We start from the raw sequence: 57,671 nt of genomic DNA, 5'->3' as shown, positions 1-57,671 counted from the left end.
GCGGCTGTCCTGGTGAACGGCCTGCTTGGCACGGCGTTTGCGCTCTGGGCGCAAAATTGGGCCCAGGAGCGTCTGTCGTCTGCGCAGACGGCCATTGCGTTTGCGCTTGAGCCCGTCTTCGCAGCGGCGATTGGCTGGGTGGTCCTTGGCGAGGCGATGACGTGGCCGGGGATCGTCGGAGGACTTTTGATTGTCGCGAGTATGGCGGTGGCACCGGCGTGACGGCGTGCACGGCCCCTTTTTGTTCGTCTTTTGCGTCCGATAATAGATATTATGTCAAGTTAAAAATCGAGGCCGGTCGCCTCTCGACAGACACTGGCACTTCCCTTGTGCACAGCTCGACTTCACACCTCGACATTCGTCATGGCCGGCGGATTGAGGGCAATGGAACCCGACGACGAGATGGCGATGTCGCTCGCGAGAGCCGGTTGTGCGAGCTGCCGGACCAATTGGTCGCCGTCTGAGGTCTGGCGATACACGGCCGTCACCAAACCGTCGGCGTTGACCGTGCCGTAGTAGAGCGTGTTGCCGACGACGCCGAGGAGCGCCGCATTGGACTTCACGAGTTGCCAGTCCATTTGAAACTCAGGCGTATAGCTGCTCGTCTCAGGGGTCTGGTAGAGGCGAACGACGTTCCACTGGCCGCCTTGATTGATCTCGAGGTACAGGTTGTCTCCGGTCTCGGTCATCGCGATATTCTTGATATAACCAGCCGGTACGGTGACCGGCTGAACGGTCTCCATGGTGCCCACGTGGTAGACCTCACTCGATCCGTCCGCTTCGATGAGCACAAAGATGTCGTTTGTCGCCGTGCTGTACGTCACTTTCACAATCCGCGCATCTGGCGACAAGTTGGAAAACACGGGCACGCTTGCGGCGGTCTCGTCGGCCTGGAGCCCGTTCGACACGTAAAATGTGTTCAGTTCCAAGTTGCCGGGCGAGCGCTCCTCCCCCACAAACACCTCGGCGTTGCCGAGCCAGTCCACATATTGCACCGGGTACAAGTCGGTCGCTTCGCTGACCTGCGCCCCCGTCTCCAGCTGCACCACGTGAACGGTATCCCACCCACTCGAATCCGATGTGACGTAGGTGGCATATTCGCCGTTCGGCGAAACGGTGACGCCCTCGTACTCGCGTTTGAGCTGCAGAAGTTCCAGCTGCGCTCGGCGATGCAAAGCGGCCTGGATCTCGCGCTGAGAGGCCGTTTGCTGGGAGACGAGGAGATGGTTGAGATGGTAGAAGAAGAGCGATTCACACGCGGTGCAGAGAGCCGCCAGCGCGAGGAAACGGCGCCCCACCCTCCTGCCTCTGGGCTTCTGTTCCATTTGGATCATCGGCTTCCCTCCCCCATCCCTCAGTTCGGCATGACGACGAACGCGGTCGCTACGCTGCGCGCGCCCGTGAGGTCCACCGGCGTGTTGACCATCCGGCCGTTGTACACCATGGTCGTGGACGACCCCCCGTCCAAATCCGCTGCGATCACGGCGTGATACTGGAGCATGATGGCCGTGATGTCGGCCATCGAAGCGCCAAGGTGACCAAATTGCCCTCGCCCGTCCGTCACCACCATGATCACCTTCCCGTCGGCCGTTTGCCCGATGGCGGTGCGCGGGTTGAGCCCCTGATCCGGAACCTCTACAGGCTGCCCGTTCAACACGAGCACCGGGCCGAAGCTGAGGGCCTCTGTCACATGCAGCTTCTCGAGATCGGCCAGAGAGTAATCGCCAGCGATCATCTGGCCGCCGCTCGTAAACCCGATTTCGGGATACTTGGCCGTGCTATTCGCCCCCGTGATGACGCGTCCGTCGACGATCGTGATGCCGAGGGGTTGAGCGCCGGTACCCTGCTGATTGCTGTCCGCAAATGCGCCGCCGTTGATGCCGGCCACGGCGCCCGCGTCCTGCACAAGTTGCGGCACCGTCTCCCCGCGCTCGCCGATGTATTTCGTCACCGCGACCCGCACGCGCTTCGGGTTGTCCACGACGAGGATGTACGCCGTGAACGTGCTGCCGTGATAGGTATAGAGGTGAATCGAGTTGTCTGCGTCGTTGAAGTCGCGGCTCACGATGTCCGAGATGGGCAGCGTGTCCGATACGAGACTGCCGCTCAAGGCGTGATCCGCGATGACCGACTCAGGAAGCGTGAAAAGCGACAGCGGGCGAAGCAGATACCCGTGCCGCGTCTCATCCAGCGTGTCGATCACGTAGGTGCGCAGCGCAGGAAAGGGCCCGTGGAAGACCAAGAGTGACGACGACACGAACGCATACAGCGCCGTGGCTATCAACACGCCTAGCCATCCGCCGCGCCGTCTCGGCTTGTCCTTGGTCTTCGATTCTTGAATGCGGGCGGTCCGATGAGGTCTTCGATCCAACGCTGTCCCTCCCTGCATCATGGTTTCCGGCGTGATAGACGAAGGACAACGCGACTCCGTTCAACGCCGGGCCGCGCGCGACTCTCTCGCGTCTATTGTACCGAAACGAAGCGCTCCGAGCGATCGCGGCACTAGGACGGCGAGGACTGCGGCGGATCGGCGTCGATCTCATGCGTCACACGAGCTAGTGTCTGAATCACGTGGTAGAGGCGAACCACCGCCCGGGCGATCACGTCCAACGCGCGCCAGTTCACCTCCATCGTCTCGACGTGGCTGCGAACGCGCGCTTGGTGCCACAGTTCACCCGTCGGATCAATCACCATGTCCCCTGCTCCACGTCGCAGTCCGTCCGCCAGTGAGGACAGGGCGCGATCGACCCACCGCGCGATTTCCTCTTCCTCCTGCGTCAAGGACCGCGCTGCACGTCCCTCCCACGTGTACGCCTCGAGCGACAACAAAGTGTCCGAAAAGCGGTGCATGCCGACCAAAATGGCGACCATGATGTGCGCGCTCATGGGCGGTGCAACCGGTTCCGCCAGCACCTGGCGGACGGCCGCGGCTGCGTTCGTCCTCGATACGCGCACCGCCTGGCGCTCGCGCGCGAGCCTGCGCGGCGATCCTTTGCCCCCCTCTGCGAACACGCGTAAGACGCCGCGAAAGTAGTCTCGTTCCCGCTCGACGGCCTGCGCGAGCGCGCGGTTCACCTGCTCGTGCTGCCAGGTCGGCCACATCAAGTAGATGAAAACGGCAAGCGCGCTGCCGACGAGTGTCGCAAGCATCCGGTCCGCCATCGTGGGAATTGGTGCCTGCTGCTCGAAGATGGACAGCAACACGACCATCAGCGCGGTCAGCGCACAGCTGAAGAGCGCGTAATTGTACGTCACCCACATGTACATGAGTGATCCGAAGACCACGACGCACGCGCTCGCAAACACCCCCGTCCGGTCCGGCACGGCCGTCAAGAGCAGGGTCGCGAGCAGAAGCCCCGCCATCGTCCCGAGCACGCGCGCGATACCCCGCGTGAATGTGCTTGTGAAGTCCGGGCGGAGAATGATATTCGCCGTGAGCGGCACCCAATACGCGTGCGGCCAGGGCAACGCTTTGGCCAGCGTTTCGCCGATGCCCACGGCGATGGCGACGCGCATCGCGTGGCGAAAGATGGCGGAGTCCCACGTCAGGTGGCTCTTCAGCGCCTGCCAGGCCTGCTTGATCTTCGAAGCGGCCGACTCGAGTGCTTCGGATGGCAAGGTGTGCGCGCCCGGTTGGACGAGATCGTCCCTGAGAGCCATCAGCGAGCGCGCCACAGCCTCGACGTGCGCCGCCGTCTCTTCCTTGCGCTCGACGCCCTGAGCCGCATGCGCGATGGAAGAGAGTTCCTCCGATGCGCGCTCCAGGATGTACATCAGCGGTTGAGCCCGCTGGTCTCCCTGCGCAATGAGCCACACGTGATCGCCCAGGGCGGAGAAAATCGGCGCGCACTGCCGCAAGATGTCTCTGGCGAATGCGGTGTCACCCAATTCCTGCGCGTACGCCCTGCCTCGCGCGATCTCGGCGAGCGCCACGACGTACATGCGAATTTGTTCTGCGCCATCGAGCAGTCGGTAGAGGCGGGAACGATGTCGCTTCGGCATATACGAGTCGCGGAGCAGATCGTTCGCCTCGACGAGCGACGCGGCCAACTCGAGGTCCGACTGGCGCGAAGGGGACGCGGCATAGGCGCCGAGCTTCCGATACACGTTGGAAACGGACTGAGCTTCGGCGCTTTGAGGGCTGACGAGATCGACCGCTAACATGAGGGTGGTTTGCAGCAACCCGCCGCATGCGACGAGACACGCGCGGTACAGCGCGCCGGACATCGACTGCGGGCTTGTGGAGATGAGGATGAGCGCATTGGTGGCGAGGAGCCCTACCTGTCCGCTCGGTTGGCTGACGCCGAGCATCATGCCTGCCAGCCAGCTGCTCAACGCGGCTACGGATACGATGAGCCATGCGCGATGACCGGCCAAAGCGCCGACGAATGTGGTGACGCTCATCCACGCCGTGGCGAACATCATGGTGCGAAGGCGGCGTCGCGCAGTTCCCGTGTTGCCCGCAAACCCGGCGACCAACGCGCCAACGGCGACGCCTATGCCGGACAGCAGATGCCCCGACTGGAGTCCCCACACGAGCGGGATGAGGATTCCGACACCGTTGCGCAGGCCCGGGAGCACGCGCAGAGACGTGCGGTCTCGCTCGAGCACGCTGTGCAGCGTTCGCCACGTCCGCCTGCGAATCAAATGGACCCCCTCTTCCTTCGCTCGGCAAAGCGGGCCGCAGCCACCATGTGAGGGGCGCGGCCCAACGCGTCACTTCTTCAGGTGATACGGCACCGTCGTCACAACCACATCCTTGTGCCGCAACATCCACGCGCGAATGAGCAAAGACGTCTGGTTGTGAAGCAGATTGTGCCACCACTTTTTGGGCACGAATTGCGCGATGAAGAGCTGAATGTGGTCCGGTTTGCCGCCTTCATACGTCTCAAGGCGCCGGATGAACTTCGACAAGGGCTGCAACAGAGAGCGGTATTCGCTCTTCACTGTTACCAGCCGGCATGGATTGCCCCACGCTTCCCACTTCTCCTCCATCTTTTCAATGGACTCGTCGTCGAAACCGATGTACAGCGCGAGCACGTTCGGCGTCGAACTCATGGCAAACGAAATCGTGTCGAGCACCACGCGGTGAATGCCAGAAACGAGGACCACAGAGACGATGCGATGTTGTTGCGGGCGGTCCACCTTGAGATCGATACGAAGCTCGTCCGCGACGTCCTGATAATGCCTGTGCACCTTCATGGCCAGATAAATCATGAGCGGGATAACAACCAAAACAATCCAAGCGCCGCTCGTGAACTTGGTGACCGCGAAGATGACCGACACGAGAGCCGTAATGAACGCGCCAAACGCGTTGATGCCCGCCTTCAGGCGCCACAGACGCCCCTTGACCCGCGCCCACCTTTTGATGAGGCCCAGTTGGGCCACCGTGAACGCCACGAACACGCCGATGGCATAGAGCGGAATCAGGTTGTTCGTCTGCGCGTGAAAGACCTCGATCAACAACGACGCCAGGGCCGCAAGCACAATCATGCCGTTCGAGTAACCCAGCCTGTCGCCGCGCAGCCGAAGTGCCCTAGGCAAATAACCGTCTGTTGCGAGCAGGGCGGCCACCTGCGGAAAGCCGGTGAAGGTCGAGTTGGCGGCCAGGATCAGCACGACGAGCGTGCTCCACATGATGAATTGATACATAAAGCCGTGGCCGAAATAGCTTTCTGCCAACTGAGACAGCATCGTGTTGTTCGGATTGACGCTGATCCCTTTCACGTACAGGTGATACGCGAAGCCGAGCAGCGTGACGCCCGTCACGAGGCCGAGGGCGATGTACGCCTTGATGGCGCCGTTCTTGCCCTCGCGAAAAATAGGGACGGCGTTCGAAATCGTTTCGACACCCGTCAGAGCCGAGCAAGCCGAACTGAACGCCTTGAGCAGCAGCATCAGGGTCAGCCCCTGCGGCACGACGCCGAATGGCGGCGTGTGCGGCTGAACGAAGCCATGGCGGAGCTCATCCCAGAAGCCGACACCAATCATCACCAACATGCACGCCATGAACACGTACGTCGGATAGGCGAACACCTTGGACGACTCTGAAATGCCGCGCAGATTGACGAGCAGGATGATGAGCACGCACAAGAGCGAGAGCGATGTCTCGTGCCCTTGCAAAACGGGATACGACGACGCCAGGTTCTGAATGCCCGAGGCGACGGACACCGCGACAGTGAGCACGTAGTCGACCATCAAAGCGCTCGCCGCCAGCAGCGGAACCCACGCGCGCTGAAAATTGTCCTTGCTGATGGCGTACGCCCCGCCGCCGTTCGGGTACGCAATCACGCCCATGATATAAGACGTGATGAGAATGATCAGCAACAGAACCGTCATGGCCGTGATGGGCAGAATCAACCACTTTGCGTTCTGCCCCAGGCCAGCCAGTTCCGTGATGCCCGCCTCCGGCCCGTACGCGACCGACGAGTACAGGTCTGCGGAGAGCACCGGCAGCGCCATCCACCAGACGAGTAAGTTGCGGGATTCGCGGAGATCGCGCGTCCGCATCGGCTTGCCGACCACGAGCCGCTTCACGCTGCCGAAGTTAAACATGGCATAGGCGACCGCAGCGATGATGACACAGATAATGACAGGATGCAACCAGGACCAGTCATGTCCACGCATGATACGGAAGCGCTCCTCATTTCTCGACGGATTTCATCGCAAACCATTAGGATAGGACACGAGGATGTCGTCAGACGTGATTTATTGTAATCTGGTGCCGTAAAAAAGCAATTGCGGCGATGTGCTGGAGGACGAGCCAAGGGCTTTTCAACCAAAGGTTTCCCGGAAACGTCACAGACATGCGGACGAAAAAGAGCCGCCATCAGGCGGCCCCGCGAAGCAGTTCTTATAGGTCGTCCCAGTTGAGATTGCCAGCTTTCGTGTAGTTGGTCACGCGCTGTTCGAAGAAGTCGGTCTTGTGCGAGTTGATGGCAGCGAAGCTGTCCATCCACGGCATCGGATGCTCCTTGATTTCCGGGTAAAGGACGGGCAGGTTCAGCGACTGAAGTCGCAGATTCGCGAGATATTTGATGTACGCGTCGATGAGCGCGTCGGTCAGTCCCACGATCTTCCCTTGCGTCACGTACTGTCCCCACGCGATTTCGTGCTGCACGGCCGTGCGCATCATCTCGACGAACTCTTCTTCCATGTCGGGCGTGACGATGCCTGGGTTTTCGCGGATGATCTCGTGATACAGGTTGCGGAAAATCGCGAGATGCGTCAGCTCGTCTCGTTGAATGAATTTGATCTCCGAAACCGTTCCGAGCATCTTGCCTTGGCGCCCCAGCACGAAGAAAAAGCCGAACCCCGCGTAGAAGTACACGCCCTCCAGGATGTAGTTGGCGACGATGGTCTTCATCAAATTCCGGTCTGTCGGGTTCTCGATGAATTCCTCGAACAGGTCCGTAATGAACTGATTTCGCCGAAGCAGGTGGTCATCATTTCGCCATTCGTTGTAGATCTGGTCTCGCGTCGCCGGGTTGACGACGGAATCCAGCACGTAGCCGTAGGACTGCGAATGCACCGCCTCCTGGAAGGCATGTACGGTGAGGCACAGGTTGACCTCGGGCGCGGTGATGTACTCGTTGATATTCGGTAGATTGTGCGTCAACAGGCTGTCCATGAAGATCAGAAAGGACAGGACCTTGTTATAGCTTCTGCGTTCGTCCTCGCTCAGCAAATCGTATTGGCGAGCGTCGTCGGCCAAGGGGATTTCTTCTGGAATCCAGAAGTTGTTCATCATGGCCCGATAAAGCTTGTAGGCCCACTCGTACTTGATGTTGTTGAGCTCAATCATGTTGGTGGTATTCCCACCGATAATTCGACGCTTGCCCCAGTCGCGATCGCCCTCTGCGTTAAATAGCCTCGTCCGTTTCAGTTGCATGACCGAATCCTCCTGTCGATCCTCGTCCGCCTGTGCGCGGGAACACCTGCCGGTGACCTCATGACGTACACGCGACGCAATCCTCAACTTCCACCGATTTGCTGCGGACGTAATACACGGTCTTCAGGCCCCGCTTCCACGCCAACAGGTAAAGATCCAGGAACTGCCGCGCACTGATGCCTGGCGTGATGTACAGATTGAACGATTGGCTCTGATCCACGTGCCGCTGCCGTGCCGCGCACGCTTCGATGCTCCAGCGCTGATCGATGGTGTGCGCCTCCTTGTAGTACCAGAACGTCTTGTCGTTCAGATTGGGCGCGGTCTGAGGTACGACGCCGTTTTTCTTCTCCTCGAGGAAAAAGCGCGCGTACACGGGGTCGATGCCTGCCGTGCTGCCCGCAATCAGGCTCGTACTGCTGGTCGGCGCAATGGCCACCAGATACGCGTTGCGCACGCCGTACTCGGCCACCTTGCGGCGCAGGCCGTCCCAGTCTGGACCACCTGGGCGCGTCCGGTACCCGCGCAGATCGAAGTACCGCCCGGTTTGCCAATCGGAGCCTTCGAACAGCGGATACGGTCCCTTTTCGCGCGCCAGCTCCATGGACGCCTCGATGGCAAAGAAGTTGATCCACTCAAACAGCTCGTCGGCGTGTTTCACGTGGGCCTCCGACTCCCACGCGATGCCCTTCTCCGCGAGATATTGGTGATAACCGCTCACGCCGAGGCCCACCGCCCGATACTTGCGGTTCGTGACGGCGGCCTGGGGCACCGGATAATGGTTTAGGTCGATCACGTTGTCCATCGCGCGAATCTGCCGGCGCACGGTCTCGCGAATGCTGTCGAGATCGCGGCACCGCCCCAGGTTCAGCGAGGACAGGTTGCAGACGACGAAATCGCCGGCCTCCGTCTTCGTGGTGATGATCCCGCCCTCTTCCGTCTCTTCGATTCGGCGCGACGGGCTCATGTTTTGAATGATCTCCGTGCACAAGTTGCTGCAGTAGACCATGCCCGCGTGCTTGTTCGGGTTGAGGCGATTGGCCGTGTCGCGGAAGAAGATGAACGGGGTTCCCGTCTCGAACGCGGACTGCATAATCCGCTTCATGATTTCGATGGCCGGGATCTCCACGCGCGGCAGCTTTGGATTCTCCACGCACGCCTGATACCGCCGCTCGAACTCTTCGCCCCAACTGTCTTCCAGCGAGAAGCCCATGACCTTGCGGACCTCGTACGGGCAGAACAGGTACCACATGCCGCGCTCCTCTACGCGCCGCATGAAGAGGTCCGGAATGCACACGCCCGGGAAGATGTCGTGCGCCTTCATCCGCTCGTCGCCGTTGTTCGTGCGCAGCTGCAGGAAGTCCAGAATGTCCTTGTGCCACACGTCGAGGTAGACGGCCGCCGCGCCGGCTCGCATGCCGAGTTGGTTGCAGCTTACAGCCGTGTTGTTGAAGTTGCGGATCCAAGGCACCACGCCGCCCGACGCCCCCGGATGATTGCGGATGGCCGATCCGCGAGCCCGGATTTTGCCCACGTAGATGCCCATCCCGCCGCCGAACTTCGAGACGCGCGCGAAGGCTTCGTCTGTGGCGTAGATGCTGACGAGATCGTCCTCTGGCATGTCGATGAAGCAAGAGCTCAGCTGGTGGAACGGCTTGCGCGCGTTGCTCAGTGTGGGCGTGGCCACCGTGGCCTGCAGCGTGGACAGCATGTCGTAGAATCGCTTCGCCCAGGCGACCTTCTCCTTTTCCTTCATGGCGAGGTGCATGGACACGCCCATGAACAACTCTTGCGGCAGTTCCATGATCTCGTTGTCCAGATTGCGAATGGCGTACCGATCCAGCAGTTGCTTCAGACCCACGTAGTTAAACAGGTAATCTCGCTCCGGCTTGATGTAGGCGGCCAGTTCGGCGATCTCGTCCTCGCTGTAGTGCTGTCGTATGTACGTGCCGTACCGCCCGATTCGCTCCAGCTCGACAATCAACTGATAAAAGTCCCCGTAACCCAAATGACGATAACCCCGGTTGCGCGACGCTTGCTTGTACGCATCGAAGAGCAACAACCGAGCCGCGACAAACTGCCACCCGGGTTCGGCGACGCTCGTCTTTTCCACCGCCGCTTGAATCGCGACGCGCGCAATCTCCGACGTCCGCATGCCGTCCCGGAGCTGAGGCCACACGTCCGCCGCCAGGCGTTCCGGATCGCATCCCTCGGCCGCTTCGCAGCCGCGCTTTAAAAATGCGAAGATTTTGTCCAGAGACAGCGGCTCGATCCGCCCATCTCGCTTTTCCACTGTGAAGGTCTTGACGCGATCGCGCCATTCCTCTAGCGCATGGCTCGCGCGCCCCGCACGGCGTTCATCCTCACTCGTCCGCTCCATCAGTCCTGTTGACGTGTCACTTGGGTGTACCATCGCATTCACTCCCCGCACCTCGTCCTGAAACCTTGAGTTTCGCCCACAAAAAAGCTCATCCGGGGCGCTCACCCGGATGAGCAGACGGCGGAAGACGGATCAGTCGAAGTGCGCAACTGTCCTCGGTCCGCCGACTTCTCAATCCCTCGTGAGCGTCGGATCCTTCGAGAATGGGCAGGTCTCCGGGCTTCGCTTCATCCGCGGACGGCGCCTTCCCCGGTGTCGACGTCTTTCGACATCCGAGTGGCTGGAAAGTTCCCATGCCGCCGCGATCCGCGTCACCGTGGCGAGGACCGCTCCAGATTTCCACTGGATTCCCTTTTCACCCGCCCCGTGGCGGGCACCCATTCCCTTGACACATCACATGCTTTGGACAGGCATTAGCGTAACACTAGATATAGTGTTTGACAAGCCCTTCTCTCAAAAAACACATCAGATATGGGCGAAAAACCTGTGAAAAGGCCGTCTGCAGCCAACATGTGCCCGCAGACGGCCTTGTTTCGATACCGAATTCCTTTCAAGAAGGTAGCTTCAGGACGCGGAACGATCCCGTGGCGTGCGCGCACAACCTGTCCTCTCCCAGGTACACGCGCCCCTCCACAGTCATGGTGCTTCGCGCTCGATGGATGAACTTCGCTCTACAGACGAGCGTACCTTCGCTCGCAGGCTCCGTGAAGTGAATGTTGAGGTTCGTCGTCACCACGGGCCGGTTCGGATAGTGGAGGCTGACGAGGAGCCCCATGGCCGAATCGAGCAGCGACATGTACACGCCTCCGTGCACGATGCGCGCCAGATTCCAGTGATGCGGCTGGATGACTAACTCGGCCACCACTTCGTCATCGTCTGCGCTCACCAGTTTCGCCCCAATGAAATCGGCGAACGTGCGGACGCTCGCGTCCGTCGCTGCTTCTGCATTTCCCCCTGGATACATGGGCACGCCGCGACCCTCCTTGCCGTCACGCCTGTCGCGTGGTCTCCTCCGTGAGCGCACGGCGGAGGATTTTTCCCACGGCCGATTTGGGCAGACTGTCTCGGAACTCGTATGCCCGCGGGACTTTGTATGCGGCCAAATTGGCCCGGCACCACTCATCGAGCTCCTGTTCCGTGACCTGCATGCCCGGTTTCAGCTGGATAAACGCCTTCACCGTCTGGCCGCGATACGGATCTTCCACACCGACCACAGCCGCCTCCGCGACGGCGGGATGTTCGTACAAAACCTCTTCGACCTCGCGGGGGTAGATGTTGTAGCCGCCCGCGATGATGATGTCCTTCTTGCGATCGACAATATAGAAATAACCGTCCTCGTCCATCTTCGCAAGGTCTCCGGTGAACAGCCACCCGTTTCGCAGCACCGAAGCGGTTTCATCCGGGCGATTCCAATAGCCCTTCATCACCTGCGGGCCCCGCACCGCGAGTTCGCCAATTTCGCCGACAGGGAGCGGGTTTCCGTCGGGATCGACCACCTGCGCATCCGTGTCCGGAAAAGGGATGCCGATGGAACCGGGCTTGCGCTCGGCCCAGAAATTGTTTGCGTGCGTGATGGGCGACGCTTCGGTCAGGCCGTAGCCTTCGACGAGCTTGCCGCCCGTGAGCTTTTCCCACTGAGCCTGCACCTCGTGGGGAAGTGGCGCCGCGCCGCTCACGCAAACTTCGATGGACGAAAGATCGTAGCGAGAACGATCCGGGTGATTCATCAGCGCGATGTACATGGTGGGCGTGCCCGGAAAGACGGTCGGCTTGAACTCGTGAATGAGCTTCAGCACTTGCTCCGCCTGAAAGCGAGGCACGAGAATCAACATGCCCCCGGTGTACATGGACTGATTCATGAGAACCGTCATGCCAAACACGTGGAAGAACGGCAGTACGGCCAGATATCGCTCCTTGCCGCGTTGCAGCTTGTACGTCCACAAGGCGCTCTGAATCGCGTTAGCCACAAGATTGTAATGCGTCAGCATCGCGCCTTTCGGAACGCCCGTGGTGCCGCCCGTGTACTGAATGAGTGCGATGTCCTCCATGGGATCGATCTCGACCTTCGGCAAATCCCTCGCCGCGCTCGCGAGGCAATGTTTCCAAGCCAGCACCCGCGTGCCGTAGGGCACCTTCGGCACACCGCCCTGGCGGCTCATCTGCAGGGGATACAAAAGCGATTTCACGGGCGGCAGATAATCCCGAATGGATGTCACCACATAGTGCTCCACAGGCAGTTCGCCTTCCACCGCTTCCACCCGGGGCCACAGCTCGTCGAGCGTCACCAGGACTCGGGCGCCGCAATCTTCCAGTTGGTGCTTGAGCTCGCGCGGCGTGTACATCGGATTGTGCTGGACCACCGTCAATCCGGCCAACAGCGCCCCGTAATACGCGATCACGGCCTGCGGACAGTTGGGCAACATGATGGCGAGGCGATCCCCCTTGTTTAGGGGAATCGCTCGCATCGCGTTGGCAAAGCGACAGCAGGCGTCCAAGAGCTCGCGGTAGGTCATCTTATACCCGAAGAACCACAGGGCAGGCCGATCCGGATAAGCCTCCGCCGAGTGCAACAAAAACGATGCCAGGTTCTCGCGCGGATACTCGTAGGTGCTCGGCACCTCCGGCGGATAATGCTTCAACCACGGCCTCTCCATCCAGGGTCACCTTCCCTTCGCGGCTATCGTTCAGCACACGTACCCTTCGGCTTCCACCACGCGCTTCGCGATCTCGCGATCCAGCGCGATCACGTCAACCTCGGAACGGCGCGTCAGCCGCTTCAGGATGGACAACTGCATCTTCAGCGCATCTCCCTGGCTCACGTGCGCCAAGCTCTCCTTCGCCGCCTGTTCCACCTTCGCCACGGCGTCCTGCACAAACGCGCGTGTCATGGCGATCTTCAGTGCGGCCTGCGCCTCGCCCGCCGACTCCACCTGCTGCATGGCCCGCAGGTACGCACTCTCCGCCGCGAACGCCAGAATCGCGACGTCCGCCAGATTCGCCAGAATCTCCTGTTCGTCGTTTACGCGCGCCTGCAGCGCCTGCGCAGCCAGGCCACCGACCATGAGGAAGACCTTCTTCATGTTCTCGATGAGCTGCTTCTCTTCGGCCAACACGCCCTCGGGCGGCGTCAGGCCCGGGACCATCTGCATGAGCTCCGCCTGCAGCGCCTGCGCCTTCTGGAACAGCGGCAATTCGCCCTTCATCGCGCGCCGCAGCATCGTGCCGGGGATGAGCATCCGGTTGATCTCGTTCGTGCCCTCGAAAATCCGGTTGATGCGCGAATCCCGATACATCTGCTCGACGCCGTATTCTTTGATGAAGCCGTAGCCGCCGTGAATCTGGACAGCCTCGTCCACGACGTAGTCCAAAACCTCCGACCCGAAGACCTTGTTGATGGAGCACTCGATGGCGTATTCCGCGATAGCCTTGGCCGACTGAACGCCGGCATCGGGCTTGGTCACGTCCACCGTCTCCAGGATGGCGTCAAGCAGCCCGGCGGTGCGGTACACGACGCTCTCCAACGCGTAGATCTGGGTGTTCATCCTCGCCAGCTTGCGCTGAATCAGCGGAAATTCGGACAACTTCTTCCCGAATTGCTTGCGCTCGTTCGCGTACTTCGCCGACGTCTCAAGGGCAATCTTTGATCCGCCGAGGGCACCCGCGCCCAGCTTGAAGCGGCCGATGTTGAGAATGTTAAACGCGATTTGGTGCCCCTTCCCCACCTCAAACAAGAGGTTCTCTACGGGCACCTTCACGTCTTCCAGGATGACCTGGCGCGTGGACGATCCCTTGATACCCATCTTCTGCTCCTCGGGTCCCAAGCTCACGCCAGGCATGGTCCGCTCCACGATGAAGGCGCTGAAGTGCTGGCCATCAACTTTGGCGTACACCACAAAGACGTCTGCGAAACCCGCGTTGGTGATGAACTGCTTCGTGCCATTCAGGATGTAGTACTTCCCGTCTTCCGACAGCTTCGCCGTCGTCTTGGCGCCCAACGCGTCCGAGCCAGACGAGGGCTCCGTCAGGCAGTACGCGCCAATCCACTCACCGGTCGCGAGCTTCGGCAGGTACTTCTTCTTCTGATCCTCGTTGCCGAAGTAGACAATCGGGAGCGTGCCAATGCCGGTGTGCGCACCAAACGAGAGCCCAAACGATCCGCCGCGCGACACGTGCTCGTTGATGAGCGTCGCGCTCACCTTGTCAAGGCCGAGTCCCCCGTACGCCTCTGGCACTTCAGCGGACAAAAGGCCGAGATCGGCCGCCTTGCGCAACAATTTCACCGTGAGCTCGTAGTTCAGGGACTCAATCTCCTCGTGATGTGGCACGACCTCCGACTCGATGAAGTTCTTCGTCGTCTCCGCGATCATCTTCTGTTCCTCAGTGAAGCCTTCCGGCGTTACCACGGCCGAGGGCTCCAGCTCCTCGATGATGAACGCCCCGCCCTTGACGATCGTTTTGTTTTCCATGTCATCTCACTCCTTGTGTGCAGTTGTTTCAAGGTTGATGAACTTCGAATACGCCGGCTGCCCCCATGCCGCCGCCGATGCACATCGACACGACGCCGTAACCGCCGCCGCGCCGGCGCAGCTCGTGGATCAGGGTGGCCGTGAGCTTCGCGCCTGTGCAGCCGAGCGGATGCCCGAGCGCGATGGCGCCGCCGTTGACGTTGACCTTGGCCGGATCGATGTCGAGCGACCGGATCACCTGTAGGCACTGCGACGCGAAAGCCTCGTTGATCTCGAAGAGATCGATGTCCGCGAGCGAAAGACCCGCCAGCTTCAGCGCCTTTGGGATGGCGCCTACCGGCCCGATACCCATGATGGCCGGATCGCAGCCCGTGACCGCGAAGCTCTTGAAGGTGGCGAGCGGCTTCAGGCCCAGTTGCTGCGCTTTTTCCGCCGTCATGACGACCGCGGCCGCCGCGCCGTCGCTCATCTGCGAGGCGTTTCCTGCGGTCACGGTGCCGCCGGCGGAAAACGCGGGCCGCAGCGTCGCGAGAACCTCGAGGGTCGTGTCCTTCCGAACGCCCTCGTCCTGCGTGACCCGAATGGTTCTCTCGTGCGGGCGTCCCTCCTCGTCGATGTCCCACACCTTCGTCTCCACGGGGACGATCTCGTCGTCAAACTTGCCCGCCTGCTGCGCCGCATACGCCTTCTGATGGCTCTCATACGCGAACCGATCCTGATCTTCGCGGCTCACGCCGAACCGCTTGGCCACGTTCTCCGCGGTGTGACCCATGGAGATGTAGATGTCCGGCATCTCGAGCAAAATGTCCGGGTGCGGGGACGGCTTGAAGCCGCTCATCGGGACGTGGCTCATCGTCTCGACGCCGCCCGCGAGCGCGACCTCCACGTGTCCAAGCATCACGCGCTCGGCCGCAATGGCAATGGCCTGAAGGCCGGACGAACAGAAGCGGTTGATGGTCATCGCGGGCACGGTCTCCGGCAACCCGCTGTACAGGGAGATGATGCGCGCCACGTTCAGCCCCTGTTCGCCCTCCGGCATGGCGCAGCCGATGACGACGTCCTCAATCTCGGCGGGATCGAGCCCTTTCGCGCGCTCGACCGCCGCGCGCACCGCGGCGCGCCCGAGGTCCTCCACCCGCGTATGGCGAAACACACCGCGCTTGGCCTTTCCGACCGGCGTGCGTGCAACCGAAACAATCACAGCTTCCCGCATGGGTTTCACTCCCTATCGTCGTATCCGTCGTGGGCCCGCTTCAGTTGCGAAGCGGCTTTCCGGTGGCGAGCATGTGCTGCATGCGCTGGATGGTCTTCGGCTCTCCGCACAGGCTGAGGAACGCCTCGCGCTCGAGATCGAGTAGGTAGTCCTCGCTCACGAGGGAGCCCGCCGGCACGTCGCCACCCGCCAGCACGTGCGCGAGCTTGTAGGCGATGTGGAGGTCATAATCCGTAATGTAGCCGCCGTTCCACATGCTGCGCGCGGCCATCTGCAACGTGGCTTTGCCATCGCGGCCGGCGACCCGGATGTCCTTCGCCTTGGGCGGCGGGGTGTAGCCGATCTCAGCCATGCGTAGGACCTCCGCCTTTGCGGCCGAAATGCGCAGGTCGTCGTTCACGACGATGCGATCCGTCTCGCGCAGCCAGCCCATCGCGAGTGCCTCTGCACCGCTCGTCGACACCTTGGCGGTGCCAATCGTCTGGAACATCCGGGCGAGCGCAGGGACGAGATCGTCGTCTGGGCCGACCGATTCCGCCACGCGGCGAGCCGTCTCCTTGCAGCCGCCACCGCCAGGAATGACGCCGACGCCTACCTCAACCAGTCCGAAATACGTCTCGGCGGCTGGCAGCACTCTTGACGACGCGAGGCACACTTCGACCCCGCCTCCGAGCGTCATCCGATGCGGCGCCGCCACCACTGGCACCTGGCTATAGCGAAGCGCGAGCATGGCGCGATGGAATTGGCGGATGGACAAGTCGATTTCGTCCCAGTCGCCTTCCTGCGCCGCCATCAGGATGAGCACGAGGTTCGCGCCGACACAGAAGTTCTTGCCCTGGTTCGCGATGACCAGGCCCGCGAAGTCTTTCTCCGCGATGGCCACGCTCTTTTCGATCATCGTCAGAATGTCGGGGCCAATCGCGTTGTTCTGCGAATGGAACTCCAGGCACGCGACGCCGTCGCCCAGGTCGATGAGGCTCGCGCCCGAGTTCTGCGCGATGACCTTGCCCGCCTTCTTCAGCGCGGCGAGATCGATCACCCCAGCCGGCACCCGAACAGGCTCAGGCTTGCCGTTCACCGGCATGGTCAGCTTGCCGTCTTTCTCTTCGTAAAAGGCGCGATGCCCCGCAGCAATCCAGTCCTCCACCCATGAGGGCAGCCTGAGTCCTTCCGCGCGCATCCGCTCGGCCGTCTCCACCAGTCCGAGCGCGTCCCAGAGTTCAAACGGCCCGAGATCCCAGTTGAACCCCCAGCGCATGGCGGCGTCGATGTCCTGAATCGTGTCCGCGATCTCGCCCAGTTTCTCGGCCGAGTACACAAGCACGCGCTTGACGATGTTCCACGCGAGTTCTGCGTACCGATCGCCGCCCTGGAGGAGCGCCTTCGCCTTTCCGGCCGCCCCTTTGGCCTGCTTCGAGGCCTCGAGCGCCGACGAAGCGATCTTCTTTTGCTCGCGGTACTCGAACGTGTCGAGATCGAGCACGAGGATCTGGCGCTGGCCGTTTTGCTTCACGCGCTTGTAAAAGCCTTGTCCGCTTTTCTCGCCGAGCCACCCGCGCTCGACGAGCTTCTGGATGGCCTCTGGCACCTCAAACGCCCGCTGTTCCTGTGGATCGGTCACGTTCTGACGCACGTTGTTGGCCACGTGGACAAACGTGTCGATCCCGACGAGATCCAGCGTGCGGAAGGTCGCGCTCTTCGGGCGCCCGAGGGCCGGACCGGTGATGGCGTCGACCTCCTCAACGGTGAAGCCGCCCTTTTGCATCTCCTCCATGGTCACCAAGAGGCCGTAGGTGCCGATGCGATTGGCGATGAAGTTCGGCGTGTCTTTCGCCAACACCACGCCTTTGCCGAGACGCTCCGTTCCAAAGTCGCGCATGAACTCCACGATGGCGGGATCCGTATCCCGGCCAGGAATGATCTCCAACAGCTTCATGTAACGCGGAGGATTGAAGAAGTGCGTGCCGAGGAAGTGTCGGCGGAACGCCTCGCTTCGGCCCTCGACCATCGCGTTGATGGAGATACCCGACGTGTTGGTGCTCACAATCAAGCCCTCGTGCCAATACCGCTCGATACGCTCGAGCAGTTGGCGCTTAGGCTCGAGGCTCTCCACGATGACCTCAATCACCCAATCGACCTCGGCGATCCGATGCAGGTCGTCCTCCAGGTTTCCGGGTGTAATCAGTTTGGCGTAGTCGGCGCGGAACAAGGGCGCCGGGCTGAGCTTGTGCAGCCTGCGAATGGCCTCCGTCGCTAAGCGATTGCGCACCGCGGGATGATCGAGCGACAGACCCTTCTTTTGTTCTTCCGGCGTCAACTCCTGTGGAACGAGGTCCAACAGCAGGCTCGGAATGCCTACGTTGGCGAGATGAGCGGCGATTTGCGCCCCCATCACGCCGGACCCAATGACGGCAGCTCGGCGAATTTGTCTCATCCGGCTTGAACCTCCTCATCTTCGGTCGGTTGGCGAAGGTCTTCTCCGAAGACCGACGCGGCGAGCAGCTCGGCCACGTCGCGCGCCTTGACGCGATCGTCCGTCTCGGTCAGCTTCGTCCCGTCCTCCATCATGGTCAGGCAGTACGGACACGCGCTGCCAATGACGGTCGGATTCGTCGCAAGCGCCTGCTGGGTCCGCGCGAGATTGATCCGCTTGCCGCGGGTCTCCTCAATCCACATCCGCCCACCGCCTGCGCCGCAGCACATCGCGTTTTCGCGATTCCGCTCCATCTCCACGAGTTCCACCCCGGGGATGGCCTTCAGGATATCGCGCGGCGCGTCGAACACGCCGTTGTAGCGGCCCAGGTAGCAGGCGTCGTGGTAGACGATCCGCTCGTTCAGCGGATGCGTCGGGCGGAGCTTGCCCTCGCGAACCAGTTGGGCGAGCAATTGCGTGTGGTGATACACCTCCACACCTTCGAGCCCGAAATCCGGGTACTCGTTTTTCAGCGTGTTGAACGTGTGCGGGCACGCGGTCACAATCTTGCGCACCCCATATTGTTGAAACGTCGCGATGTTCTCCATGGCAAGCTGCTGGAACAGCATCTCGTTGCCAAGGCGACGCGGCGTATCACCCGAACCATTCTCCTCATTGCCGAGCACTGCGAAGTTCACGCCCGCCTCGTGCAGCAACCGCACCACGGCATGGGTCACTTTGCGCGCCCGGCGGTCGTACGAACCCATGGAACCCACGAAGAACAGATATTCGAAATCTGGGTTCTCATGAACTGTCGGGACCGGAACGTCGAGGCCCTCCATCCATTGAGCCCGATCCTTGCGGCTCAATCCCCACGGGTTGCCCTGGCGTTCGATGTTCTGCATCGCGCGCTGGGCTTCCTTGGGCATGCTGCCCTCCATCAAGACGAGGTAACGCCGCAGATCGATGATCTTGTCGACGTGCTCGTTGCCGACCGGGCACTGATCCTCGCAGTTGCGGCAGGTCGTGCAGGCCCAAATCTCCTCTTCCGTGATCACGTCGCCGATGAGCGACAGTTCCGTTGGATCGGCCTGCGTGAGCCGCCACTCTTCCTGCTGCCAGTGGAAGGTAGGCTCGATGTCCGTGACGACGCCGTCAGGAAAGGAGATATTTTCACCGCCGGACGCCATCTTGTGTGCCATGCCCTCTCGCTTGGGCAAGAGGAAACTGGGCTCGAAGGCGTTCAGGCCGGTCTGCGCCATCCCTTTCTCGATGAGGTGATCGCGCATCTTGACAATCAGGTGCATCGGCGAGAGCGGCTTGCCCGTGTTGGAAGCGGGGCACGAATTGGTACACCGCCCGCACTCCACGCAGGCAAAGAAGTCGATCATCTGCTTGCGCTCGAAGTCCTCCACTTTGCCGACTCCGAACGACTCCGCGTTTTCATCCTCGAGGTTCAGAGGACGGAGCCTGCCAGGTGCTCCCTTGCGATGCAGCCAGATGTTGATGGGCGCCACCATGAGGTGAAAGTGCTTCGACTGCGGCACGTACACGAGGAACGTCAGCAGTACAAGCAGGTGCAGCCACCAAAAGATATAGAATCCAATTTCTCCACCCTTCGGGCCGACACCCCACAGGGCCGACGCGATGAGCGACGAGATGGGCGCCCACCAGGCGCTCGGCTCTTGTTGCCAAACGCGTTCGAACGACAGATCCATGAGAACGCAGATCATCAAGCTCGAGATGAGGATGAGGACGATGCTCGGCTTGAATCCGCGCTTCAGCCGCTTGACACGCTCACCGTACCTTCTGTAGGCGGCGTATGCTGTCGCGGCGAGGACGAGGATGGCCACCCACTCCTGCGTGAACGAGAACGTCTCGTACGCGGGATAAGGAATGTGCCGCCCAAGCGTGAGTCCTTTCACGATGATGTCGAGCGCGCCAAATTGGAGTACGATGAAGCCGTAGAACATAACAAAGTGCATCGCGCCGCTCTTCTTGTCCTTGAACAACTTTTTCTGTCCAAACACCTGCGCCATGAACTCGCCGAATTCCGGACGCCAGTCCAAGGGAACTGGTTTTCCCAACATGACATACCGATATCGCCGATAGACGACGGTGCCAAACAGATAAAGCGCATACGCAACCGCTGCCACGAAGGCGATATCATTGATGGCAAGCAACACGTCAGTTCACTTCCCTTCTGCTTCTTCGTTGGTCTGCTTCGCTCATCAGGCCTCAGCATGCCAGCGTCTCGATGAGGCACATCCGCAACCGCTTACAACTCATGAGTAAAAAAAGCGATTGCATCGTTGACATTCTCGCCCACGCCATTTACTATGGGGGTACGAAAATGAATGAGCGTTCATTCATTGCTTGACTCGATATTAACACCGAGGTGAATTCATGACAAGTGGATTGGCGGAGAAAAGGAGAGAAAAGTACGAGGCAATCCTCAAAGCGGCGCTGAAAGTGTTTGCGGAACACGGTTTCTTCAATTCGCAGGTGTCCAAAATTGCCCGCGAGGCGGGCGTAGCGGACGGGACCATTTATCTGTACTTTAAAAACAAGGAGGACATCTTGATCTCTTTGTTTCGGGAGAAGCTCGGCAGCCTCGTGCGCAAGTTTCATGAGCATGTGCACGAAGATGATCGCGCGGATGAAGCGATTCGCAAGATCTGCGAGCTTCACTTCACCGAACTCGAGAAGGATGTTCAACTGGCCAAGGTCACGCAGCTCGAGCTCCGCCAAAGTTCGCGCGAATTGCACAGCGAGATCAGCAAAGCGCTCAAGCCTTATATTCAGCTGATTGAAGACGTGCTGGTGCGCGGAATCGAACAAGGGATCTTCCGCCGCGACTTGGACGTGAAGCTCACGCGGTTGTTGATCTTTGGCGCCATGGACGAAGTCGTATCGTCTTGGCTGATCTCGGGCAGGCGGTATTCCCTGTCGGCCCAAGTCGACAAAACCGTCGACTTCTTTCTCCGAGGTCTCCGCGCCTAGTGGCTCGGGGCCCAAGACACCACCCATCATTTTGGTAGGAGGTTTTGCATCATGCATGTCGTGGTACTCATGAAGCAGACATTCGACACGGAAGAGCGCATCCGACTCGTGGATGGCAAGATTGCCGAGGATGGCGTCAAGTGGATCATCAACCCCTACGACGAGTACGCTGTTGAAGAAGCCATCCAGTTGAAAGAAAATCAAGGCGCCACGGTGACCGTGGTCAGCGTGGGCAATGAAAACACGACGCAGGCTTTGCGCACGGCACTCGCCATGGGGGCGGACGAAGCCGTCCTGATTGAAGCGCCAGAACTGACAGATGAGCGCGCGATTGCGAAAGCCATTGTCGCCTATTTGAAGGACAAGTCGTTTGATGTCCTGCTCGCAGGCAACTTCTCCGTCGACAACGGAGCCGGTCAGGTGGCCATCCGCGTCGCACATCAACTCGGTCTCCCCCACATCGCTGCGGTCACGAAGCTGACCATCGAGGGCAATCAAGCGACTGGCGTGCGGGAGATTGACGGCGATGTCCAGACTGTGACCGCGACGCTTCCGGCTCTGTTCACGGCCCAACAGGGACTGAACGAGCCGCGCTATCCATCGCTTCCCAACATTATGAAGGCCAAGAAGAAACCGCTTACCACCCTCACGCTGTCGGATCTCGGCCTGTCGAGCGACGACGTGGCCCCAAAAGTGGAGCGCGTCGAGGTGACCCTGCCGCCGAAGCGCCAGGCCGGTCAGAAGATCACCGGCACCCCGGACGAGCAGGCGGAGCAATTGGCCGAGATTCTCGTCAAGGCGCTTCGGTGAAGTCATGCGGTGAGTGACACAACAACGGGAGGTAGGAAACGATGCCGAAGAAAGTTTTGGTCATTGCGGAACAGCGGGACGGAAAACTGCGTCAGGTCGCCCTGGAGGCGCTTGGGGCCGCGCGCGCGATTGCGGATGGCGGTTCGATTGTGTCGGTCGTGATCGGGAGCCAGGTGAAGGATGCAGCGGCCGAACTCGCGCAGCACCCTCAGGACAAGGTCATTGCCATTGAAGGCGATTCCCTGGCCAACTATGACTCGGAACACTATTACCTCGCCCTGCGCCCTGTCCTGGACGAAGTGCAGCCCGACGTGGTGGTGCTTGGACACACGGCCGGCGGCCGCGACCTGGCGCCGAAGATCTCGGCTGCACTGGATGCACCACAGGTCTCTGACGTGGTGAGCCTCGATGTGCAGGGCGGCGACGTCTTGTTCAAGCGGCCGATCTACGCGGGCAAGGCGTTCGAGACGAAGCGGGTCTTGTCGACGCCCTATGTGGTGACGGTCCGCCCGAATAACCTCCCCGCAGACGCCGAACAAGGCGGATCCGCGGAAGTCGACGTGCGCGCGTTTGACGAACCGGCCGACGTCAAAACCCGGGTGGTGAACGTCCAGAAGAAGGCGAGCACTGGCCGGGATCTCACCGAGGCGCGCGTGGTGGTTTCCGGTGGCCGCGGTGTCAAGAGCGCAGAGGGCTTCAAGCCGCTCTACGAGCTCGCGGAGGTCTTGGACGCTGCGGTGGGCGCGTCGCGCGCGGCCTGCGACGCTGGGTACTGCGACTACAGCCTGCAAATTGGGCAGACGGGCAAGGTCGTGACGCCGGACGTCTACATTGCATGTGGCATCAGCGGCGCGATTCAGCACCTCGCGGGGATGAGCCAGTCGAAGCTCATCATCGCCATTAACAAGGACGCCGAAGCGCCCATCTTCGAGATCGCTGATTACGGTGTCGTGGGCGATCTGTTCGAGATCGTCCCGAAGTTGACCGAGAAACTGCGCGAAAAAATGGCCGCCGCAAGAGCCTGAGGTTCGCGAACAGCGGGCACCTCGCTGCGCTATCCCTGGCGCACGAAGGTGCCCGCTTTGTGATCACTATCCAGGAAGACGCCGTCCATCCCGTCCGCGTCGTAATTCACGTGGAGCCCCGCGATCTCGACGTTGTGATCGCCGCCGATATCGCCCGAGGCCTTGTTGGACTTCTGATGCTGATCCCAGCCTGTGATCTGCGCATCCCCGACGAAGAGGCCTGCATTTTGCTGCATGGAATTCACGCCAAGGCTCTGAAATGCGATTCGCGTATCGATGGGCGCCTGCTGGCGCGTCTGCAGGACGTGCATGTCGCGATCGTCGACCGGCATGTCGATCCCGTCGGGATCGTAGAGTAGCACGCGATTCTGCGCGACCCACGATTGGGAGCCGACCGCGCCAAAGCCTACGTTGGACTTCTCGTGCGAACTGAGCCCATAGACGACGTTACAGCCGCCCACGAGGAGCGCTGACGAGCGCTCGATGGTGCCCACGTGAAGGTGCATTGGCCATGCGCGCAATGAGCCCCCTCCCTTCAGCCTTCTTCGGGTGCAAACTCGATGGCGACGGTGTTGCCGGGCGTCTCGCGCGTGAGATCCTTCGCCATGTACACGATGAGCAACCCGCTGCGGTAGACGGCCTTCACGCCATCCGGATTCACTCGCTCCGGCAAATCGATCTCCCTGTCGAACGCGCCGCGGAACAGTTCGGATGAGAGGACGTGATCGTGCGCACCGGCGAAGTACGACGACAGCTGACCTCGCACCCGCAGCAAGCGCGGGCGCACGGTGAGTGCGACGTCTCCCTGGGATTTGAGCCCGGGGAGCGCGATGACCGCCACGATCTCACTGCTCCGGTTGTACAAGTCGATGGGCGGAAAGGGCGCCGCGGTCGATTCGTCCTGAAAGAAAGGGACGCCTTGAAAATTCGGCATCGGCATGTTTTTCAGGAAGTCGGGGCCGAGCCACTTCCGCACGTCGCCGAGTTCCTGCAGCTGATTGAGAAACTCGAACGGATGATTGGATTTCTGGTTCATGATTCAGCCTCCAACGCGGAACACCCGCGCGTCAGGCGCGCAGCCAACGCTCCGGCCACGGCGAAGGTCGATCCTCGCGCGCAGAGGTCCCAGCGGATGGTGACCACTGATTGTTGGCGACGATGGAACGACTTCCGTACACGTTGCCGAACCCCTGTTGCACGTGCGCTTGGTGACGAAAGTCGGACGCCCACGTGTTCCCCAAGCTCATCACGGAGGCACCTGCCACTTGGTGAACGGTGATTTGGCCGATGACGAACGTCGGAGACAGGACCCGTACGAGAGGATGAAGATCGCGCGTCACGGAGAGTTCGGCGCCTGTCGTTCCTCGTTCCACGATATGCGGTACCCCCTTGACGTCGCTTCGAGTTCAGACGTTTCGGACGATGGCTCGGGAGTTCGGCTGGTGTCCAGCCGGATATGGTTGCCGAGGGTCAGCGTGCCGCTCAATTCGTTGACATCCAGCCGATCCAGTCGAAAGACGAGCTCCTTGAGATCGACGTGGTCCACCTGCACGCGCTCGACCGCGATGTCGATCCGGCGATCCGCCGGCGCATCCAGCCGCTCTTCTAGCAGCGACAGAACGCGCGCCAACTGTTCGAGGATCTCGGTTTCCTTTTTGCGGCGACGAAGCGAGAACATGCGCCGATCCTCCCAGCTGGACCCAAACCTCTGTTCAGTTGTATGCGGCGTGCATCGGCTTCATTCCGCTTGTCAGGAGATCAGCGCGAAGAAGAGCGATGAGGGTTCACGAAACGGGGCTTTCTCCGTGTTGCTTTCTCCAGCGTTTGTTCTCGTACAGGCGTTCGTCCGCGGCCGAGTAACAGGCTTCGAAGCTGTCGCCATCCACGCCGAGCACGCTCCCTCCCACGGACACCGCGCACGTGCCGCTCGAGCGTTCCCGAACGGCCCGCTGCAAAGCAAACATTCTGGGCCGCCAATCCGGCGAATCCGACCATGCAATGACGAGGAATTCGTCGCCACCGATACGGCCCACGAGCTCATCGGGCCGCGCCTCCTCCTTGAGCGTCTGTGCCACGAGGCGCAGCACGCGGTCTCCGACCGGATGCCCGTACGTGTCATTGATATGCTTGAAGTGGTCGATGTCCACGATGCCGACAATCGCGTGACGCGCGCGGTCCTCCCGAGCCACCTCGAGGACGTGTGGCCACCTCCGTTCAATGCCGAGCCGATTCCAAGCGCCCGTAAGAAGATCGCGCTGGCTCGCGTGTTCGGCGACTCGGAGCGCCATGATCATGTCGAGCGCCAACGAGACCTGAGCTGAGCAAGCTTCCATGAGCGCATGACTCGTCTCCCAAGTGATGTGGACGACGGGCTCCGTGCGAACCGCAACCATCGCACCACGCACTTCCTCTCGCGAATAGAGGGGCCATACGCCAAACTCTAACACGGACAAGGACGCTAGCCACGCGCGCAGTTCGTCGTGCGGGATGTCCTCGACCAACAGCCATCGTCCCGTCGGGACGCCGAGGGTGAGATCCGAGCGCATAAGGTCCTCCAGGCAGGGCGCAACGGGACCGGCGGCGAACACGCCAAACGTGTGGTAGACGGCCGGCGGCTGCGGCTCACCTCCTCCTGTCTCGACGCCCCGCTTTCGGTAGATGAAGAGTCCCCCGTTGACTGCCGCCAACTGGCTCAGCGCGTCAGCGGCAAACCGAAACAGTTCCAATCCGCGCTGCGCACGACCCCAAGTCCGCGTATGTTGGAAGAGCGCACTGAGCGATCCCGCGTCCATCTGCATCGTCACCCTGCGATCCGACCTGCCTCACCGCCTTGGGTGGGGCTTATGCTGTGATTGTACGCGTTTTAACGCGTTTAGGACAGAGCCTTTTCCCATATCTCGGCCCGGTGCTCGCCATAGAGCGACCAAAGCGCACTCCCCTGGCGAAAGACGAGGGTAGGATACCCGAGCGGCGCGTACCGGTCCCCTGCCGACGGGGTGAGGATAAACACTTGTTCGAACGGGGCCAGATGCAGTGCCGCATCCTCTTCGCGGGCAATCCGGATTGCGGTCTGGAGCGACGTGCCGGCCGGATACCCGACGTTGACAATCACCGGCATGTGCTTGAGGCGATGTCGGATGGCCGTCAACAATTGCAGCGTGCGCTGGCAATGCGGACACCAGTACGCCGCGAAGAGAAGGGGCTCGCGCTCCGGCGTGAGCACTTCCTGTCGTCCGCTCACTGTCCAGACCGACACCGCGCCGTACAAGCCTACGGACGCAGGCCGAGGATCCCACCGCGGATCCTGGCCCTGGTTCATGGCTCCCGTGAGATTCTGAAACACCAAGGGATGTGGGCGATCTCGTCCAGAGGTCTTTGCCACTTCCCCGCTCGCCTGGGATCGTCCCATGACGCCGCAACCCACCGTCAACATGGCGATCCATCCCGCTAACATGAGCGTCCACGTCCGACGCATACGCGCCCTCCCTCCACAAAACGCGTCCTCCGTCACCATATCGCGGCTTACCGTTTGCCGCAATCGCGTACAGGAGACATTCGTCGCTTTCGGGAGGCGCGCGTCACGCATGCCCATGCGGGCGGGAGACAAGCGTTGCCTCCAGGCGTCGAGCGTATTCGGTGAGCCGAACGGTCATCTCGTAACGAAGAAAAGGAGTCACCAGATAAAGGCCCGGGAAGAGTCGTATGGCCACCTCGACCAATTCTCGAGCGATGGCCTCGCCGACTGCGGGTGCCTCCTCAGGCGCGGCCTCCTGCATGCGGCGCAGCGCCTGTTCGGACAGGCGAATGCCTGGCACCTGATGATGAAGAAATTCCGCATTTCGAGCGCTTGTCAACGGCATGATGCCCACGAAGACCGGGACGCCCAGGTCTCGCGTCGCCTCGGCAATGGCCGCCATCAAGTCGGGATCGAACACGGGCTGCGTCATCACAAAATCCGCGCCCGCCTCCACCTTTCGCTGCAGGCGTTCCACGGCCTTTCGGAAGTTGTGGACGTGCGGGTTGAACGCCGTGCCGATGACAAATCGAGACGGCTGTTTGAGCGGTTGACCGGAGAAACCGATGCCCTCGTTCAGCCTGCGGACCATTTTGGTCAAGTCCATCGACGACACGTCGTACACGCTCGTGGCCCCCGGCAGCTCTCCATACCGGGACGGATCCCCCGTCACAAGCAACACGTTGCGGATGCCAAGGACGGCGAGTCCCATCAGGTGGGACTGCTGCCCAATGAGGTTGCGATCTCGGCATGTCACGTGGACCAACGGCTCAATTCCGCGCTGTTTGAGGAGGCTCGCCAGTGCCATGTTGGAGACGCGAACCGAGCCCAGCGAATTGTCCGCCATGGTGATGAGATCGGCACCTGCGCGCGCGAGCGCTTCGGCCCCGTCTAAAAAGCGAGCAATGGACAGGTGCTTCGGTGGATCCAATTCGACGACGATGGCCTTTTTTTCACGTGCAATCTCGACAACACTCACGCCTTCGTGATAGCCCCCGGATCCTAGGGTCACTCTGGACGGTCCGCTCGGCCCGCGGGTGTCCGCCGGAACGGTGGCCCCGTGTGGTTTGCGGTCCGCGCGCATCAGGGCATCGCGAAGGCTCCGAATATATTCCGGCGTCGTTCCACAACAACCGCCGAGCCATCGGACCCCAAGTTGCGCAATGCGCAGCATAAGGCGCGAAAAGTCCTCTGTGTCTCCAGTGTACGCGATCTCGTCCGCCTCCGACCGCTGCAGAATCCCAGCGTTTGGAACAGCCGCATAGGGCCCCTCGGCTGACAGGCCCGCCTGCTCGTAGGAGCGCAAGATCCCGTAGGGTCCGAGGCGACAGTTCAGTCCCACCACGTCGGCGCCCGCCGCCCTAATGCGCCGGAATGCCTCCGCGAGCGGAACCCCGTCGCGCGTCACCCCAATTTCCTCGGGTGATAGGTTCACCACCAGCGGGAGGTCCCCTAAGAGGGGGCGCACGGCCGCAATCGCAACGAGCGCCTCCTCGAGATCCGGGAATGTTTCCAAAATCAAGCCGTCGATGCCGGCGCTGACGAGCGCCTCCGCCTGTTCTGCGTAGACGTGCGCAAGCAAATCGCGCTCGTCGTCCTGCAATAGCGCGCCGTACCGATAACCGCCCATGGCAGGCCCCATCGTGCCGTACACGCTCGCCTCACCGCGAGCGGCGGATCGCGCGATTTCGACGCCCCTTCGGTTGAGGCTTGCCACGTCCACGGAGAGACCGTGGCGCTCCAACGCGACTCGATTGCCCATGAACGTGTTGGTCTGCAGGACGGTGCAACCCGATTCGACGTAACGGCGGTGCACACGCGCGACGAGATCGGGCGAAGTCAGATTCAATTGCTCCACCGGCGTGCCGATGGGAACGCCCAGTTGGTGTAGATAGGTGGACATCGCGCCATCGAAGATGACGAAAACGCCAAGCGAGCCCTCGACGTCTCGGGGCGGTCGACGCCACTGGCGCCACACTGCATCACTCATTGCGGATTCTTCCTCTCGTTCACGCCAGAAGTGAAAGGTTTACGAGATTTTCGACATTGTACCACATGCCCGAGCGTGCACGGCATGCCAGCTGAAAAAAGGCGATCCGCCGAAGCGGACCGCCCAGGGCGTGGGTTGCCTGTCACCCGTTCGACTGCCTCTTGCCGTGAGGCACATTCGCCCGGTGATATGCTTTCCAGGGAACCACCGCATCCAGTCGCGAACTCAACATCTGGTTGCGCCGCTCCACAAACGCCTCCACCTCGTGGTTGTGGCTAAGGGCTCCCACGAACGTGAAGTCGTCGTTGTGATGTTGCGTGTGTTCACCTGACATCTGGCCCACCCCCGGCTTAGCATGACTCCATCCTGCCGGCTTCATGCCTTCACCACGTCGCGCCCGACGACCGCAATTGTTCATCCAGCCATGCGCGCACGCCTTCCATGGGGATTCTGACCTGTTCCATCGAATCGCGCATCCGGATGGTCACCTGTCCGTCCGATTCCGACTCGAAATCATACGTCACGCAGAAGGGCGTGCCGATCTCGTCCTGCCTGCGATATCGCTTCCCAATAGACCCCGTCTCATCGTAATCGGCACTATACACCTGAATCAGGTCCAGGTACAGACGGTGCGCCGGTTCGTTCAGCTTCTTCGACAGAGGCAACACCGCGACCTGGTAAGGCGCGAGCTTCGGGTGCAGCCGGAGAACGACGCGCGTGTCGCCTTCCGCCACTTCTTCCTCGTCGTAGGCGTCCGCGAAGACCGCGAGAAACAGGCGATCAGCGCCGATCGAAGGCTCGATGCAATAGGGAATGAAGGGCTCTCGGCCTTCCTCCTGCACCATCATGTTCTCCCCGGAGTGCTCCTGGTGTGCCTTGAGGTCGTAATCGGTGCGATTCGCGACACCCAAAAGCTCGCCCCAGCCGAACGGAAAATGGTACTCGATGTCCGTCGTCGCCTTGCTGTAGTGGGACAGTTGCTCCTTCGCGTGATCGCGAAACCGCAGATGTTCCGCCTTGATCCCGAGTGAGAGCAACCAGTCCATACATGTCTGCCGCCAATACGCAAACCATTTTTCGTCTTCGCCTGGCGCGCAGAAGAACTCGAGCTCCATCTGTTCGAATTCGCGCGTGCGGAAGATGAAGTTCCCGGGCGTAATTTCGTTTCGGAAGCTTTTGCCAAACTGGCCGATGCCAAACGGCAGTTTCTTGCGCATGGTGCGTTGGACGTTTTTAAAGTTCACAAAAATGCCTTGCGCGGTCTCGGGGCGGAGATAAACCTCGTTGGCCGCGTCTTCGGTCACGCCTTGAAACGTGCGGAACATCATGTTGAACTGCCGGACGTTCGTAAAATCGCGAGCTCCGCAGTTAGGGCAAGCGATTTGAAGTTCCTCAATCAGACGCTCCATTTCGGCAAACGGCAGGCCGTCCACCACCAACGACTTCCCCTGCGCCTCTGCAGCCTCTTCAATGAGTTTATCCGCCCGGAAGCGTGCCTTGCACTGACGGCAGTCCACCATCGGGTCGTGGAAGTTTGCCACGTGTCCAGACGCCACCCACACCTGCTTATTCATGAGGATGGCCGAATCCAGACCGACATTCAACGGATTTTGCTCGATGAAAAACCGCCACCAGGCGCGCTTCAAATTGTGTTTGACCTGGGCGCCGAGCGGCCCATAATCCCACGTGTTGGCCAATCCGCCGTAAATCTCGGAACCAGGGAAAATAAAGCCTCGCCGCTTTGCGAGCGACACCAACGTGTCCATTGTGACCTGCATCGACTGTTCCTCCTGCTCGTCCTCAATATGGCTATGATAGCCGAGGCCGGCGCGTATGCGCAACGGAGCGCGTCCGCTGTGCCTATTTTGGCAGGGTGTTGTGTATAATGAAACTCCGACTGGTCTCATACCGGCGCGAGCGGTCGCAGCATGGGGGGAGAGTTCGTGAAAACCAAGCAACGCGTCAAAATGGTGTTTCTCGACATCGATGGCACGCTGTTTGTAAACGGCCGGATCGTGCCCAAAAGCGCCGCGGCGGTCGCCAAACTCATTGAAAACCACATTCCGGTCGCCGTGTGCACGGGTCGGAGCGTCATTCATGCGCAGCACGTGCAGGCCTCGCTCGGGATCCCATACGGCATCTATTTTAACGGCGGTTTGGTAAAGGCCGGAGATCGAGAAATCTTTGCTCTGCCTTTCTCGCGCGAAGTGGTTCGCGGCATCCTACAAGCGGCGGAGCGCCGCGGCATTCAGACCATCATTCACACGCACGATCACGCCTTCAGCCTGCGGCCTATTCCACCGCAATATCTTCCAGTCCTCGCGTCCTACGACTTCCCGCCCATCGCCTGCGAGCCGAGGATGGCCGATCGGCTGGACGAGATCGGCGTCTTTCAGCTGAACGCATTCATGACCGCCGAGTGGGACGACGTGTTCGAGCGCGAGTTCCCCGAATGCTACGTATACCGCTGGCATGAACAGGCCGTCGACTTCCAGCGACGCAAGTCCGACAAGTCCATCGGCGCGATGCACCTCCTCTCGTATCTGGGCATCGCACCTGAGGACGCCGTGCACATCGGAGACGGCGGGAACGACATCGGCATGTTCCGCACCATGGGGTACTCCTTCGCCATGGGCAACGCGAATGACGAGGTCAAGCGCGCGGCCAAACGCGTCACGTCAAGCGCCGACGAGGGCGGCGTAGCGGACGCTTTGGCCGAACTTGGGCTCATCTGAGATCCCCCTATCCGAACACGTGTTTGCACCTTCCCGCGCGACGTGGTAGAATGGGTGCGAAGGGAGTGGGAACGGTGAGCGGTCTCACGGCTCGTCAACGCGCAATTCTCGAGTTTATCCGAAAAAACATCCGCGAAAAAGGATACCCGCCATCGGTGCGAGAGATTGGGGAAGCGGTCGGGTTGGCGTCCAGCTCGACGGTTCACGGGCATCTCGAACGACTGCAGCAGAAGGGTTATCTGCGTCGAGATCCGACCAAACCGAGAGCTCTGGAACTCCTTGTGGACGACGAGGAACCGGGGGATGTCGTGCTCGCTCCCATCGTCGGTCGCGTCACGGCAGGACTTCCCATCTCGGCGCTGGAAGACATCGAAGGATACTTGCCTTTGCCCCGCGACGTGGCGAAAGGCGATGAGGTCTTCGCGCTGCGCGTGATCGGTGAGAGCATGGTGAATGCGGGCATTCTGGATGGAGATCTCGCCATTGTTCGGCGGCAGACGTCGGCCGATAACGGCGACATCGTCGTGGCCATGACTGATGAAGACGAGGCCACCATCAAGCGGTTTTACCGGGAGGATGGCCGTGTGCGCCTCCAACCAGAAAACGACGCGATGTCTCCCTTGTACTTTCCGAACGTAACCATCCTGGGCAAGGTCATCGGGATCTTTCGGCAGATCCGATAGAAAGAAAAACATGCGGCGCAAGCCTCTTTTGCTTCGCCGCATCTTCAGAGCACCTCTACAAGACCAGGCATCGAGATACGTCAGGCGGTCACAGAGAGCGTCCTCGCTCCGACTGGAGCCAGTCGCTTTGGATCTTCTCCATCGTCTTCTTGCTCGTCTCCGGCACGACCCGCTGCATGAAGACGGCCATGGCGATGCAGAAGAGCGCGAAGATCCAAAACGTCCACGTCCCGCCAATCGCCTGCAACAAAATCGGGAAAAACTGTGCCACGAGATACGTGGCGAACCACAGCGCAAAGGATGCGATAGCCATCGCGCGGCCGCGGATAGCGGTCGGATAGATCTCGGACAACACAATCCACACGCCGCCGCCCCAGGAAAGCTCATACGCAATCGTGTGCGCAAACACGAGCGCGAGAACCAGCCACGTGATCATGTGCGGCAGCGAAAAGGCGATGCCGAGGACGACGAGGAAGAGCGCCATGAGCATCCCGTTCCACACAAGCAACCGCTTTCTTCCGACGCGATCGACGATGAGCATGAGCACAATGACGAAGATGACCTTGATGGCGCCAATCCAAACGGTGTCGTAGAACGACGCGTTGGTGCCTGCGCCGGCCGCCTTGAAGATCATCGGGGCGTAATAGCCCACCGCGTTGGTGCCCGTGAACTGCTGAAAAATCGCGAGCACAATGCCGATGCCGAGCGCCTTTCGAATGCCCGGGCGCGACAGTTCCTGTAACAACGAATCCGGCACAACTTCGAGCGATTTGCGAATCTCCTCGGCGTCCCACCGCGCGCGCTCGGGACCGCTCACGCGTTCCAGAATCGAGATGGCTTGCGCTTCGCGTCCCCGTTTCATCAGATACCTTGGACTCTCCGGCACAAAGAACAGCAGCGCGAAGAAGATGACAGCCGGGATGACGCCCATGGCAAACATCCAGCGCCAGCCTGTCGTCTGGTTCCAGGCCGTGGTATGCGAACTCACGATGGCCGCGTTCACAAAGTAGACGATAAAAATCCCGGACACAATCGCCAACTGGTTCGACCCGACTAATCGCCCGCGGATCCGCGGTGGTGCGATTTCGGCAATGTAGAGCGGTGACAACAGCGATGCCAGCCCGATGCCGACGCCCCCGATGAACCGCCCGGCCACCAACACGCCTACGCTCGGCGCGAAGGCCGAGATCAGGCTCGATGCGATGAAGATCACGCCCGCGACCGACAGCGCTTTCTTCCTCCCAAACGAGTCGCCGAGGAAGCCCGCAATCAGCACGCCGAGCATGGCGCCGAGATCGATGCTGCTCGAGACGAGGCCGGTGGTCGCGGCGCTCATATGAAACTCCGACTTCAAAAACTCGTTCGCCCCTGCGATCACGCCCGTGTCATACCCGAAGAGGAGCCCGCCAAGCGATGCAATCACGACGACCGTCACGACATAGCCCAGATTCGGCCGATACTCAGCCTGAGCCAATTCTGCCTGCATCAAGATTCAGTCACCTCCTAGGTGCGCACTTTGCCGGAATCCCTTTGTCCTGTCCTTTGCCAGTGGACGCCTTCGGTTCGTCCTCGAATCGCCCGACGCCGGTCTCACCCCCTTTCAGCCATGAGCGTGTCACAAAGACGCCACCGCCTGGACTGGCCCCACTCGCAATGCAAGGTCTACGAAACGGGTCCATCCGTCGAGCACGCCCGGCACCTGGGTCAGGTCCGCGGACCACAACTCGGTGTCCGAAAGAATGGCGCGCGCTGAGGCCTCGACGTCGTCTTGCCACAACCCCTTAAGCCGGGGCCCAGCCGGATCCGGCTCAGTTGCGTGTTCCATGCCTGGCCGATACGCCAGGCACACCGCCGCGATGGCCGCCGTGAGCCTCTTGGCGTCTCCGAACCGCTCCACCGCGTCCAGGAGCGTCGGCACGAGACGGATTCTTGCCTTCGAGATGGCGTTTGTGGCAATCGAACGCAATTTGTGCTCCAGATACGGATTCTGAAACCGCTCGAGCACATTACGCGCGAAATCGCGCAACCTCTCCGGACGAGTCACATGGGACTCGGTGGCCGGCACGATTTCGTCCTGCACGAGCTGGTGAACGAACCGCGAGAGCGTCGGGTGCTCCATCACCCCAAGCACCGTTTCGAGGCCCGCCATGAGACCCAGGTTTGCGAGCGCCGTGTGTGTGCCGTTCAGGGCACGAAGCTTCTGCAACCGAAAGTCGCGGATGTCGTCCGCGTAGTGGACGCAAAGTCCTACGTCCTCGAACGGCCACAGCGCCTTCAGCCGCTCGCTGCCGCGGATGGCAAACAGGTAGTACGGCTCAACCGTCACCGCCAGCGCGTCTTCGTAGGGAAGCGGTGGATCGCCAGCGTAAGGGGTCACGATGCGATCGACGAGGGTGTCGCAGAATTCGACGCGCTCGTGCAACCAGCGCATAAAGTCGGCCCCGAGCCGCCAATCCGCCGCATGGCGCTCCACAATGGACCGCAACTGCTGACCGTTGTCGTCGATGAGCTCGCACGGGACGACGATCATCCGGCCTGTTTCTTGCCAGCCAAGCGCGAGATACCGCTCGTGCAGGTACTGCGTCAGCTTCGCCGGATACGTCCCAGGCGGAGCATCCGAGGTCGGTCTCGGCATCGCTTCGTACCGCACGCCCAATTCGGTGGTGTTCGACACGGCGATCTCGACGAGCGGATCGCGCGCGAATCGCAAGATCTGCGCCCACTCCCGTGTCGAATCCAAGGCGCGAGCTACCGACGTGACAAGCTCCACGTTTTCCACGGGCCTGCCGTCCTGCAGGCCGCGCACGAGCACCGTGTACAGGCCATCTTGTTCCTGAAACTGGTGAATGTGATGAGCGCCGCTCGGCCGAGGGTTCACCACGGCGATACGCCCTTGAAACGTACCGGACTCATTCAAGCGGTGCACAAGCCAATCGACGAAGCCTCGCAGAAAAATGCCTTCGCCGATTTGAATGACCCGGATAGGCATGGTTCGCGCGCGCTCGAAGCTCGCGCGAGTTTCCCCGTCCAATGCGCCTGCGTGTAACCGCATCGTCTCGTCTCCCCACGGAAATGTCCGACATTCAACCCCACGAGCGCTCGCGGATCCAGGCATGAGCCGGATCGTCGTGCGGAATCATCACGCGATTCACGGGGCCCGCCATGAGCCACAGGTAGTACAATTGATAGCCGCCCGCAGCGCAGACCGGGTGATACCCACGCGGGATCATGAACGCGTCGCCGTGTCGAACGCGGTAGGTCTCGTCGATAGAGTCATCCGAGGTGTAGATGGATTGAAGCCCAAAGCCGTGAGGCGGATCGAGCTGATAGAAATAGATTTCCTCCATGAGCGCCTCAACGCCCGGGATGTACTCGTCGTGTTTATGGGGCGGGTAACTCGACCAGTTGCCTGGCGGATTGAACGTCTCGCCGACGATGATCCGGTGAACGCGGCCTTCCGCCTGCTGGACCACGATATCGTGAACCTTGCGTTCGAAGTTGGCCTGCCCCACGGTCTTCACCTGGACTTCGTCGGGCGTGACGACAAACGGCTCGTGGACTTCCTCCGCAACCGCCTGGCAGACAGCGACCTCGAGCGCGCCGTCGCCCGCGTTCTCCACGCGGAACGGGTGACCCACCGGCACGTACACCGCCGTCGCCGGTGCTGCAAAAACGTTTGCCCGCTCGTATGGGCCAAAGGTATGGTGGCCGACCGACACGCGCATGGCGCCCGACAGGAGAACGAGAACCACCTCTCGTCCCTGAAACTCCGCTTCGTGCGCTTCGCCTCGACCAAGCCGCAGGTGACCAAACGAAATCCACTTGAGCCCGGCCGCGTTCTGTTGCGGCACCAACTCGTGATAACCGTTTTCTTCCTTACCTCGCACCAGATACATTCTCAACCAACCTCCACTTCGCTCAAAGAGTGACACCGTCCTTGAAGATGGCGATCTCGCGATACCCGTTCACTTCGTTCCGAGCGAGTTCTTCTCCCGACGCCACGCGGATGACCTTGTGCAGCAATTCCTCCGCGAGATCGTCCATCGATTCCCCGAGCACAATCCGACCCGCGTCGAAGTCGATCCAGGCGGGTTTCGACGACGCAAGCTGGTGGTTGCTCGCAATCTTTAACGTGGGAACGGGTCCGCCGAAAGGTGTACCTCGGCCTGTGGTGAACAAAATCAGCTGCGCACCGCTCGCCGCGAGCGCGCTCACCGATACCATGTCGTTTCCAGGCGCCGAGACCAGGTTGAGCCCCGGTTTCACGGCTGGATGGCCGTAGCCCAAGACATCGACCACACGGGAGAGGCGCCCGCCCTTTTGCACCGCGCCGAGCGATTTTTCTTCGAGCGTGGTGATGCCCCCCGCCTTGTTTCCTGGGGAGGGGTTTTCGTACACGGGCTGGCCGTGGCGCGTGTAGTAGTCCTTCCACGACTGAATCAGATCCACGACTTTGGCGAACGTCTCCGGGCTGTCGGCGCGATCCATGAGTACGGTCTCCGCCCCAAACATCTCGGGCACCTCGGTCAGGAGCGCCGTGCCGCCGCGAGCGACGACGCGATCCGCCACCTGTCCCACGAGTGGATTCGCCGTGACGCCTGACAGACCGTCGGATCCGCCGCATTTCAGGCCCAACTTCAGCCGAGCCACTGGCACCGGCTGGCGGACAAAGGCTCGCGCTCGCTCGACAAGTTGTTCCAACCGCCGCATGCCCTCCGCGAACTCGTCCGTGGTGCGCTGAAGTTCAAGGAACGCCACCTTCTCCAGCGACGCTTGATCCAACCGCTCCCGAAACGCCTCAATCCGGTTGTTTTCGCAACCGAGCCCAATCACGAGAACGCCTGCGGCGTTGGGGTGTCGGACGAGCCCCGCAAGTAGGGATTGGGTGTAGACGAGATCGTCCCCGAGTTGTGAACACCCGTACGGATGCGCGAAGTGGTACACGCCGTCGATCCCGCCTCCGCGCCATTTGGCGTCGGCCATCGTTGCCAACCGCTCGGCCACTTTGTTCACACACCCGACCGTATTCAGGATCCAGATCTCGTTGCGCACGCCGACCTGGCCGTCCGACCGGACATAACCCATGAACGTGAGGCCGTCGTCAAGCACGGGTGCCGGAGAAGTGTTCGGTCGGTACACGTAGGAGCCGCGCTCCGAGAGCGCCGTGCGCAGATTGTGTGTGTGTACCCATTCCCCCGGCTCGATGTCCTGCGTTGCGACGCCGATGGGAAAACCGTATTTGTGCACCGCTTCTCCACGCTTCACGGGCTTGACCGCGAGCTTGTGGCCCAGAGCAATCGGCGCCCGAGCGCTCACCTGCCCGAAAGGGGTCTCGACGACCTCCCCCACATCGAGCGGTTCAAGCGCCACCATGACATCGTCCACCGGTGAGAGATGCAAAACCTTGGGCGCCACGCGGAACCGCCTCCTTTGTCGCCCGTTCACCCCATGCAACGGAACGTTAGAATAACTGTTAAATTAACATTCTAGACAAACAAAAAGCGGATGCGATGAATGCGATTTCTCTCGCAATTCAAGTGCAGTATACGCCGCTCGAAAAGGTGTTGTCAATGTGTTATCATTCACATCAGGAAGATACGAGAGAGAAGGGTGACGAGCATGGCCACGATGGCGGATGTCGCGAAGCGCGCGGGCGTGTCCATCATGACGGTGTCTCGCGTCGTGAACAACTCCGGGTATGTGAAACCTTCGACGAGGCAAAAAGTGCTCGCGGCGATGCAGGAACTCAACTACGTTCCGAAGGGACAGCAGTCCTCGCCGCACGACACGTGGATGCTCATCGTGCCGGACATCACCAACCCGTTTTTTACCTTTATCGCGCGCGGCATGGAGGATGTGGCGCGCAAACACGGTTTTCGGGTGTTCATTGCCAATACCGACGAGGACCTCGAGAAGGAACAGGAGTATGTGCAGATGTGCCTCGATTATCAGGTGCGCGGCGCGCTCGTGGTGCCCGTCGGAGATCCGTCGCGCGAAAACCTAGTGCGGCTCACGGAACATCACGTGCCCTTTGTGCTCATCGACCGTGAGATCGAGGGACTCGACGCTGATCTCGTCAAAGGAGACATTCGCGAGACCTCGCGTCGGCTCGTGGAGCATTTGCTCGAACTCGGCCACGAGCGCATCGCAGCCGTGGTGGGCCCGCTCCACAGCGCATCGAGCCGAGAACGGCTCGACGGCTACCGAGACGCCCTTCTCCATAAGGGATTACCCGTGGACGAGAGCCTCATCTTCACGGCGCCCATGACGAGAGACATGGACGCATCCTTCGTGGACGCACTCGTCCTGCGTTCGGATGCCCCCACCGCCCTGTTTCTCGGCAACATGTTTCAGTACGCGCACATCGTGCGCAGACTTCGCGGCCTTGGCCTGTCGATCCCCCAGGACATCAGCGTGGTCAGCTTTGGCAACACCGATGATCTTGCTTCAGTCGATTCGATGGCGACGGCGGCCGTTCAACCGGCGTACAACTATGGATCGCTTGGCGCACAACTTCTGCTGGAGCGGATTGAGGGCGTCCGGAAGACGTCGACGAGGATTGTACTCCATTCGGAGATGGTCGTGCGAAGTTCCACGGCACCTCCACCTGTGCGGATGGACAGTAAGGGGTGACCTTGACGGCCACCCCTTGCGTGATCAGTAAATGGTGAAGTACTGCTCCCGCTCCCACTCCGTCACCTGCGTGCGGAACATGTTCCACTCGATGCGCTTCGCTTCGATGAAGTGAAGCAGGACGTGATCGCCGAGCGCTTCCATAATCACCTGGTCCCGGATCAAGGCGTCCAGTGCCTCGTTGAGGTTGGACGGCAGGCTTCGAATGCCCGCCTCCTCCTTTTCTGCTTCGGTCATCATGTAGATGTTCCGGTTCACCGGCGGCGGAGGCTCCAACTCGCGCTCGATGCCGTCGAGCCCAGCGGCGAGCAGCGACGCGATGGCAAGGTACGGGTTGCAGCTTGGATCAGGGCTGCGGACTTCGACCCTGGTCGACATGCCGCGCGCAGCCGGGACGCGGACGAGCGGCGACCGGTTCTTGCCACTCCACGCGATGTAGCTCGGCGCCTCATAGCCCGGCACGAGGCGCTTATAGGAGTTCACGAGCGGATTGCAGATGGCCGTGAACGCCCGGGCGTGCTCCAAAAGCCCAGCGACAAAGTGGAGCGCTGTCTCGCTGAGCCCCATCTCGCCTTCCGGATCGTAGAACGCGTTCTGACCGTCCCGGAACAGCGACAGGTGGGTGTGCATGCCGGAACCGTTGATGCCGTACAGCGGCTTGGGCATGAAGGTGGCGTGTAGCCCGTGCTCCCGTGCGACCGTCTTGACGACCAGCCGGAAGGTCGTGAGGTTGTCCGCCGCCTCCACCGCTTCCGCGTAGCGAAAATCGATCTCGTGCTGCCCCGGGGCGACTTCGTGGTGCGAGGCCTCAATTTCAAATCCCATTTGCTCCAGGGCGAGCACGATATCGCGGCGGCAGTTTTCGCCGAGATCGACCGGTGCCCAGTCGAAGTAACCCCCTTCATCGTTCAGATCCAACGTAGGTTTTCCATTTTCGTCGAGCTTGAAGAGGAAAAACTCCGGTTCCGGGCCGACGTTGAACGCCGAAAACCCCATGGCCCTGGCCTTCTCGCAGACGCGTTTGAGCACCGACCGCGGATCGCCGGCAAACGGCGTGCCGTCCGGAAGGTTCACATCGCAGATCAACCGCGCCACCTTTCCCTGCGGCGTCTCCCACGGGAAGACGAGCCACGTCGACCGATCCGGCGCCAGATACATGTCCGACTCCTCAATGCGGACAAACCCTTGAATCGACGATCCGTCAAACATGATGCGGTTGTCCAGCGCCTTGGGCAGTTGATCCACCGGGATCTCTACGTTCTTCACAATTCCGAGCAAGTCGGTAAACTGCAGGCGCACGTACCGCACGTCGTTCGCTTCGGCCAGTTTCAATATTTCTTCTTTTGTGTATTCTTTCCGCATACGATCCTCCCTCGCGGCTCATTCAGCGGTGGCGGTAGAACCGAGACAGGTCTCCTTGAAACTCTCCCGTTTGCCGCCGCTCCATCAGCTCGCGCTCCAGCCACTGATACACTTCGGAATCGGGCACATCCCTTGTCGCCACCGGACGACTCGATCTCGGCCGCCTGTCCTTTTCGAGCAGGTTGCGCTTGACGCTCGCGATATTGTGCCCCTCGTCGAGCAATTGCCTGATCTGCATCAGCCGCTCCACGTCGGCAAACGAGAACTGCCGCTGATTCCCGGGCGTGCGCGCCGGCTGGATCAACCCGTGCTCTTCATAGTAACGGATTTGCCGTGCGCTCAGCCCCGTCAGCTTTTGCACCGTGCCTATTGAAAATAAGGGCATATTCCTGCGCTCTTCCAAATCCACGGCGCGCCCCTCCCTGTGCGACCTGTTGAAACTTATCGTAACATGGAGGGCGCGCCACGACAATCACTCACGTGATATTCTTTGACGCAAGCGGCGCGATGGCGGCCACCACCCGGCGCACCGCCAGCACGGCGTGCTCATAGGTCAGTCCACCCTGCACATACGCCACGTACGGCGGCCGCAATGGCGCGTCGGCGGTCAATTCGAGGGAGGCTCCTTGAATAAACGTCCCTGCAGCCATCACCACGGGATCCGCGTACCCCGCCATGGGCGCCGGTTCCGGGCGCACGTGCGAATCGACGGGCGCGACCGACTGGATGGTCCGGCAGAAGGCGAGCAGGCGATCGGGCGTGCCGAGTTCGACCGACAGGATGAGATCCGTTCGGTCTGCCTCCGGCGCCGGAGACACGCGAAAGCCAAGGCCTTGGAGCGCAGCCGCCATGAGCCGCGAGCCTTTCACCGCCTGAAGCACCGCATGCGGCGCGAGAAACAGCGCCTGGAACATGGTCAGAAGATAGGGGCCCGTCGGGCCGTACTCGGCCGCCGTGCCCGGCGCCACAAGCCGCGCGGCGACGCGCTCCACGACGTCCCAACGGCCCACGATGTAGCCGCCCGTCGGACACAGCCCTGCGCCCGGGTTCTTGATGAGCGAGCCCATCGCGACATCCGCGCCCACGTGACAGGGCTCGCGATCTTCTACGAACTCGCCATAGCAGTTATCCACCGCAATCCAAACGTCCGGGCGCGCCTCTTTCACCGCGGCGAACGCCATCTCCAGTTCCGCGATGGAAAATGAGCGCCGATGTCCGTAGCCGCGCGACCGCTGAAACAGCACCATCCGCACCTCGGGTGCGCGCACCGCGCGCTCGATGGCCGCAAGATCGATACCTCCGTCCTCCCCGAGATCCACCACCTCGACTTCCACGCCGAGTTCCGCAAGCGAGCCAGCCGCGGGTCGGAGCCCGAGCGCCGCGTGAAGCGTGTCATACGGCACGCCGGTGGCGACCACTAGGCGATCTCCCGGCCGCAAGCAGCCAAACAGCGCGAGGGCGATGGCGTGCGTGCCTGAGACAATCTGCGGGCGCACCAACGCCGCCTCAGCCCCAAACACGTCTGCGTAGATGGCCTCCAGCTTCTCCCGCCCCACGTCACCGAGGCCGTACCCCGTGGAACCGGCGAGATCCAGCTGCGCCACCTCGTGGCGCCAAAACGCCTCGAGCACGCGCTCCTGATTCGCCAGCGCAATCGCCTCCGACCGGCGCTGATAAGGCTCGATTTGCCGCTCACACGATTCCACGTACGCGCGGATGTCATCCAGCTTCGCTTCCACAACCATGTTCAATCCGCCTTCTCCTTCACTTGAGGCAGCCTCGCTTCCACCGCCTGATAGAGCGGTTCGAGATCCCCCGCCACCGCGCTTCCATACACCGTCTGTAGCGCCTCGAGATCCGGCGGCGGCTGCCAGGCCGCGAGATCCATCTTGTTGTAGAACGTGATGATGGGCTTGTCCAGCGCGCGCAAGTCCGCGAGCACCTGCCGCGTGGCCCGAAGATGCCGATCCGGCGCCCGGGACGCGTCCACCACGAGGACAATCACGTCCGCGTACGTCACCTCTTCGAGCGTCGAACGGAACGCCTCCACCAAGTTGTGCGGCAGATGTTCCACGAACCCCACCGTGTCCGTGACCACGTACGGCTCGCCGCCTGGCGCAAACACGCGCCGCGCCGTCACGTCGAGCGTGTCAAACAGCCGATCCCGCCCGAAGGCTTCCGCGACACGCCCGCGATCCGCGACCCACCTCGCGCGCACGGTCGTTTTGCCAGCGTTCGTGTAGCCCACAAGCGCCACCACCGCGCTGTCGCGGACCCGCCGCTGACGAAGCCTCGAGCGGTGGGCGGAGAGATCGGCGAGATCGCGCTCCAATTTGGCAATGCGCGCCCGAATCCGCCGTCGGTCAAGTTCGAGCTTTGTCTCGCCCGGCCCCCGCGTGCCAATGCCACCGCCGAGCCGAGACCATTCCGCTCCGCGCCCGGAAAGCCGGGGCAACAGGTACTTGAGTTGGGCGATCTCGACCTGAAGCTTGCCCTCCCGGCTCACGGCCCTGCGCGCGAAGATGTCGAGAATGAGCACGGTGCGATCGACCACGCGCCGATGAACGGCATCCTCCAGGTTGCGGGCCTGCGTGGGCCTCAGTTCGCCATCCGCCACCACGAGGTCCGCATTCGTCGACTCGACCAGGAGGCCTAAAGCCTCGACCTTTCCTTGCCCCAGGTACCACCGAGGGTCCGGCGCTCGGCGCCGCTGCACGATGGTTCCCACCACCTGAGCTCCGGCCGCCTCGCAGAGCCCCGTCAATTCCTCCGCGCGGTACGCCACGTCGTCTGGCGCTTCGTCGACCCGCTGCCAAATCAAGAGTACGGCTTTCTCAGCTTCCACAGCGCTCGCGCTCTGCCTCCTCGCCCGCTAGTCCTTCGCTATCATCGCAGATTGGGCAGCGCGCATCAAGCTGATAGCGCATGCGCAAAAGAAGTGGCGCCTCCGCGCGCCCCACCTGTCGGCCCGCTTTAAATCCCGCGCGCCTCCCTGCGTGATACACCAAGGCGACGAGGAGGAGCACAAGCCCCATCACGAGAGACGCGACCATGGCCCTTCCCCCCTGTCTTCAGGCACCAGTTTGGCCGTCGTCGTTTCGGAGACAACGGTGACCGCCGCCAAGGCGACGAGTCCGACGAGGCTCCACATCACCTCAGAAAAGATGGCGACGGCCATCGCGCCGAGAATCGTGAGTAGCACCTCCACGAGGCCAAAGCGAATCACCGCGTTCCATTGGCCCGTCTCTGCATCGCGAAACCGATCGACGAGATCGTCCAGCCAGTCCACGGCGAGCATGAAGGACGCTGACCAAAGTGCGCCGCGCCAGCCCACGATGAGCGCACATAGGCCGAGGGCGATGAGACTTTCCGCCCACGCCGGCAGATGGGACGGCAATCGTTCGAACGGCCGCGCGAACATCCCAACCGCATACGCGCCCAGAAACGCGGCGATGGCCGGCGCCTGGGCGAGCGCGACGGCACACGCCATGACGACCATCGCATACGGGAGAGCCGCGCGGCCGAAGCGCGCGGCAAGCGTGCGCTGCCCTTGACACAGGTCGTAGTCCACGTCCAGCACGTCGTCCATCCACTTGACGGCGAGGCCTGTCAGGAGCAGCGCGCCGAATAGGCGGGCGAGATCAAGCCAACTTCCATACATACCGCTTCACCTCGTCGAAGCCCGCGCCCGTTTTGGCGGACGTCGCAATCACCCGCGCGTCGCGCAGGCGCTCCCGCAGCCACGCCACGCCTCGTTCCGCCAACGGCAGATCGATCTTGCTCGCGAGGACGAGATAAAACGCCTTGGTTCGTCCGATGGCCACCAACTGTTCGTCGAGCGCGTGAAATGGTGTTTCGCGGGCCTCGAGCGCGCGGCCGACGTCCGCCGCGTCCACCACGTGCAGCACCGCCTTTGCCGAGACCAGCGCGCGCAGCGTCTGACCCATCGCGCGGCGGACCCTCTCGTCCCGGACGTGACCCTCTGCCAGGCCAGCGCTGTCGACGATGTCGACCGAACGGGACACTTTCCCCCTCGCCACTGGAATGGTGAGCGTCTGGAGCGACGTCGTCGAGTGGGGCTCCCCAGACGTGAGCCAGCGCTCGGCCTCGCGGATAGGCAGCCTGCGCTTCTCTCGCACCCCGTCGGTCCGCTCGACCATCCAAACCAAGTCTTCGACCCCAAGGGCACGTGCCAGGCGAAGACACGCGGAGGTCTTCCCTGCATTGGCCCGGCCGACCACGACGACGTCGCTCATCCCGCCTCATCTCCTTGCCAGTCCCGCGCCTCAATGAGCATGAGCGCGTCCCGTTTCGGCCTCGATTCTTCAAAGAGGCGCACGGCCTGCCTCCGAATGGCCCGCTCCACCAAGTTGCGAACGAATCTCGCGTTCGAGAACGGCTCGAGCCGGGGTTGGCGTAGCGCATTCTGGAGCAGGTTGCGAAGTGCCCACTCGGCCTCGGCGGTCATGCGGTAGTCTCTCGTAGCGAGGGTCTTTTTCGCAATCTGCACGAGCTGATCCACGCCGTAATCGGGAAAACGGATCTGGATGGGGAACCGGCTCGGCAGGCCCGGGTTCGTGCTCAGAAACCAGCGCATCTCGCGCTCGTAGCCGGCCAGGATCACGATGAGCTCGTGCTTGTGATCTTCCATCGCCTTCACCAGGCAGTCGATGGCCTCGCGGCCAAAGTCCTTCTCGCCCCCGCGTGCGAGCGAGTACGCCTCGTCGATGAACAGCACCCCGCCGAGCGCCTTTTGGATCTGCTCCCTCGTCTTCTGCGCCGTGTGGCCGATGTACTCGCCCACGAGGTCCGCGCGCTCCACCTCCACCAGATGCCCCTTCTCCAGCAGGCCGCACTCGTGAAACATGCGCGCGAGGATGCGCGCCACCGTGGTCTTGCCGGTGCCGGGGTTCCCGTAGAAAATCATGTGAAGCACCGTCGGATCGGCCTTGAGCCGATGCTCCTTACGCAACCGCTGCACGTATACGAGCGCGAAGATCTCGCGCACCACCCGTTTGACCTCGTCGAGCCCGACGAGATCGTCGAGTTCGCGCAGAAGCTCATGCATGCGCCGCTTGTCGATCGGCGGCGCGACCGTGCCTATTGGGTCGTCGACGCCCGAAATCCTCGCGAGCGCGTCGTTCAGATCGATATGCCCTCGCTCGTACAGGTCGATCACGCCCACGGCTTTCCGAGTGTCCACCGCTCGCGTGGTTCTGCGCCCCGTGTTTCGTGGAGTCATTCGCGTGTCACCCCTCACTTGGCCGGCAGCGCCGACCCACGCCACAAGGTATGCGCCGGTAGGCGCATGGGTGATCGCCCATGCCAAACGCATGAAGAAAGGCCGTCCCCGCGAAGAGCGGGGATACGGCCTCCATGGAGCTTCGTTTAATAAACGCCTGGGGCGGTCTCCGCGTAATTGGTGGTGTCGACAGGCCACCACTTGATGCCGATGCTCGGCGCCACACCGTCTGAGCGGTTTTCTTGAATCAAATCGGCCGGAATGGGCGTGTTGCGAATTTCGATGACCGTCTCCGCAGGATTTGAGGTGTAAAAGGTCAGACCGCGAACGTCGTCGACCGTTGGCACATAGGCGCCAAACACGGGATCGAGAATGGCCAGGATGTGAATGTACGCCTTTCCCTTCTCATAGGTCACGCGGTAGGACACGTACTGTTGAACCACGTTATAGTTGAGCAGGCGGCTCGTCCGGGTCACGAGAATCTTCCCCTCGTAATACTGCTGCGCCAGACGCCGGAGCGCCTGCACCGCGGGTTGCGGCAACACGCCCGGATAAGTCGTTCCGCAGAGGTGCTGCGCCACAATGGCGTAATCGTGATGAATCTCAATTTCCTCCAGGTGTGCAGGAGACAACTGCTCGTCGAGCCCAAACGGCGTCCAGTTCCACTCCGGATCTCCTTTGGCGTTAAATCCCTCGGACGTATAGCGCCAGAATCCCCACACCTCCCGACCGTCCGGCAGCCGGAGCGGATAGATCATCGAACTCATGCCGAACTGGTCGCTCGCGCCGTCCGGCCACACGAACCGAATGCCATACGGGATGGTGATGTCAGTGTGATAATATTTCGACCACGGATTGGCGCCCTGTTGATAGTTATAGAATGGGCTTCGCCCGTAGTCGCCGAAGTTGTCCACATTCGACTTGTTGCCGTGGTCCGTCCATACGGTGAGAACATCCCCGTCCGCTTTCAGCGCGTCAATCGCCTGAATGGCGAGCTTGCGGGAAAACAACGTCTCATTCTGATTCCGCTCGCTGAAGTCGCCAAAGGTGTGCATGGTGTCGATCCAGCCGACGTGGATGTAATGATTCAGGATGGCTGCGGCGTAAGGCTGATTCGACACGCCCTTAAACCAACTCAGTTCGTCCGACATCGGCTCGTGGTGGATGTCCACGTAGCCGGGCAGGTTGTCTCCGTTGTACATGAAGAACGAGTCCGCGAAGTCGAGCCCGAGCCCCTTGCCGAGCGGCGTCATCTGCGTGGTATTGATGAACTCGTGAATCAGATTGAACTTTCGCAAGGTTTCGCTGTCCGCATCGGACGAAATCGCGAGCATCGCGTCGTACGGGTACGGGAATTTTCGCATCCCGTACACTTTCGGAGGCACGTGCGTATTGACCACGGGATACGGCTGGCTCTCCGCCGCTGCCGGGTTGCCCGACTGGCCGCCAGGCGTCAATGTTCCGTTGCTTTCCTCGGCGGGCGTCGACGTCGCCGTAGAAGGCGTCTGGGCCTCGTTGGTCAGCGCCCGCACCGCCACGTCGGCGGCGCCCTTCGCTTCTGGCCCGCCCGCTGCACCACATCCTGTGACACCCACTGCCGCGAGCCAAATCGCGGCAGACATCGTCGCCATCTTGGCTTTCATCTTCCGCTTCCCCCGTATCTCTTGTGCTCTGGGCAAGGTACGGAGCCCGGAAGGGATGCCCGTACACCGCCCTCTTCGGGTACGAGGGTAGCGCGCCGAGTTCAAACGCACTTCAAGCGATTGGTGGAACTGAACCTGCCTTCCGCCGCTCATCGAAATTTGAGGTCTTTGTCCAGGCGATGTGACATACCCTTTCGGTGACGGAGATGTGGGGTGGAAACGATGACCAGAAGCCGACAGTCGTTCTTGCACGGTGCGGCCGTGCTCGCCTTTGCCGGCATCGTCACCCGCGCGATGGCACTCGCCGTTCAGATGGTCATGGCCCGAACCATGGGGGTTCAAGGCTTCGGCCTGTTCCAAACCATCAGTCCCCCGTACCTCCTGCTCGTCACCCTGGCCACCTTTGGACTCCCACCCGCGGTCTCCAAGGTGATCGCAGAAAACCTCGCCGTTGGAGACGTCGCGCGCGCGCGCAAGGCGTGGATCACGGCGAACGCGTGGAGCGCCGCTTCCGGCTTGGCCATGGTGTGCCTCGCGTTTGCCCTGTCGCCCCACCTGCATCGCTTCATGGACCCTCGAGCCATCCCCGCCTTTTTCGTGATGGTCTTCCGCATCCCTATTGTGTGCCTTTCCTCGGTGCTGAGCGGCTTTTACATGGGGATTCAAAATCAGACGCCGCCTGCGCTCGCGTGGATCGTAGAGACCACGGTGCGCGCCGCGGCGTCGGTGCCGCTCATGATCTGGATGAGCCCTTGGGGCGTCCGGTACGGCGCTCTCGCGCTTGTCATCGGCGGGGGCATGGGCGAACTCGCGGGCTATCTCACCATGCTCGCCACCTACGCGCTTCGCCATCGCCGCCTGCTCGCGACCGTTCAGCCAACGGCGCGGCCTGGCCGCGGCGTCGTTCGCGATCTCGCCCAAGTCGCCGTGCCAACGATGCTGTCCAATGTCTTAGGCGTCATCGCGTTCGCGGCGGAGCCCACGGTCATGTACCAGGCGTTTCTCGAAGCGGGGGTGTCGCGGCGCGAAGCCACCGCGATGTACGGCGCTTTCGGCATGGCCATGGAACTCCTGTTCATGCCGACCGTGTTGTCCGGCGCCATCTCCTCCGTCATCGTGCCAGCCATCTCCGAAGCCAAAGCGCTCCACGATGACCGGCTCGTCGCGCGCCGCATCGCCCAATCCATCCACGCCGCCATGTTCGTCGCGCTGTTTGCCGCTGCGCTGTTCATCGCCTCCGGCGAGGACGCCGCGACCGCGCTGTATCGAAATCCGACGGCTGGCCAGTTGCTCGCATATCTCGCGCCCTCGTGCCTGTTCTTTTACCTCAGTGATCCGCTCTTCGCCGTCCTCCAGGGACTGAACCGAGCGTTCGTCTCGACGGTCATCACGTTTCTGTCCAGCGCCATTCGCCTGGCGTGCATCTACGAGTTCGTCGCCGTGGGACATCAAGGGATCCGCGGACTTGCCTCGGCCGTGGCCACGAGCGGCATCGTCGCCGCGGTGCTCGGCATGCTCGCCGTCAGGCGGTATCACGATCTCGACCTTGATCTCAGCATGAGCGCCAAGATGGCCCTTGCCGCCGCCATCGCGTGGCTTCCGATGGGCGCCGTGCAGCATCACGCGGCCCTACAGGCGGCGTGGATCCAGTTCGCACTGTGCGCCGTCGCCGGCATGACCACGTACGTGATCTCCGCGATGTACCTCGGGCTTGCCACCGTCGGCGACATCGCGCGGATCCCCGTGGTGGGTGAACCGCTGGCGCGCGCCATGCGCCGATTGCCGTTTCTCGGCGCGCGCTGACGCGGGTTCAGGCCGGATCGTAACCGTTGGGATTTTGCGACTGCCAGCGCCAGGTATCCCGGCACATCGCGTCGAGATCCTGCGTGGCCCTCCAACCGAGCACGCGCTCTGCTTTGGTCGGATCGGCGTAGCTCACCGCTGCATCGCCGGGGCGCCTTGGGCCGATGCGATAGGGGATGTTCCTCCCGCTTGCGCGTTCAAAGGCCCGAATGACCTCGAGTACACTGGAACCTTTTCCAGTCCCAAGATTGAAGGCCTCTGCACCCGTGTGCGACAACACCCAGTCGAGTGCGCGCACGTGCCCGGACGCTAAGTCCATCACGTGAATGTAGTCGCGCACGCCCGTGCCGTCGGGCGTCGGATAGTCTCCGCCAAACACAACGACCTCCGGCCGCTTGCCCACAGCCACTTGGGCCACGTAGGGGACCAGGTTATTCGGAATGCCCTGCGGATCTTCGCCGATCCGCCCGGAAGGATGAGCCCCGACAGGGTTGAAATAGCGCAGAAGTGCCGCGCCAAAGCCCTCGGTTGCCGCGGCGACGTCGCGCAAGATTTGCTCGATCATCGCCTTCGTCTGCCCATACGGGTTCACCGGAGCGATGGGCATGTCTTCCTTCAAGGGCATGTCATTTGAAGCGCCATAGACCGTCGCGGACGAGCTGAACACGATCTTGTTCACGCCGTGTTGCAGCATGGATTCGAGCAGATTCAGCGTGCTGCCGAGATTGTTTCGGTAGTAGCGAAGGGGCTGCGCCACCGATTCCCCGACGGCCTTCAGTCCGGCGAAGTGAATGACGGCTTGAAACGCATAGGCGCGAAAGACCTCCTCGAGCGCCTGGGCGTCGAGCATGTCGACCGAGTGCACGGGAAACGATTTGCCGGTGATCTCGGCGACGCGCCGCAGCGCCTCGGGCTTGGAATTCGCAAAATTGTCGATGGCGACGATGTCATAACCGGACTCGACGAGCGCCACACAGGTGTGCGAGCCGATGTATCCGGCCGCGCCAGTCACCAAAATCATGGCATCACCCCCAGCGAAGTAGGACCACGACCACTATACCAAAAAGGCTGGGGATCGCCATCCCGCCTCGCCCTCGAAGTCAACGCGCGCGCCGCCGATTGCGGAGAATCGTCGGTACGCCGCCCAAATCGCTCGACGGCCAGCGAATGAGAACGTCCCGCATCCCGTCCCTCCACGTGAACGGAAGGAGTGGCCACAAATAGGGCTTGCCGAAGGACTTGGTGGTCAGAAGCAGGAGGAACCAGGACGCCGTGCTCAGCAGGAAACCGCCCCAATTGAGCGCCGCGGTCCAGAGCATGATCCAGATTCGCGCCATCTGGTTGGCGGACGCCAGCTCGAAGGACGAGGTCGCGTACTGCGCCAGCATCACGAAGCCCATGTAGACCAGCACCTCAGGCTGAAGCAGTTGGATCTGCGTGGCAAACTGGCCAAACAGCAAGGCGGACACAATGCCGATGGCATTGGAAAGCGTGACGGGCACGTTCAGGACCGCGAGCCGAAGCACGTCGAGCGCAAACTCCGCCAACAGCAGTTGCGCCCAGAGCGGGAGCGGATCGTTCCGACTCGCCATGAAGAACTTCGCCCAGGAAGGAAGGAGCCCTGGGTGCTGATTCGCGAGCATGAAGATGCCCGGCAGAAACACGCTCATCAAGACCGAGATGACAATGATCCAGCGCAGATACGTGCCGACGAGCGGAAACGAGTGGTATTCCTGCGGATGCTGAATGTGTTGAAAGAAGGTCGTAGGCGCGATGATCACCTCGGCCGTGGCGTCCACGACGATCACGACGTGCCCCTCGATGAGCGCCGTGGCCGCGACGTCCGGCCGTTCCGTGTAGCGGACGATGGGATACGGATTCCACTTCACCTTGCCGATGAGATCGACCAATTGCTGCTCGCCCATCATCATGCCGCCCGTCTTGACGCTGCGGAGAAGTTCGCGAATGGCTGACACCGTCTCCTCATCGGCCACGTCCTTCAGGTACATGAGACTGACGTCGGTCTGGCCGCGGTCGCCCACCTGATACAGCTCGTTGCGAAGGCGAGGATCGCGCAGCCGGCGCCGGATGAGCGTCGTGTTCATCAGCATAGTCTCGGTGAATCCGTCGTGATTCCCGCGAACCACGCGCTCGATCATCGGCGGTTCGATCCCGCGCATCGGATACACGCGGGTGTCGACGACGAGCACCTTGTCGTACCCGTCGATGAACGTCACAAGCGGCCCGGAGAGGATGAAGCGGACCGCGTCCGACATCTGATCGATCACCTGGACCTGCACGAAGTCGATGTGCGTATTCAGGTAGAAGACCAATTCTTCGATGTCGTAGGCCTGACCCTCGTGTTCGCGCTCAAACGCCTCGACGTTTCGGTGAAAGCTGTCGAGCACGAGGACGACGTTCATCGTGAGAAAGAAGCCGTTCGTCACATACGACATCATGTTCAGGCGGCCGTACCGGAAGGGCTTGGCCATGATGTCCCACGTGGTGCCGATGCCGAGGAGCTGGTTAATATAATTGACGTTGTGCTCCAGTGTCCGGCTGATGGGCTGGCTCACCAGGGGCTCGGCCGACTGTCGCATGGCATCTCCTCCGTCTCTTCATTCATGTGCATGTCTCATCCTAGCCATGCCTTGGAATCGACGTTTTTATGTGATTCGGAGCGCGCCCGGGCGTTTGGTTCTGGCCATCTGCGCGGCGCGAAGGGCATACAGCGCGCCGGGCAGGAGGACGACGGTCACAAGGAAATAGCTCGGGACATCCCGGAGGATGAAGTTTGTAACATCAAACACATTTCGAAACAGATAATTGGACAGCGACCACCCCAGAAGGGCGACGGGGACGGGGATCCACGTCCGTTCGGGCGATCCGCTCACGTCCTTCACCGCCTCGCCCACGGCGAGTTGAAAAGCTGCGAGCTTCAGGACGAGCGTGATGGACACGCCCATGACGTACAGCGTGTCGAGGCGCTCGACGAACTTGCCTTGTCGGATGGCTCGCACGAGTTCGAGGACCGGGTAGTTCAAATAGCGGGCAGGTTCGCCGAGGACGCCCACGGTGAGCGTCACGAGAACCGACAGCACGAAGGTACTAATGGCTCCCGCAACGAGGATGTCCCACGGCAGCGTGCGAGGCGAGCGGAGCGCTGGAACCCACTGCAGCGCGATGGCAAACTCCAGGCCGTAGGCAAATGCAGGCACGACAGCTGCACGCCAGGCGGCGCCGGCGGGATCGCCGAGGAGCGGTCGAAAGGACGACGTGTCAAACAACCGAGCCGCGAGCAGGAACAAGACCGGGGAGACGACGGCGGCAAGCGGCAGGATGAACTCGTTCACGCGCGCCACCACTTCGATGCCGAGGTACGCCAGGTACATCGATACCGCAAACGCGATGGCACTCAGAAGAAAATCCGGCGTGTTCGGCAAGACGGAGATGCCGATGAAGGCGCTCATCTCGCGGCCGATGGTGGCCATCGTGACAAAGCCGTACGCGAGATACCAGATCCCGTAGGCGCGGCCAAGCGTGGGACCGAGCACGTCGATGGCGGCCTGGGTGAGGGTTCGCCCGGGAAACAGGCGCACGTGTACCAGTGAAAGGACCGCGCATATCACGGCGCCCAGGAGCAATCCAAAGCCTGAAATCCATGCGTCGCGGAGCGTGAATTGAGCGATGGTACCGGGCATGGTGACGATGCCCGTCCCCAGCACAGTCCAGATGAGCATGAGGATGAGCTGATAGCGAGAGATCTGAATCACGAGTCACGCCTCCTGCGGCCCGGCCCGCCCCCCGTACAGCAACGAGCTCGGACCGGAAAATACGAGATCGAACAGATGAAGCGGGCCCAGACGAGGCCACAGATGGACATCGGCCGCAACCGCGACGCCAATGGCCAGTGCGGTCAACAGGAACCACGCCACCCACTCGCGCCACGACTTGGGCACCCATCTGCGAAAGTCCACGACAGCGCCGAGAATGGCCCACAGGACGGCCCAAACGCTCGTCATGAAGAGCCCTCCCCTCCCTTCGCCTCCTGCGCAAACGGGGTCGTGCTGGCGAGCTGGCCATGAACGATGTGAGGTTCGATGTCATACTCGACCTGGAGGCGCTTCCACGCCCCCTCGCGCAGTTGGATGCCCTTCTCCGCGCACGCGTTGGTCAAGCCAAAGGCGTCCATATCGACGGCTCGGGCCTGGTCGAGGGCCTTGGCGAGGCGATGTTCGACGTCCTCGCGGATGGCTTGCTCCAGTACCGCAAACGTGTTCGCGCTCATCTTCTCGCTCGCTTGCCAACGCTCAATCTCGCCCGTCCCGCGCCAGACCACGCGCACCTTCGGGGATTGACCGGAAGTGTCCACTACGAGCCGCGTCGAAGTGCGCAGCCAATGCACCCCGATGGCGCCCTGGCGTCCGCCCTTTGCCCAGGGAACCACCTCGCGCACATCCAAGGTGCGCCCCAACCACCAGGCGTTGTCCAGCAACCGGCCGCGATCGACGATGGCCACCTTTCCATCTCGCTGCAGGTAAGCCAGTCCCTTGACTTCGGGCGATCCGCCAGGCCCCTCTTCGATGGCCGCGAGCGGTGCGACACCCGACGGCCGAAGCAGCGCCTTCACCACGTGGAGCTCGTCGCTCGCGAGGCACGCCTCCCTGCGCGATGCCTCATCCACGAGATCTCGGATGACGAGCGAGATAGGCTCTGTCTGCCCCGTGGACTCCCGCAGCACGGACTCAGCGGACGTCGGCGTGACGACCCAGAGCTGGCTGCGGCGCAACTGCCGATCTCGCTCGAGCGCGTCCGCGATGGGCGCGAAGTCGCGAAGGGCATCTTCCGAAAACAGCACAAGCGCGTTGTGCTGCAGGTACAGCGAATGGGAGAGCTTCGCTTGGAGACTGCTCATGGCCTCTTCAAACGTCGGCGCGTCCGCCGACACAATCCAATCCGGCGCGTTGCCCTGCGAGTTCGCGTTCTCGCCCGTCGCCGGGTTGCCCGCGCCTCCGGGTTGGACGAGATCCATGGACAGCCGCACACTGTGTCCCTCTCGATCCACGCCCATGCCTGTCGCAATGTACAGGTGATCGATGTCGTTGTAATCGCACCCGGTCACAAAGGCGGCGCAAAGCAAGGCGGCCGTGATCGCGCGCGGGCGCTTGCGCACGGTCACCCATTTCACCATGGACGCCACCTCCACCGCGGCGACTGCTTGCGCGCGGGATGTTTCGGGACGCGATCGCGCTTCACCGGTTCAAACTGGCGCGGCCTTCCCTGCATCATCCACCACGGCGCGCGGATGATCACGTCCTTCATATCGCGGATGAAAGTTGGGGCGATGGGCGCGAGATACGGCACGCCGAACGATCGGAGAGACGCCATGCGGCCCAAAAGCGCGATGCCGAGCATGAGCACCCCGTACAGGCCGAACAGCCCCGCGGCCAGCACGAACGGAAACTGAAGCAGCCGCGCGGCCTGCACCAGGCCGAGGGCGGGCAGTGTGAACGATGCCACGCCCGTGGCCGAGACAATGATGACCATGCCTGGGGATACGAGCCCAGCACGCACCGCCGCGTCGCCAATGACGAGCGTGCCGACGATGCTCACAGATTGCCCCACTGCCCGCGGCAAACGGGTTCCGGCCTCGCGAAGCGCCTCGAAGGCCACCATCATGCCGAGCGCCTCGATGACCGTCGGAAACGGAATGCCCGAGTGCTGTGCCGCCACGCTCACCAAGAGCGGCGTCGGCAACAAGTCCTGGTTGTACGTCAAGAGCGCCACGTACAATGCGGGCAACAGCACGGAACTCCAAAACATGAGGTGCCGCAGGAGGCGAAGCGGCAGGGCAAGCGAATAGTGCATGTAGTAGTCTTCGGGCGAACTCAGATTCATGGCGAAGGTCACAGGCACCATCAGACACGTCGGCGATCCGTCCGCGATGATGGCCACCCGCCCCTCCATCAACCCTGCCACCACGCGATCCGGCCGCTCCGTCTCCTCCGTCGTCGGAAAGACCGAGAAGCGCGGGTCGTTGATGAACTCGCGCACCTCGTTGATGTCCGCGACATAGTCGACGCGAATCTGCGAGATCCGCCGCCGCACTTCGCGCAACAGGTCGGACTTCACCACACCTTCTTCATACAAAATTGCGATCTCGCACGGCGACGTCTCGCCGACCATGAACGTCTCGATCTTCAACCGTGGCGATTTCAGGCGCTTGCGCACCATGGCCAGATTGACGGACAAGCTTTCGATGAACGCTTCCTGCGGGCCGTGTAGGGTGGGTTCGTTCTGCGAGCGGTCCACGGACCTGGCCGGCACTCGATCGAGCCGCCATGCCTCTGCCGAACTTGCCCCATCTCGGACGATCACGGCGCATCCGTCGAGCACAGCCCGAACGGCAGCGCCGACGGTCCCCACCTCCTCCGTCGCAACACCAGGACGCGGGATCTCCCGCCGCCCGCGGGGACCTCCGGAGTCGCGCAGGGCGAGCAGCGCCTCCTGCAGCTTATCGGCGTCCACCAGCCCTTCGAGCCACACCGCGACGCCCGTGTCGCGCTGCGTCGACCAGGGTTGCACGCGGAGATCAGGACACGGCTCGAGGCGTTTGGCCATCTGTTTCGCCACTTCCGCGGCCCTGCGTGCCAGAACCTCGTGTCTCACGCTCACCCACACCTCGCAATCCGCCCTCTCACCTCCTAATTTGTAGAAAACCCAGTGTTTTCATGTATGGCATCTGATCGCCAAACCAGAACAGGGGCTATCCCCGAGTGCCGCACCACTCGAGAACGCCCCTGTTCATATGACCCTCGTGCTACGCCATCATTGCCATCAGCCGTGTACCGCCGAGAACCCCGGAACTCCGTCGAAGGTATAGAGATTTTCGGTCTTGATGACGTCGAATCCGGCCTCAATCATCCTCCGCTGCAACTCCACAACCTCCGCGGGCTGAACCGGCGCGCCGCCTTCTTTGCGGAACCGACAACGCCAGTGATCCGTGCAGAACGTCTCCGGTAGACCGTTCGGCCACACCTTGATGCCGCGATTCGTGATGACCTCGAGTTTCAATTCATTCACGTGGATCTGGCTCAACTTGCTGCCGAGATCGTCAGGCGCCCCCGGGCCCCAGTCGAGGAAAACGTCCACGCCGACGAGCTGCTTTTCCGCCTTCGGCCCCGGTTGCCACGCGCGCCTTGCGATTGCAGCCGCATCCTGACGGTACGACACAGGCTTCAGAATCTGCGGGCGCTCGCCTAAGCGCTCAATCACGGCGTCCGCAAACGCGTCGGTCCCCACCAGCTTTTTGCTGGAACCCTCGCGGTAAATGTCGCGCGTGTGAATGCCGTCCTCGATGGTGCGGAGCCAGGCGAGGTGGATTTTCTCCGCCACGGCCGGCTGCCCGATGTGAATCAGCATCATGACGGCGGCGAGCAAGAGCCCGGACGGATTGGCGATGTTCTGGCCTGCGATGTCCGGTGCAGAACCGTGAATCGCCTCGAACATTGCAAACCCGTCGCCAATGTTAGCCGACGGCGCCAGACCCACCGAGCCCGACAACTCCGCTGTCACGTCAGACAGGATATCGCCATACAGATTCGGCATGACCACCACATCGAACCGCTCCGGCGTGTTAGCGAGGCGGGCCGCGCCGATGTCCACGATCATCGTCTCGTGCTCGAGATCCGGATACTCAGCCGCGATGCGCTCGAACTCCTTGTGAAAGAGCCCGTCGGTGAACTTCATAATGTTGTCCTTGACAAAGCACGTGACCTTCTTGCGCCCATTTGCACGCGCATAATCGAACGCGTACCGGATGACCCGCTCAGAGCCGGGCTGCGTGATGAGCTTCAGGCACTGATACACCTGCTGCGTCTGACGATGCTCGATGCCCGCGTACAGGTCTTCCTCGTTCTCGCGGATGATGACGAGATCCATCTTCGGATGCGTCGTCTCCACGAACGGGCTGTAGGCAACCGTCGGGCGCACGTTGGCGTACAAGTTGAGCGCCTTGCGCAGCGTGACGTTCAAGCTCTTGTAGCCTCCGCCCTGCGGCGTCGTGATAGGCGCCTTGAGGAGCACACGCGTCCGCCGTACGCTTTCCCAAGCCTTCGGATCCATGCCGTTGTCAATGCCGCGCTTATACACCTTCTCGCCGATCTCGACCGTTTCAATGTCGAGTTCTGCACCCGCAGCTTCCAAAATGCGCAGGGTCGCCGTCATGATTTCGGGACCTATTCCATCGCCGTACGCAACAGTAATCGGTGTTTTCGCCATCGAGAAGACCCCTTCAACCACAAATTGATGATTGACGATCCGTCATCGGTACGACCGTAGTGTATCATAGCTCACACAAGCTCCATGTTGTCAACCAATCGTGAAAAGTCTTCTACCATATTGTGAACAGATTTTTACTGAACATTCACACCGTTTTCTTTTCATTTCCTGGCGCGGTTGCGGAGCAGTCTCTGGAATCTACCAAAGAGAAGCCGTGAGTGACTCAATCATCGCGCGGTCATCAACCGATCTCGGAGCTCCACATGCCGATCGCCTTCGATTCGCTCATCCAGCACCGGAATCGGCGCGCCGTCCGTCTGCGAGATGTCGAACACCGTCACCGTCTTGAAACCCACAATCTTGTGCTCCAAGATCGGCTCGCCATTTTCGTCAAGCATCGGCTCGCCGTGCTCGTCCTCCTTCGGGAGCTTCTTGATCACCAGCGCCAGGATGCTGATGCCCCGCTCGCCGCGCATGACGTGACGCCCGAACTCCTGCCACTTCTTGTAGCCCATGACGCACGACGCGTTCGGGCGTTGGGCGTAAATCAGCATGACATTGTGAAAGCTGTATCGCGGCACGCGCGCC

At 61.6% G+C, this 57,671-nt stretch carries 50 protein-coding genes and 1 riboswitch (1 of these 51 running past the window's edge); of the genes, 8 read left to right on the top strand and 42 right to left on the bottom strand.

From position 1 onward, the window contains the following. Positions 1-222 carry the end of a DMT family transporter gene (locus tag AC27E8_RS07040; RefSeq protein ID WP_487098734.1) on the top strand. Its footprint begins 678 nt before the window's first position, so the window shows 222 of its 900 coding nt (coding positions 679-900); the start codon falls outside the window, past its left edge; the stop codon is at positions 220-222. 122 nt (positions 223-344) lie between these two features. Here the strand turns inward: AC27E8_RS07040 and AC27E8_RS07035 are convergent, their stop codons facing one another. The 12 genes from AC27E8_RS07035 to AC27E8_RS06980 form a co-directional block, all read right to left on the bottom strand. After that, positions 345-1,334 carry a hypothetical protein gene (locus tag AC27E8_RS07035; protein WP_014464302.1) on the bottom strand — a complete coding sequence of 330 codons (990 nt, stop codon included), beginning with the start codon at positions 1,332-1,334 and terminating at the stop codon, positions 345-347. Positions 1,335-1,354: 20 nt separating this feature from the next. Beyond that, complete coding sequence (locus AC27E8_RS07030; RefSeq protein ID WP_487098735.1) at positions 1,355-2,371, bottom strand: phosphodiester glycosidase family protein; 1,017 nt, start codon at positions 2,369-2,371, stop codon at positions 1,355-1,357. A gap of 131 nt (positions 2,372-2,502) precedes the next feature. Further along, positions 2,503-4,647, bottom strand: coding sequence for an FUSC family protein (locus AC27E8_RS07025; RefSeq protein WP_487098736.1), 2,145 nt, complete (start codon positions 4,645-4,647; stop codon positions 2,503-2,505). Positions 4,648-4,716: 69 nt separating this feature from the next. Then, positions 4,717-6,627, bottom strand: a complete 1,911-nt coding sequence (locus tag AC27E8_RS07020; protein ID WP_487098737.1) for an APC family permease — start codon at positions 6,625-6,627, stop codon at positions 4,717-4,719. A gap of 226 nt (positions 6,628-6,853) precedes the next feature. Further along, on the bottom strand, positions 6,854-7,891 hold the full coding sequence (locus AC27E8_RS07015) for a ribonucleotide-diphosphate reductase subunit beta (RefSeq protein WP_014464298.1): 1,038 nt from the start codon (positions 7,889-7,891) through the stop codon (positions 6,854-6,856). Positions 7,892-7,949: 58 nt separating this feature from the next. After that, a complete protein-coding gene (locus AC27E8_RS07010; protein WP_487098770.1) occupies positions 7,950-10,268 on the bottom strand; it encodes a ribonucleoside-diphosphate reductase subunit alpha in 2,319 nt (772 codons plus the stop codon). Positions 10,269-10,457: 189 nt separating this feature from the next. After that, positions 10,458-10,664, bottom strand: a riboswitch (cobalamin riboswitch). Between the two features lie 154 nt (positions 10,665-10,818). Further along, positions 10,819-11,232 (bottom strand): PaaI family thioesterase, encoded by a 414-nt coding sequence (locus AC27E8_RS07005; RefSeq protein WP_487098771.1) that lies wholly within the window; start codon positions 11,230-11,232, stop codon positions 10,819-10,821. A 25-nt stretch (positions 11,233-11,257) separates the two neighbouring features. After that, positions 11,258-12,922 (bottom strand): long-chain-fatty-acid--CoA ligase, encoded by a 1,665-nt coding sequence (locus AC27E8_RS07000; protein WP_487098738.1) that lies wholly within the window; start codon positions 12,920-12,922, stop codon positions 11,258-11,260. Positions 12,923-12,952: 30 nt separating this feature from the next. Then, on the bottom strand, positions 12,953-14,734 hold the full coding sequence (locus tag AC27E8_RS06995) for an acyl-CoA dehydrogenase family protein (RefSeq protein ID WP_487098739.1): 1,782 nt from the start codon (positions 14,732-14,734) through the stop codon (positions 12,953-12,955). A gap of 28 nt (positions 14,735-14,762) precedes the next feature. Then, positions 14,763-15,947: an acetyl-CoA C-acyltransferase gene (locus tag AC27E8_RS06990; protein ID WP_487098740.1), complete on the bottom strand. Its 1,185-nt coding sequence runs from the start codon at positions 15,945-15,947 to the stop codon at positions 14,763-14,765. 40 nt (positions 15,948-15,987) lie between these two features. After that, positions 15,988-18,381 (bottom strand): 3-hydroxyacyl-CoA dehydrogenase/enoyl-CoA hydratase family protein, encoded by a 2,394-nt coding sequence (locus tag AC27E8_RS06985; protein ID WP_487098741.1) that lies wholly within the window; start codon positions 18,379-18,381, stop codon positions 15,988-15,990. Continuing rightward, complete coding sequence (locus AC27E8_RS06980; RefSeq protein WP_487098742.1) at positions 18,378-20,546, bottom strand: (Fe-S)-binding protein; 2,169 nt, start codon at positions 20,544-20,546, stop codon at positions 18,378-18,380. The genes AC27E8_RS06985 and AC27E8_RS06980 overlap by 4 nt, the downstream gene beginning before the upstream one ends. A gap of 220 nt (positions 20,547-20,766) precedes the next feature. On the opposite strand from AC27E8_RS06980, the gene fadR reads away from it, so the two are divergent. The 3 genes from fadR to AC27E8_RS06965 are packed head-to-tail and all read left to right on the top strand — an operon-like array spanning position 20,767 to position 23,198. Next, complete coding sequence (gene fadR, locus AC27E8_RS06975) at positions 20,767-21,363, top strand: fatty acid metabolism transcriptional regulator FadR (RefSeq protein ID WP_014464290.1); 597 nt, start codon at positions 20,767-20,769, stop codon at positions 21,361-21,363. A gap of 51 nt (positions 21,364-21,414) precedes the next feature. Further along, positions 21,415-22,173, top strand: coding sequence for an electron transfer flavoprotein subunit beta/FixA family protein (locus AC27E8_RS06970; RefSeq protein ID WP_014464289.1), 759 nt, complete (start codon positions 21,415-21,417; stop codon positions 22,171-22,173). Between the two features lie 41 nt (positions 22,174-22,214). Then, positions 22,215-23,198, top strand: coding sequence for an electron transfer flavoprotein subunit alpha/FixB family protein (locus AC27E8_RS06965; RefSeq protein WP_487098743.1), 984 nt, complete (start codon positions 22,215-22,217; stop codon positions 23,196-23,198). 29 nt (positions 23,199-23,227) lie between these two features. On the opposite strand, the gene AC27E8_RS06960 is transcribed toward AC27E8_RS06965, so the two are convergent. The 9 genes from AC27E8_RS06960 to AC27E8_RS06920 form a co-directional block, all read right to left on the bottom strand. After that, a complete protein-coding gene (locus tag AC27E8_RS06960; RefSeq protein WP_487098744.1) occupies positions 23,228-23,719 on the bottom strand; it encodes a hypothetical protein in 492 nt (163 codons plus the stop codon). 14 nt (positions 23,720-23,733) lie between these two features. Beyond that, complete coding sequence (locus tag AC27E8_RS06955; RefSeq protein WP_487098745.1) at positions 23,734-24,234, bottom strand: Hsp20/alpha crystallin family protein; 501 nt, start codon at positions 24,232-24,234, stop codon at positions 23,734-23,736. Between the two features lie 31 nt (positions 24,235-24,265). Next, complete coding sequence (locus tag AC27E8_RS06950) at positions 24,266-24,571, bottom strand: hypothetical protein (RefSeq protein WP_487098746.1); 306 nt, start codon at positions 24,569-24,571, stop codon at positions 24,266-24,268. Continuing rightward, positions 24,535-24,876: a hypothetical protein gene (locus AC27E8_RS06945; protein ID WP_487098747.1), complete on the bottom strand. Its 342-nt coding sequence runs from the start codon at positions 24,874-24,876 to the stop codon at positions 24,535-24,537. The genes AC27E8_RS06950 and AC27E8_RS06945 overlap by 37 nt, the downstream gene beginning before the upstream one ends. Before the next feature lie 106 nt (positions 24,877-24,982). After that, positions 24,983-25,996, bottom strand: a complete 1,014-nt coding sequence (locus AC27E8_RS06940) for a GGDEF domain-containing protein (RefSeq protein WP_487098772.1) — start codon at positions 25,994-25,996, stop codon at positions 24,983-24,985. Between the two features lie 74 nt (positions 25,997-26,070). Further along, positions 26,071-26,673: a TlpA family protein disulfide reductase gene (locus tag AC27E8_RS06935; protein ID WP_487098748.1), complete on the bottom strand. Its 603-nt coding sequence runs from the start codon at positions 26,671-26,673 to the stop codon at positions 26,071-26,073. A gap of 103 nt (positions 26,674-26,776) precedes the next feature. Next, positions 26,777-28,702: a bifunctional homocysteine S-methyltransferase/methylenetetrahydrofolate reductase gene (locus tag AC27E8_RS06930; RefSeq protein WP_487098749.1), complete on the bottom strand. Its 1,926-nt coding sequence runs from the start codon at positions 28,700-28,702 to the stop codon at positions 26,777-26,779. A gap of 142 nt (positions 28,703-28,844) precedes the next feature. Further along, positions 28,845-29,081, bottom strand: coding sequence for a hypothetical protein (locus AC27E8_RS06925; protein WP_237700053.1), 237 nt, complete (start codon positions 29,079-29,081; stop codon positions 28,845-28,847). A 4-nt stretch (positions 29,082-29,085) separates the two neighbouring features. Then, on the bottom strand, positions 29,086-30,480 hold the full coding sequence (locus AC27E8_RS06920; RefSeq protein WP_041695141.1) for a glycine--tRNA ligase: 1,395 nt from the start codon (positions 30,478-30,480) through the stop codon (positions 29,086-29,088). Between the two features lie 165 nt (positions 30,481-30,645). On the opposite strand from AC27E8_RS06920, the gene AC27E8_RS06915 reads away from it, so the two are divergent. Both AC27E8_RS06915 and lexA read left to right on the top strand, forming a co-directional pair. After that, positions 30,646-31,437 carry a Cof-type HAD-IIB family hydrolase gene (locus AC27E8_RS06915; RefSeq protein ID WP_041695140.1) on the top strand — a complete coding sequence of 264 codons (792 nt, stop codon included), beginning with the start codon at positions 30,646-30,648 and terminating at the stop codon, positions 31,435-31,437. A gap of 74 nt (positions 31,438-31,511) precedes the next feature. Further along, complete coding sequence (lexA, locus tag AC27E8_RS06910; protein ID WP_487098750.1) at positions 31,512-32,120, top strand: transcriptional repressor LexA; 609 nt, start codon at positions 31,512-31,514, stop codon at positions 32,118-32,120. Between the two features lie 88 nt (positions 32,121-32,208). Here the strand turns inward: lexA and AC27E8_RS06905 are convergent, their stop codons facing one another. The 4 genes from AC27E8_RS06905 to AC27E8_RS06890 all read right to left on the bottom strand — a co-directional run bounded on the left by AC27E8_RS06905 (position 32,209) and on the right by AC27E8_RS06890 (position 37,535). After that, complete coding sequence (locus AC27E8_RS06905) at positions 32,209-33,606, bottom strand: sugar porter family MFS transporter (RefSeq protein ID WP_487098773.1); 1,398 nt, start codon at positions 33,604-33,606, stop codon at positions 32,209-32,211. Positions 33,607-33,735: 129 nt separating this feature from the next. After that, a complete protein-coding gene (locus AC27E8_RS06900) occupies positions 33,736-35,172 on the bottom strand; it encodes a tagaturonate reductase (protein WP_487098751.1) in 1,437 nt (478 codons plus the stop codon). 31 nt (positions 35,173-35,203) lie between these two features. Further along, a complete protein-coding gene (gene iolB, locus AC27E8_RS06895) occupies positions 35,204-36,016 on the bottom strand; it encodes a 5-deoxy-glucuronate isomerase (protein ID WP_487098752.1) in 813 nt (270 codons plus the stop codon). Between the two features lie 22 nt (positions 36,017-36,038). Then, the gene (locus tag AC27E8_RS06890) at positions 36,039-37,535 is read right to left on the bottom strand and encodes a UxaA family hydrolase (RefSeq protein WP_487098753.1); all 1,497 of its coding nucleotides are present in this window, start codon (positions 37,533-37,535) and stop codon (positions 36,039-36,041) included. 204 nt (positions 37,536-37,739) lie between these two features. Between AC27E8_RS06890 and AC27E8_RS06885 the strand changes: the two genes are divergently transcribed. After that, a complete protein-coding gene (locus AC27E8_RS06885) occupies positions 37,740-38,753 on the top strand; it encodes a substrate-binding domain-containing protein (RefSeq protein WP_487098774.1) in 1,014 nt (337 codons plus the stop codon). 24 nt (positions 38,754-38,777) lie between these two features. Here the strand turns inward: AC27E8_RS06885 and glnA are convergent, their stop codons facing one another. From glnA to AC27E8_RS06840, 9 genes are all read right to left on the bottom strand, one after another. Next, complete coding sequence (gene glnA, locus AC27E8_RS06880; RefSeq protein WP_487098754.1) at positions 38,778-40,115, bottom strand: type I glutamate--ammonia ligase; 1,338 nt, start codon at positions 40,113-40,115, stop codon at positions 38,778-38,780. Between the two features lie 22 nt (positions 40,116-40,137). Next, positions 40,138-40,524, bottom strand: a complete 387-nt coding sequence (locus AC27E8_RS06875; RefSeq protein ID WP_014464269.1) for a MerR family transcriptional regulator — start codon at positions 40,522-40,524, stop codon at positions 40,138-40,140. A gap of 67 nt (positions 40,525-40,591) precedes the next feature. Beyond that, positions 40,592-41,860 (bottom strand): methionine gamma-lyase family protein, encoded by a 1,269-nt coding sequence (locus tag AC27E8_RS06870; RefSeq protein WP_487098775.1) that lies wholly within the window; start codon positions 41,858-41,860, stop codon positions 40,592-40,594. A gap of 2 nt (positions 41,861-41,862) precedes the next feature. Continuing rightward, positions 41,863-42,960 (bottom strand): GTPase HflX, encoded by a 1,098-nt coding sequence (gene hflX / locus AC27E8_RS06865; RefSeq protein WP_487098755.1) that lies wholly within the window; start codon positions 42,958-42,960, stop codon positions 41,863-41,865. After that, positions 42,950-43,168 (bottom strand): hypothetical protein, encoded by a 219-nt coding sequence (locus AC27E8_RS06860; protein WP_041695136.1) that lies wholly within the window; start codon positions 43,166-43,168, stop codon positions 42,950-42,952. The genes hflX and AC27E8_RS06860 overlap by 11 nt, the downstream gene beginning before the upstream one ends. After that, complete coding sequence (locus AC27E8_RS06855) at positions 43,150-43,776, bottom strand: hypothetical protein (protein ID WP_487098756.1); 627 nt, start codon at positions 43,774-43,776, stop codon at positions 43,150-43,152. The genes AC27E8_RS06860 and AC27E8_RS06855 overlap by 19 nt, the downstream gene beginning before the upstream one ends. Further along, positions 43,757-44,371 (bottom strand): GTPase, encoded by a 615-nt coding sequence (locus tag AC27E8_RS06850; RefSeq protein WP_487098757.1) that lies wholly within the window; start codon positions 44,369-44,371, stop codon positions 43,757-43,759. Before AC27E8_RS06850 ends, AC27E8_RS06855 begins: the two co-directional genes overlap by 20 nt. Further along, positions 44,368-45,357, bottom strand: a complete 990-nt coding sequence (locus tag AC27E8_RS06845; RefSeq protein ID WP_487098758.1) for an AAA family ATPase — start codon at positions 45,355-45,357, stop codon at positions 44,368-44,370. The genes AC27E8_RS06850 and AC27E8_RS06845 overlap by 4 nt, the downstream gene beginning before the upstream one ends. Before the next feature lie 146 nt (positions 45,358-45,503). After that, positions 45,504-47,000 (bottom strand): hypothetical protein, encoded by a 1,497-nt coding sequence (locus AC27E8_RS06840; protein ID WP_487111406.1) that lies wholly within the window; start codon positions 46,998-47,000, stop codon positions 45,504-45,506. A 222-nt stretch (positions 47,001-47,222) separates the two neighbouring features. Here AC27E8_RS06840 and AC27E8_RS06835 point away from each other — a divergent pair, with 222 nt between their 5' ends. Then, the gene (locus tag AC27E8_RS06835; protein WP_487098760.1) at positions 47,223-48,803 is read left to right on the top strand and encodes a putative polysaccharide biosynthesis protein; all 1,581 of its coding nucleotides are present in this window, start codon (positions 47,223-47,225) and stop codon (positions 48,801-48,803) included. A gap of 7 nt (positions 48,804-48,810) precedes the next feature. On the opposite strand, the gene galE is transcribed toward AC27E8_RS06835, so the two are convergent. The 8 genes from galE to AC27E8_RS06795 all read right to left on the bottom strand — a co-directional run. Then, complete coding sequence (gene galE, locus AC27E8_RS06830) at positions 48,811-49,824, bottom strand: UDP-glucose 4-epimerase GalE (protein ID WP_487098761.1); 1,014 nt, start codon at positions 49,822-49,824, stop codon at positions 48,811-48,813. A gap of 79 nt (positions 49,825-49,903) precedes the next feature. After that, positions 49,904-51,403, bottom strand: a complete 1,500-nt coding sequence (locus AC27E8_RS06825) for a spore germination protein (RefSeq protein ID WP_487098762.1) — start codon at positions 51,401-51,403, stop codon at positions 49,904-49,906. Between the two features lie 66 nt (positions 51,404-51,469). Continuing rightward, a complete protein-coding gene (locus tag AC27E8_RS06820) occupies positions 51,470-52,576 on the bottom strand; it encodes a GerAB/ArcD/ProY family transporter (protein WP_487098763.1) in 1,107 nt (368 codons plus the stop codon). Between the two features lie 3 nt (positions 52,577-52,579). Beyond that, the gene (locus AC27E8_RS06815) at positions 52,580-52,825 is read right to left on the bottom strand and encodes a hypothetical protein (protein WP_487098764.1); all 246 of its coding nucleotides are present in this window, start codon (positions 52,823-52,825) and stop codon (positions 52,580-52,582) included. After that, positions 52,822-53,994 (bottom strand): Ger(x)C family spore germination protein, encoded by a 1,173-nt coding sequence (locus tag AC27E8_RS06810; RefSeq protein ID WP_487098765.1) that lies wholly within the window; start codon positions 53,992-53,994, stop codon positions 52,822-52,824. Before AC27E8_RS06810 ends, AC27E8_RS06815 begins: the two co-directional genes overlap by 4 nt. Continuing rightward, entirely contained in the window at positions 53,988-55,424 is a 1,437-nt protein-coding gene (locus AC27E8_RS06805; RefSeq protein ID WP_487098776.1) for a spore germination protein, read from the bottom strand. The genes AC27E8_RS06810 and AC27E8_RS06805 overlap by 7 nt, the downstream gene beginning before the upstream one ends. A gap of 216 nt (positions 55,425-55,640) precedes the next feature. Further along, positions 55,641-57,083 (bottom strand): NADP-dependent isocitrate dehydrogenase, encoded by a 1,443-nt coding sequence (locus AC27E8_RS06800; RefSeq protein WP_487098766.1) that lies wholly within the window; start codon positions 57,081-57,083, stop codon positions 55,641-55,643. Between the two features lie 227 nt (positions 57,084-57,310). Beyond that, positions 57,311-57,671: ArdC family protein (locus tag AC27E8_RS06795; RefSeq protein ID WP_487111404.1), on the bottom strand; the 361-nt coding region annotated here is incomplete at its 5' end.

The organism is Alicyclobacillus sp. CIJ1 (assembly GCF_057538885.1).
This window is presented reverse-complemented; position numbering and strand designations above follow the sequence as displayed.

Coding starts and splice junctions, on each gene's coding strand:
- AC27E8_RS06970 (WP_014464289.1), top strand. CDS start 21,415: ATGCATGTCGTGGTACTCATGAAGCAGACATTCGACACGGAAGAGCGC.
- AC27E8_RS06945 (WP_487098747.1), bottom strand. CDS start 24,876: ATGTTCTCGCTTCGTCGCCGCAAAAAGGAAACCGAGATCCTCGAACAG.
- AC27E8_RS06885 (WP_487098774.1), top strand. CDS start 37,740: ATGGCCACGATGGCGGATGTCGCGAAGCGCGCGGGCGTGTCCATCATG.
- AC27E8_RS07010 (WP_487098770.1), bottom strand. CDS start 10,268: ATGGAGCGGACGAGTGAGGATGAACGCCGTGCGGGGCGCGCGAGCCAT.
- AC27E8_RS06920 (WP_041695141.1), bottom strand. CDS start 30,480: ATGCAGGTCACAATGGACACGTTGGTGTCGCTCGCAAAGCGGCGAGGC.
- AC27E8_RS06900 (WP_487098751.1), bottom strand. CDS start 35,172: ATGCGGTTACACGCAGGCGCATTGGACGGGGAAACTCGCGCGAGCTTC.
- glnA (WP_487098754.1), bottom strand. CDS start 40,115: ATGCGGAAAGAATACACAAAAGAAGAAATATTGAAACTGGCCGAAGCG.
- AC27E8_RS06935 (WP_487098748.1), bottom strand. CDS start 26,673: ATGCGTCGGACGTGGACGCTCATGTTAGCGGGATGGATCGCCATGTTG.
- AC27E8_RS07005 (WP_487098771.1), bottom strand. CDS start 11,232: ATGTATCCAGGGGGAAATGCAGAAGCAGCGACGGACGCGAGCGTCCGC.
- AC27E8_RS06925 (WP_237700053.1), bottom strand. CDS start 29,081: ATGAAGCCGGCAGGATGGAGTCATGCTAAGCCGGGGGTGGGCCAGATG.
- AC27E8_RS06860 (WP_041695136.1), bottom strand. CDS start 43,168: ATGGTCGCGTCTCTCGTGATGGGGCTTGTGCTCCTCCTCGTCGCCTTG.
- AC27E8_RS06965 (WP_487098743.1), top strand. CDS start 22,215: ATGCCGAAGAAAGTTTTGGTCATTGCGGAACAGCGGGACGGAAAACTG.
- AC27E8_RS06870 (WP_487098775.1), bottom strand. CDS start 41,860: ATGGTTGTGGAAGCGAAGCTGGATGACATCCGCGCGTACGTGGAATCG.
- AC27E8_RS06930 (WP_487098749.1), bottom strand. CDS start 28,702: ATGAGTGATGCAGTGTGGCGCCAGTGGCGTCGACCGCCCCGAGACGTC.
- iolB (WP_487098752.1), bottom strand. CDS start 36,016: ATGTATCTGGTGCGAGGTAAGGAAGAAAACGGTTATCACGAGTTGGTG.
- AC27E8_RS07020 (WP_487098737.1), bottom strand. CDS start 6,627: ATGCGTGGACATGACTGGTCCTGGTTGCATCCTGTCATTATCTGTGTC.
- AC27E8_RS07015 (WP_014464298.1), bottom strand. CDS start 7,891: ATGCAACTGAAACGGACGAGGCTATTTAACGCAGAGGGCGATCGCGAC.
- AC27E8_RS06855 (WP_487098756.1), bottom strand. CDS start 43,776: ATGTATGGAAGTTGGCTTGATCTCGCCCGCCTATTCGGCGCGCTGCTC.
- AC27E8_RS06805 (WP_487098776.1), bottom strand. CDS start 55,424: ATGGCCAAACGCCTCGAGCCGTGTCCTGATCTCCGCGTGCAACCCTGG.
- galE (WP_487098761.1), bottom strand. CDS start 49,824: ATGATTTTGGTGACTGGCGCGGCCGGATACATCGGCTCGCACACCTGT.
- AC27E8_RS06850 (WP_487098757.1), bottom strand. CDS start 44,371: ATGAGCGACGTCGTCGTGGTCGGCCGGGCCAATGCAGGGAAGACCTCC.
- AC27E8_RS06825 (WP_487098762.1), bottom strand. CDS start 51,403: ATGCGACAGTCGGCCGAGCCCCTGGTGAGCCAGCCCATCAGCCGGACA.
- AC27E8_RS06940 (WP_487098772.1), bottom strand. CDS start 25,996: ATGCAGATGGACGCGGGATCGCTCAGTGCGCTCTTCCAACATACGCGG.
- AC27E8_RS06990 (WP_487098740.1), bottom strand. CDS start 15,947: ATGCGGGAAGCTGTGATTGTTTCGGTTGCACGCACGCCGGTCGGAAAG.
- AC27E8_RS06815 (WP_487098764.1), bottom strand. CDS start 52,825: ATGACGAGCGTTTGGGCCGTCCTGTGGGCCATTCTCGGCGCTGTCGTG.
- AC27E8_RS07000 (WP_487098738.1), bottom strand. CDS start 12,922: ATGGAGAGGCCGTGGTTGAAGCATTATCCGCCGGAGGTGCCGAGCACC.
- AC27E8_RS06995 (WP_487098739.1), bottom strand. CDS start 14,734: ATGGAAAACAAAACGATCGTCAAGGGCGGGGCGTTCATCATCGAGGAG.
- AC27E8_RS07035 (WP_014464302.1), bottom strand. CDS start 1,334: ATGATCCAAATGGAACAGAAGCCCAGAGGCAGGAGGGTGGGGCGCCGT.
- AC27E8_RS06955 (WP_487098745.1), bottom strand. CDS start 24,234: ATGAACCAGAAATCCAATCATCCGTTCGAGTTTCTCAATCAGCTGCAG.
- AC27E8_RS06985 (WP_487098741.1), bottom strand. CDS start 18,381: ATGAGACAAATTCGCCGAGCTGCCGTCATTGGGTCCGGCGTGATGGGG.
- fadR (WP_014464290.1), top strand. CDS start 20,767: ATGACAAGTGGATTGGCGGAGAAAAGGAGAGAAAAGTACGAGGCAATC.
- AC27E8_RS06905 (WP_487098773.1), bottom strand. CDS start 33,606: ATGCAGGCAGAATTGGCTCAGGCTGAGTATCGGCCGAATCTGGGCTAT.
- AC27E8_RS06840 (WP_487111406.1), bottom strand. CDS start 47,000: ATGAAAGCCAAGATGGCGACGATGTCTGCCGCGATTTGGCTCGCGGCA.
- AC27E8_RS06845 (WP_487098758.1), bottom strand. CDS start 45,357: ATGACTCCACGAAACACGGGGCGCAGAACCACGCGAGCGGTGGACACT.
- AC27E8_RS06810 (WP_487098765.1), bottom strand. CDS start 53,994: ATGGTGAAATGGGTGACCGTGCGCAAGCGCCCGCGCGCGATCACGGCC.
- AC27E8_RS06800 (WP_487098766.1), bottom strand. CDS start 57,083: ATGGCGAAAACACCGATTACTGTTGCGTACGGCGATGGAATAGGTCCC.
- AC27E8_RS06835 (WP_487098760.1), top strand. CDS start 47,223: ATGACCAGAAGCCGACAGTCGTTCTTGCACGGTGCGGCCGTGCTCGCC.